The sequence below is a fragment of the Butyricimonas sp. genome (assembly GCF_019423355.1).
Taxonomy (GTDB): domain Bacteria; phylum Bacteroidota; class Bacteroidia; order Bacteroidales; family Marinifilaceae; genus Butyricimonas; species Butyricimonas faecihominis.
This window is the reverse complement of record NZ_JAHZBP010000009.1, coordinates 115,343-173,013: the sequence shown is the minus strand read 5'-3', so window position 1 is coordinate 173,013 and position 57,671 is coordinate 115,343. Positions and strand designations below refer to the sequence as shown.

40 protein-coding genes (2 of these 40 running past the window's edge) are annotated in these 57,671 nt (G+C 43.5%); 15 read left to right on the top strand and 25 right to left on the bottom strand.

The window, feature by feature from the left end; all coding sequences use genetic code 11:
* Positions 1 to 547: the 3' portion of a class I SAM-dependent methyltransferase gene (locus tag QVC79_RS13235; RefSeq protein ID WP_270592808.1), read on the top strand. The gene continues 188 nt to the left of window position 1, outside the view; only the last 547 of its 735 coding nucleotides appear in the window; its start codon lies beyond the left edge, outside the window; its stop codon occupies positions 545 to 547.
* A gap of 5 nt (positions 548 to 552) precedes the next feature.
* On the opposite strand, the gene QVC79_RS13230 is transcribed toward QVC79_RS13235, so the two are convergent.
* Both QVC79_RS13230 and QVC79_RS13225 read right to left on the bottom strand, forming a co-directional pair.
* Positions 553 to 1,470, bottom strand: coding sequence for an SH3 domain-containing protein (locus QVC79_RS13230; RefSeq protein ID WP_270592807.1), 918 nt, complete (start codon positions 1,468 to 1,470; stop codon positions 553 to 555).
* A 177-nt stretch (positions 1,471 to 1,647) separates the two neighbouring features.
* On the bottom strand, positions 1,648 to 2,730 hold the full coding sequence (locus QVC79_RS13225) for a tyrosine-protein phosphatase (protein WP_270592806.1): 1,083 nt from the start codon (positions 2,728 to 2,730) through the stop codon (positions 1,648 to 1,650).
* 138 nt (positions 2,731 to 2,868) lie between these two features.
* Here QVC79_RS13225 and QVC79_RS13220 point away from each other — a divergent pair, with 138 nt between their 5' ends.
* On the top strand, positions 2,869 to 3,798 hold the full coding sequence (locus QVC79_RS13220) for a DUF1848 domain-containing protein (protein ID WP_270592805.1): 930 nt from the start codon (positions 2,869 to 2,871) through the stop codon (positions 3,796 to 3,798).
* A gap of 5 nt (positions 3,799 to 3,803) precedes the next feature.
* Here QVC79_RS13220 and QVC79_RS13215 read toward each other — a convergent pair whose 3' ends face one another.
* From QVC79_RS13215 to QVC79_RS13180, 8 genes are all read right to left on the bottom strand, one after another.
* Positions 3,804 to 4,682 (bottom strand): carbohydrate kinase family protein, encoded by an 879-nt coding sequence (locus QVC79_RS13215; protein WP_270592803.1) that lies wholly within the window; start codon positions 4,680 to 4,682, stop codon positions 3,804 to 3,806.
* 115 nt (positions 4,683 to 4,797) lie between these two features.
* Complete coding sequence (locus QVC79_RS13210; protein ID WP_124318017.1) at positions 4,798 to 6,309, bottom strand: PKD-like family lipoprotein; 1,512 nt, start codon at positions 6,307 to 6,309, stop codon at positions 4,798 to 4,800.
* Positions 6,310 to 6,327: 18 nt separating this feature from the next.
* Entirely contained in the window at positions 6,328 to 7,059 is a 732-nt protein-coding gene (locus QVC79_RS13205) for a DUF4843 domain-containing protein (RefSeq protein WP_124318487.1), read from the bottom strand.
* A 26-nt stretch (positions 7,060 to 7,085) separates the two neighbouring features.
* Entirely contained in the window at positions 7,086 to 8,522 is a 1,437-nt protein-coding gene (locus QVC79_RS13200) for a RagB/SusD family nutrient uptake outer membrane protein (RefSeq protein ID WP_124318010.1), read from the bottom strand.
* A 32-nt stretch (positions 8,523 to 8,554) separates the two neighbouring features.
* Complete coding sequence (locus QVC79_RS13195; RefSeq protein WP_270592799.1) at positions 8,555 to 11,911, bottom strand: SusC/RagA family TonB-linked outer membrane protein; 3,357 nt, start codon at positions 11,909 to 11,911, stop codon at positions 8,555 to 8,557.
* Between the two features lie 137 nt (positions 11,912 to 12,048).
* Entirely contained in the window at positions 12,049 to 13,209 is a 1,161-nt protein-coding gene (locus QVC79_RS13190) for a FecR family protein (protein WP_124318374.1), read from the bottom strand.
* A gap of 70 nt (positions 13,210 to 13,279) precedes the next feature.
* Entirely contained in the window at positions 13,280 to 13,840 is a 561-nt protein-coding gene (locus QVC79_RS13185) for a sigma-70 family RNA polymerase sigma factor (protein ID WP_124318375.1), read from the bottom strand.
* A gap of 88 nt (positions 13,841 to 13,928) precedes the next feature.
* Positions 13,929 to 16,055, bottom strand: coding sequence for an HRDC domain-containing protein (locus QVC79_RS13180; RefSeq protein WP_270592796.1), 2,127 nt, complete (start codon positions 16,053 to 16,055; stop codon positions 13,929 to 13,931).
* Positions 16,056 to 16,403: 348 nt separating this feature from the next.
* Here QVC79_RS13180 and QVC79_RS13175 point away from each other — a divergent pair, with 348 nt between their 5' ends.
* Positions 16,404 to 17,639, top strand: coding sequence for an MFS transporter (locus tag QVC79_RS13175; RefSeq protein ID WP_270592794.1), 1,236 nt, complete (start codon positions 16,404 to 16,406; stop codon positions 17,637 to 17,639).
* 63 nt (positions 17,640 to 17,702) lie between these two features.
* Here the strand turns inward: QVC79_RS13175 and QVC79_RS13170 are convergent, their stop codons facing one another.
* The 3 genes from QVC79_RS13170 to QVC79_RS13160 form a co-directional block, all read right to left on the bottom strand.
* On the bottom strand, positions 17,703 to 19,730 hold the full coding sequence (locus QVC79_RS13170) for a protein-disulfide reductase DsbD family protein (protein ID WP_118304776.1): 2,028 nt from the start codon (positions 19,728 to 19,730) through the stop codon (positions 17,703 to 17,705).
* Positions 19,731 to 19,891: 161 nt separating this feature from the next.
* Positions 19,892 to 21,439, bottom strand: a complete 1,548-nt coding sequence (locus QVC79_RS13165) for an Rne/Rng family ribonuclease (RefSeq protein ID WP_087421328.1) — start codon at positions 21,437 to 21,439, stop codon at positions 19,892 to 19,894.
* Between the two features lie 187 nt (positions 21,440 to 21,626).
* Positions 21,627 to 21,935, bottom strand: coding sequence for an HU family DNA-binding protein (locus QVC79_RS13160; protein ID WP_158582627.1), 309 nt, complete (start codon positions 21,933 to 21,935; stop codon positions 21,627 to 21,629).
* A 316-nt stretch (positions 21,936 to 22,251) separates the two neighbouring features.
* Here QVC79_RS13160 and QVC79_RS13155 point away from each other — a divergent pair, with 316 nt between their 5' ends.
* Both QVC79_RS13155 and gldE read left to right on the top strand, forming a co-directional pair.
* On the top strand, positions 22,252 to 22,665 hold the full coding sequence (locus QVC79_RS13155) for a single-stranded DNA-binding protein (protein WP_270592790.1): 414 nt from the start codon (positions 22,252 to 22,254) through the stop codon (positions 22,663 to 22,665).
* A 158-nt stretch (positions 22,666 to 22,823) separates the two neighbouring features.
* On the top strand, positions 22,824 to 24,161 hold the full coding sequence (gldE, locus tag QVC79_RS13150; protein WP_270592789.1) for a gliding motility-associated protein GldE: 1,338 nt from the start codon (positions 22,824 to 22,826) through the stop codon (positions 24,159 to 24,161).
* A gap of 166 nt (positions 24,162 to 24,327) precedes the next feature.
* Here the strand turns inward: gldE and QVC79_RS13145 are convergent, their stop codons facing one another.
* Positions 24,328 to 25,896: an alkaline phosphatase family protein gene (locus tag QVC79_RS13145; RefSeq protein WP_229782436.1), complete on the bottom strand. Its 1,569-nt coding sequence runs from the start codon at positions 25,894 to 25,896 to the stop codon at positions 24,328 to 24,330.
* Positions 25,897 to 26,057: 161 nt separating this feature from the next.
* Here QVC79_RS13145 and QVC79_RS13140 point away from each other — a divergent pair, with 161 nt between their 5' ends.
* On the top strand, positions 26,058 to 26,681 hold the full coding sequence (locus QVC79_RS13140; RefSeq protein WP_270592787.1) for a hypothetical protein: 624 nt from the start codon (positions 26,058 to 26,060) through the stop codon (positions 26,679 to 26,681).
* A gap of 11 nt (positions 26,682 to 26,692) precedes the next feature.
* Positions 26,693 to 27,169 (top strand): Lrp/AsnC family transcriptional regulator, encoded by a 477-nt coding sequence (locus QVC79_RS13135; protein ID WP_087421230.1) that lies wholly within the window; start codon positions 26,693 to 26,695, stop codon positions 27,167 to 27,169.
* 15 nt (positions 27,170 to 27,184) lie between these two features.
* On the opposite strand, the gene QVC79_RS13130 is transcribed toward QVC79_RS13135, so the two are convergent.
* Together QVC79_RS13130 and QVC79_RS13125 are read right to left on the bottom strand one after the other, a co-directional pair.
* Entirely contained in the window at positions 27,185 to 28,093 is a 909-nt protein-coding gene (locus tag QVC79_RS13130; RefSeq protein WP_124317961.1) for a diacylglycerol/lipid kinase family protein, read from the bottom strand.
* A 106-nt stretch (positions 28,094 to 28,199) separates the two neighbouring features.
* Entirely contained in the window at positions 28,200 to 29,522 is a 1,323-nt protein-coding gene (locus QVC79_RS13125) for a UDP-glucose dehydrogenase family protein (protein WP_270592786.1), read from the bottom strand.
* A gap of 133 nt (positions 29,523 to 29,655) precedes the next feature.
* On the opposite strand from QVC79_RS13125, the gene QVC79_RS13120 reads away from it, so the two are divergent.
* The 3 genes from QVC79_RS13120 (at position 29,656) to QVC79_RS13110 (ending at position 38,238) form a co-directional block, all read left to right on the top strand.
* A complete protein-coding gene (locus tag QVC79_RS13120; protein ID WP_270592784.1) occupies positions 29,656 to 35,121 on the top strand; it encodes an alpha-2-macroglobulin family protein in 5,466 nt (1,821 codons plus the stop codon).
* A gap of 214 nt (positions 35,122 to 35,335) precedes the next feature.
* Positions 35,336 to 35,698, top strand: a complete 363-nt coding sequence (locus tag QVC79_RS13115; RefSeq protein ID WP_124318112.1) for a DUF8478 family putative metalloprotein — start codon at positions 35,336 to 35,338, stop codon at positions 35,696 to 35,698.
* A gap of 236 nt (positions 35,699 to 35,934) precedes the next feature.
* On the top strand, positions 35,935 to 38,238 hold the full coding sequence (locus tag QVC79_RS13110; protein ID WP_270592781.1) for a TonB-dependent receptor: 2,304 nt from the start codon (positions 35,935 to 35,937) through the stop codon (positions 38,236 to 38,238).
* 336 nt (positions 38,239 to 38,574) lie between these two features.
* Here QVC79_RS13110 and QVC79_RS13105 read toward each other — a convergent pair whose 3' ends face one another.
* Entirely contained in the window at positions 38,575 to 39,441 is an 867-nt protein-coding gene (locus QVC79_RS13105; RefSeq protein WP_270592780.1) for a NigD1/NigD2 family lipoprotein, read from the bottom strand.
* A gap of 218 nt (positions 39,442 to 39,659) precedes the next feature.
* On the opposite strand from QVC79_RS13105, the gene QVC79_RS13100 reads away from it, so the two are divergent.
* Positions 39,660 to 40,634, top strand: a complete 975-nt coding sequence (locus QVC79_RS13100) for an N-acetylmuramoyl-L-alanine amidase family protein (protein WP_270592778.1) — start codon at positions 39,660 to 39,662, stop codon at positions 40,632 to 40,634.
* Positions 40,635 to 40,653: 19 nt separating this feature from the next.
* Here QVC79_RS13100 and QVC79_RS13095 read toward each other — a convergent pair whose 3' ends face one another.
* From QVC79_RS13095 to QVC79_RS13085, 3 genes are all read right to left on the bottom strand, one after another.
* Positions 40,654 to 41,535, bottom strand: a complete 882-nt coding sequence (locus QVC79_RS13095) for an Rpn family recombination-promoting nuclease/putative transposase (protein WP_416336068.1) — start codon at positions 41,533 to 41,535, stop codon at positions 40,654 to 40,656.
* A gap of 71 nt (positions 41,536 to 41,606) precedes the next feature.
* Positions 41,607 to 42,305, bottom strand: a complete 699-nt coding sequence (locus tag QVC79_RS13090; RefSeq protein ID WP_124318146.1) for a response regulator transcription factor — start codon at positions 42,303 to 42,305, stop codon at positions 41,607 to 41,609.
* Positions 42,306 to 42,323: 18 nt separating this feature from the next.
* Positions 42,324 to 43,697 carry a sensor histidine kinase gene (locus QVC79_RS13085; protein WP_087421215.1) on the bottom strand — a complete coding sequence of 458 codons (1,374 nt, stop codon included), beginning with the start codon at positions 43,695 to 43,697 and terminating at the stop codon, positions 42,324 to 42,326.
* Positions 43,698 to 43,865: 168 nt separating this feature from the next.
* Here QVC79_RS13085 and QVC79_RS13080 point away from each other — a divergent pair, with 168 nt between their 5' ends.
* From QVC79_RS13080 to QVC79_RS13065, 4 genes are all read left to right on the top strand, one after another.
* Positions 43,866 to 44,099: a hypothetical protein gene (locus QVC79_RS13080; protein ID WP_087421214.1), complete on the top strand. Its 234-nt coding sequence runs from the start codon at positions 43,866 to 43,868 to the stop codon at positions 44,097 to 44,099.
* 6 nt (positions 44,100 to 44,105) lie between these two features.
* Positions 44,106 to 45,164, top strand: coding sequence for a BF3164 family lipoprotein (locus QVC79_RS13075; protein WP_270592776.1), 1,059 nt, complete (start codon positions 44,106 to 44,108; stop codon positions 45,162 to 45,164).
* A gap of 111 nt (positions 45,165 to 45,275) precedes the next feature.
* Entirely contained in the window at positions 45,276 to 47,144 is a 1,869-nt protein-coding gene (locus QVC79_RS13070; RefSeq protein ID WP_270592775.1) for a hypothetical protein, read from the top strand.
* A 133-nt stretch (positions 47,145 to 47,277) separates the two neighbouring features.
* On the top strand, positions 47,278 to 48,756 hold the full coding sequence (locus tag QVC79_RS13065; protein WP_270592774.1) for a glycoside hydrolase family 10-like protein: 1,479 nt from the start codon (positions 47,278 to 47,280) through the stop codon (positions 48,754 to 48,756).
* A gap of 131 nt (positions 48,757 to 48,887) precedes the next feature.
* Here the strand turns inward: QVC79_RS13065 and QVC79_RS13060 are convergent, their stop codons facing one another.
* The 5 genes from QVC79_RS13060 to QVC79_RS13040 all read right to left on the bottom strand — a co-directional run.
* Complete coding sequence (locus tag QVC79_RS13060) at positions 48,888 to 50,042, bottom strand: TlpA disulfide reductase family protein (RefSeq protein WP_270592773.1); 1,155 nt, start codon at positions 50,040 to 50,042, stop codon at positions 48,888 to 48,890.
* Between the two features lie 27 nt (positions 50,043 to 50,069).
* Positions 50,070 to 51,242: a TlpA disulfide reductase family protein gene (locus QVC79_RS13055; protein ID WP_270592772.1), complete on the bottom strand. Its 1,173-nt coding sequence runs from the start codon at positions 51,240 to 51,242 to the stop codon at positions 50,070 to 50,072.
* Positions 51,243 to 51,266: 24 nt separating this feature from the next.
* On the bottom strand, positions 51,267 to 52,871 hold the full coding sequence (locus tag QVC79_RS13050; RefSeq protein ID WP_164719537.1) for a RagB/SusD family nutrient uptake outer membrane protein: 1,605 nt from the start codon (positions 52,869 to 52,871) through the stop codon (positions 51,267 to 51,269).
* 32 nt (positions 52,872 to 52,903) lie between these two features.
* On the bottom strand, positions 52,904 to 56,596 hold the full coding sequence (locus tag QVC79_RS13045) for a SusC/RagA family TonB-linked outer membrane protein (protein WP_270592769.1): 3,693 nt from the start codon (positions 56,594 to 56,596) through the stop codon (positions 52,904 to 52,906).
* 98 nt (positions 56,597 to 56,694) lie between these two features.
* Positions 56,695 to 57,671 carry the 3' portion of a FecR family protein gene (locus QVC79_RS13040; protein WP_270592768.1) on the bottom strand. Its footprint extends 205 nt past the window's final position, so only the last 977 of its 1,182 coding nucleotides appear in the window; the start codon falls outside the window, past its right edge — the gene reads right to left on this strand; the stop codon is at positions 56,695 to 56,697.

Genomic DNA, 57,671 nt, shown 5'->3' with positions numbered 1-57,671 from the left:
TGGCGCAGTCCACGCCTTGGGAATTGATCTTTCACACAAAATGTTGGAAGAGGCCACCAAACGAAACAACTCTCCTTGCATCGAATACAAATGTATGGCGATCGAAGACTTCGATTACACGCTAGAGAGCTATGACATCGTCATCAGTTCTCTAACCTTTCATTATTTGGAATCATTTCCGGATATTTGCGAGAAGGTACGCCGATGCCTCACTCCCGGTGGCACCTTTATTTTCTCCGTCGAGCATCCCGTGTTCACGGCTTACGGCAGTCAAGACTGGTACTATGACGAGCAAGGAAACATCCTCCACTGGCCGGTAGACCGCTATTTCTCGGAAGGAAAACGAGAGGCCATTTTCTTGGGCGAAAACGTGACCAAATTCCACAAGACACTAACCACCTATGTAAATGGGCTTATCCAAAACGGTTTCGAAATCACCGGACTCGTGGAACCTGAACCAGATAAAACTCTTTTGGATTCCATTCCGGGTATGCGTGACGAGTTACGACGTCCCATGATGTTAATCATCTCCTCAATCAAGAAATAATAAACTTAATAACGATACACAACATAATAATGCCTATCTCCCGATCCCGCTATGAACAAACCGATAGCGAGTAAAATAACTACGCCAATAAAAAAAATGGAAGAAGCGATGAGCGAAACCGATCCCAAAAGAAACAAAATAGAGACAATCGAGGCTCTCCAGAAATTCCGGATTATAAAGTAGTTCATCACAATTTGCACGCCCTGAGCCACCAAGAATCCACAAATTAAATACACTCCCATATCCACATCAGCCAAGTAAAAAATAATCGCCAAAATGACCACAACGACATAGGAATAAACACCCACGCTCAAATTATACCCGGATTCATGGCAAATCTCACGAATAACTTGAAGATTTAATAGAAGTTGCTTTAACAAGACAAAACCATATAGAAAAAAGTTGACAACCGTCCAAAGCCAACCGACCTCATCAGGAAAGCAGAACCACGGTAAACCATTGTAACCGAAGAAAAAAATAAGTTCCATGACGCCGATAGCTACAAGTCCGAAGCCCCCCACAATCCATTTTATTTCCAGAGAATCACGAAACATCCGTCGAACCAGCAAAGTAAAGCATAACGTCAATAGAATCAGTAAAGGCAAATAACTAATCGGTCCCTGTTTAAACAATCCCCATAATCCACGAAAAAAGTCGTCAGCAGATTGTTGTTTCGTTCCCCTAAGCGGCATAATATACTTTTTACTGACATAAGCCTGTTTTCCATCAAACTCCACTTGCGCCCATGTTCCCTCCATTTTCAACACGTGGACCGTATCTTTAGAAGCTAATTTTCCAATCACATCAAACTCGCTTCCCGCACCGGAACGAACATGAAGAGAACCACGTGAAACCACCCGGTAATCTAGAGCATCCACAACTAATGAAAAAAAAATACAGAGTAATAAAAAACAATATTTCATAATGATCCCCAATTTATTCACTAAACGCCAAGTAAATATTTACAAATATATAATTTTTAACGGAATCTCGTGTTTTACTAACGTAATTTATCACAAACATCAGGAGGGATGCATGAAACAGAATGAATAAAAAACAGGTTCATATTTGAACCTGTCTCAACACAAAAACACCTAATTCTAATACAGATACAACTTACGAAGTTTCTCCACATCCACCCCCAACTGCTGCACTAAAAACTTATCCATTCCGCCATAATTCTCGTCTATCGTGGTTAATGCCATTTCGATATACTCTTTCTGCACGGAACTAATATAATACATACATTCTGCCATCTTATTATCCCCGTATAGAGCTTTCATTGCCTCCATCGTCACACCCGTCAACTCATTTGTCAACATATAGTCTTCAATGATCGTTTCTCGGTCAACACCTAAAGCTGCCAAAAACAAGGCTGCCGCAAATCCGGCCCGATCCTTTCCAGCCGTGCAATGGAACATTAACGGAGTCTTGTCTGCCTCCATCAACGTCTTGAAGAAAGATTTGTATTCTGCCTGAAAACTGATTACAAACTCCCGGTTCCCGTCTACCAGATATTGTTTAGCCCCCTCCACATCCCCTCTTCTGATAACATCCGAAACATCAATGGAAGACAAATTTCCGGGTTCGATCGGATAATTAATACAATTCACAGTTGTCGTGGGAACCTTATCCGGTTCTGCCTCTTGTTCGCTACTTGAACGGAAATCGATCACAGTCTTTAAGGGGATCGTTGCCAAATACGCTAAATCATCTTCCGTGAGACTGTTACATTTTCCTGAACGGAACACCAATCCCCACTTCACCCGGCGTCCATCCTTCGTTTTATAACCTCCCAGATCCCGGAAATTAGACTGTCCCACCATCGGCAATTGTCTTAATCCCAAGGCCGTTCTAGCTCCACCGGCCCATTCCAAGCAATAGAGCTGATATTTTCCCGTGTTCAATTCTGTCGTTCCCTTCGTATTTCCTTGTAACAAAGGTTCATCAAAAAGAATAGAATTACTATTTTCCCCGCCATACACTTTCCACTCTCCCTCTTTTAATATTTCAATACTGGTTTTCTTAGACTCTTTATCGGCCTTTATTGTTGCATAAGAGCTTATATCCGTCCCCGAATACAAATTCGTATTAATTGAATCATCATCTGAACAAGCCAACACTCCAACCAACATGGCAAAAACAAAACACCACTTACTCATTTTTAATAAATACTCTTTCATAATCTTTTTTCTTTTCATTTGACGCCACAAAGAAAAGCTTGTAATATTACCGAACGATTACATTCTTGTGAAAGAACGATTACAACTATTTATCCTCATTCCCTTGTATTATACCCCGGAATAACGTAATTTTACCATATGATCATCAGTGCAAGCAGAAGAACAGACATCCCCTCATTCTACTCAACATGGTTTTTTAACCGTGTTCGGGAGAAACACGTTCTTGTTCCGAACCCCTTCAACCCGAAACAAATCAGCCGGGTCAGACTAACGCCAGACGTGGTGGACTGTATTGTATTCTGGACCAAAAATCCGACTCCGATGCTTGATAAACTTAACCATCTAAAAGAGTTCAAATATTACTTTCAATTCACACTTAACGCTTACGGAAAAGAAATTGAAACCAATCTACCTTCTTTCGAACAAAGAATAGACACCTTCAAACGCCTCTCCGACCTCATCGGGAAAGAAAAGGTCATCTGGCGTTACGACCCGATCTTGACAAACGAAACCTATAACACGGATTTTCACAAAACTACTTTCTTCAAAATTGCCACACAGCTCAAAGATCACACCGAAAAATGTATGATTAGCTTTATTGACTATTACAAACATATCCGTCCGTCCCTCTCTTCCCAGAATATACACCCGCTTACACTGGAAGAGATCCGGGAAATGGCATATTCTTTCCGGCAGTCCATCTCCTCGACCCCAATTCAACTAAACACCTGTACCCGGAAAGTAGACCTTTCCGATATGGGAATTCCTGCCGGAATGTGTATTGACCGGGAATTAATAGAAAGACTCACAGGCTACCCGATTTCCGCACAGAAAGATAAAAACCAACGAGACGTTTGTCGCTGTATTGAAAGTATAGACATCGGCACCTACGACACCTGTTTCAATGGCTGCCTCTATTGTTATGCTAACACAGCCAAACACAAACCGTTCCGTAACCTACAAAAGCATGATCCCGCCTCCCCGAAACTCATTGGACAGGTAAACGATGACGACATCATAAAAGATCGAGCCACGTGTAGCCTCAGACGTGATCCCTCGTTATTCTGACAGAATTAAAGCCACCTTTTCAACTCATCGGGCAACATTGGCATTGCCCCCGTCTGACTACAAACAAAAGCGGAAACCTCCACGGCAAAACGATGAGCCTCAACCATTGATCTCCCTTTCAAAACCGCAGCACAAAATGCTGCCGTGAAAGAATCCCCGGCTCCCACCGTGTCTGCCACCTTCACATGAGGGGTATCCAAAAATGACCGTATATCGCCCGCAAACACGTAACTTCCCTGCACCCCACACGTAAGTATCAACACCTCCAGATCAAACCGATCCATCATCTCCCTACACCTCTTTTCTACCGATTCTTCCGACAATTCTAATAAATCGGATAAAATAACCAATTCTTCATCATTCAACTTCAATATATTACACCGGGCCAAAGAATCTTTCAAAACCTCTACCGTGTAAAAATGCTGACGAAGATTTATATCAAAAACTTTATATGCCTCCCCGGACATGGCCTCCAAAAATCGGTTCAACGTTGTACGAGTTACCACATTCCGCTGAGCCAGAGACCCAAAACAAACACAACGAGCCTGACAAGCCAATCGATCAAGTTCTGGGGTGTACGGTACGTTATCCCACGCCACGCCCTGTTTTATTTCGTAACAAGGAATCCCCTCTCCATCCAGCGTAACTTCAACGATACCCGTCGGGAAAGGCACTCGTTCCACCCAATAGCGTAGCCCCTTCCCGTTAAAATTTTCCAGAATCTCATCTCCCAACACATCTTCCCCCACAGCACTCACCACCCGGCTATCAAAACCGAATTGCGACATATGATAAGCAAAATTAGCAGGAGCACCGCCAATCCTTTTTCCTTCCGGAAACACATCCCAAAGAACCTCTCCGATTCCCACGATAATATCATTCATCATCACGTGTATTTAGTCATAAAATGCATATACAAAAGAAAGCAATTGATATGAAAAATCGGTATTTCCCCAAACAAATATTTTAAGAAATACCGATTTTTATAATCATTAACCACTACCAAGTTTTACTCTTATATTCCATATCAACAATTTCATCGTATGGTCCCATAGCTTCATAAGGTACAATCATATCATCCTCCTTCGGTAATGGGAACAGTCCCTCTGCTGGATCTTGAGGCATTCCATTAGAACTGATCCAAAAACGATAAACATACCCTTTATCCCCTTTATTCAATGCTATAAACATCATGTAAGCATACGCATCCTTGATATGCATCTCTACTACATTAACATCAGGATCTTTAAAATCATGGAACAATATTCGGGTATTCGTAGCCGTATTCAACAACCATATTTTATCTTTCACGGCATAAAATATATTCTCGCTATTAGGATGCGGATACACAGCGGAAGTTTTATCCAATTCAACCTCATCCGGAATCACCGAATGTCCAAGTACAACATACTTATATGGATAACCACTTGTATAATCAGTCCCAAAGTCATATTTATGTACTTTACCCGCCTGATCTTTCATAAGTGCAAAAAGAGTCTTTTTACAACTTTGTCCCATATAAAGCGTGGAAAAATCTTTTAATTCTCCTATAGTATAATACTGGTTACTAGATACGATACTTAAATTCATCGCACCATTCTCCCATAATAAGAAGCGTCCACCTTTACGATCTAGAAATACATATTTTGAACCATAATAATCATAGAAATAACCATAATTCGAAATATAATAATCAGAATTATCCGGTAATGACTTTTCCACACCAAACTTATACGGAGTATAGCGAGTTGTACAAAAGTGTAGTTTTCCATCAGCTACAATAAAATACTGACTAAAATTCTTATCCGTGAGTAAAAACTCAATATCACAACTTGCCTTTGGTTCAAAAAATAACTCTGATTGATCGGCAACCCATGTCAAATCAAAAGGACTCAACTTTTCAGCTCCGTCATTTTTCAACACCAAGCAATTATCATAATAAGGACTGGAAGAGGTGGCAAAATAAAATAAAGATTTAGCATTTTGAATATTCTTACCATTCGTCTTTGAATAAAGATTATACAGGGGTTCTCCTATTCGGGAAAACTCATTCGCAGATGAAAGATCATACTCATTCGTCGTACCCGGAACCTTACACAATAATAAATAAGTGTACTTACTGATTGCGTCCGTTACCTCAACATTAAAACGTTTATAAGTTGTAAGCCCAGTCGCTGTATTCATAATTGAATATCGTAAATCATAATTTGCCGGAGCCAATGTAATTTCTTCATCAAAATCCTTACTTGTTGAAAGTAAATGATACTCCGGATTCAATTTATTCTGGATCGCAAACTCCCACTTAAACTCTAATTGTGATTCGTCAAAACCATTTAGTTCCAATGTCATAGGGATCGACAACCGTTCCCCCATCTTCAAACGATAAACAAGCTCGTACTCCCCTTCTATGGTTACTTCGTCCACCGTTGTGTAATCGTAATTTCCTTTATCCTCGTAGCATCCAGCCTGCAATATCGACAGGATAGCTAACAAAAACATATATTTTTTCATTTTCTGTATATTATCTGGTTAGAACGTAACTCTATTTCCATTTTCATCTGTTAATGGATTATCCTTATGCTCATTATTATATTTCACGAGGGCTACTCGTAATTCATCTTGGAAATAATATAACTCACCTGCTTCATACTTATTATCTCCCGTGGTCGGAAATTCCGAAATACCAAGCACATCAATAATAAATTGATATTTTACCAAACTAGGTTCTCCGAAATAAGTTTTCAAGCTATTCCAATTAGAAGGAATTGTCAAACGATCATTAAATGTTACGATAAAACACAACTCATCTTCTCCCATTTCACCTAAAAAATCACCAGTAGGAACAATATTTATACCAACAGTCATGTCCTCATTTTCCTTTCCTAGCTCTTTTAACGTACTCTTTATATGATCCCGATAAAGTTTAATAACAATCACACTATTCACACTATCCTTCTGAAGAACACATTCTTCTATCGTAAAATGCCCTCCATTTTCAGGAGTTCCCTCCTTTGCATATAACGTACGTTCTTTATCTAATTCTACCGTCACAATACGATCTGCCGAAGTCGCAACTCCCGTTACACGAATGGGGACCTTAATCTCGTGAACCATATATTCTTGTGGTTTTACGGCAAACGAAAAGGTAGTACTATCTCCTGAAGCCACATAAATCTTATTACCTCCTTTAAAATCGAACTCATCTCCTTGACTACAAGCAAAGATCAACGAGCAGAACAAAAGTATTAATATCTTATTCATAATATTCGTCATTTACAAGGTTACTATTATTTCTGTCCCCACTCCTGTTCTTGTTGTGGCAACGGGAATCTATAAACTTCTGATAACTTATCGGCGATCTTTATTTCGCAATCCGGAATATTCTCTAAATTCCGATATTTATACCGATAAAATATTTGTCCCTCCGCAAGCATTTCCCGCCGATACTCGGTATCCAAATAACTTATAACCTCCTCTTTTGTATTTAATTCCACCCCCAGTAAACTACGAGCCGTTCTTATTGCATTGATATAAACCAAGGCAGTCTCCACATCCGGAGCCGTCTCTGCGGCAATATAATACATCTCAGATAAGCGTAACATCGGCATTTGATTTCTAGACCTCTGGTTATCGGTCTGTTCTTGACGAAATTTACGCATTCTTGGTAACCCCTCTTCCGTTACGAACAATAACTCATAACGAACATCAGACATTTTGTACTTATCCGCTTCAAAAATAACATCTAATTTCTCTTTCGTACTTCCTAACTCTTTACTTGTTGTAACAGAAGGGAAATACCCCGAAGCCACATTAGATAACTTATCCACGTAAAGACCAAAAAGTAACTCTCCTGAAATAATTTTATCCTTATCAATATCTTGAGGAGAAGTTGTTAAACGAGGATAATTAATATTAGTCTGGAGTGTATCCATAAGCTCACTTACAAAATCATATACTTCTGAATCTGTTTTTCCGGCATACAACATAACTCTAGCCCTCAACGCCCGCACCGAAAAAGCATTCATACGAACTTTCCGATTTACCAGATAAACATTTGAAGGAGTCTCCATGGGGGTCCATATTGGGTCTTTATCAAACAATGGAATTGCAGCATCAATATCAGCCAGCACCTTTTCAATAACCTGATCAAATGTACTATATGCGGTATTCCCCTGGCCAAAAGTAGTCACGTAAGGTATACACTTCTCTCCCTTATCTAGCGCTTTCGATGGCCCAAACATTCTCAACAAATCAAAATGCAAATATGCTCTCAACGCCAATGCTTCCCCTTTAATCAAATCATAATTGTCATCGTCAAAAATCTTTCGATCAGCATTTTCCAAACGTTCCAACAATTTATTATCATTAGCTATCGCATTATACATTCCTTCCCAAATAGAAGCAATTACTTTTTCAGTATCGGCTGTCTTGTAATCAAAATTTGCAAAAGAGGTGTAAATCTCAGGAGCACCATCCCGCAACACATAACTATACGCTAATAAATCCATTGTACTGATAGTCATTTGATCACCATACAACGACGTTCCGGCCATCTTCGCATAAACACCAATTAAAGCGTCAAAATAACCGTTCTCTGTCTTATACAAATCGTCCTCTTTCGCATCTATATCAGATGACACATCAAACCAATCCTCACATCCGGTGAACATAAATGCACCCAGGATCAATACAAATAGGTAGGCAGTTTTCATTATTTTTTTCATCTCTATATCTTTTTATATTATACTGCTCATCTCTAAAATGTTGCGCTTAAAGAAAACGCAATTCTATTGGCAAACGGATAATTAATACCCCTTTCTTGGCGAACAGTAGAAAGTCGCATAATATCATTCATATAAGCATTTACTCTCAATCGCTCCATTCCTAACGTACGAAGAATACCTTTATGCTTTATATCATAACCCAGGCTCACAGATTCACAGGTGAACACGTTTTCATCTTGCACGAAACGGCTTGTCGGGCGAGTAGTTGTTTTATCAAAAATACTTTTATAAAGCGATTGATCCCCTTCTTTCCGCCAACGATCATCATAAATACGACGATCCACATTCCCATAAAGATCAGCATTTTCTACTCGATCCACCAAGGTAGAATTGTAGATCTGTCCACCAATCTTATATCGGAAATTAGCACTAAACGTTAAATTTTTATAGGTTAGAGAAGTTCCGATAATACCCTCAAGATCCGGACGGGTATTTCCCACAGCAACCTGGTCAAACGAATTATAAGTAAATGTCGTTAATCCCTGTTTTGTCAAGTAAAGTTCATTTCCCGTAGCCGGATCAATACCTAAAGAACGAACAGCATAAATATCTGTTAAAGAACGCCCTTCTTCATAAAGAATAACAGGAGCAGACTGGTTTTCCTCCTCTGCTTTTTTAATCACCTCCTCGTTACGCTTTTTCATGAAATTACTGATTTTCGTAATTTTATTCCGGTTATGAGCAGCGGAAACATTCACACTCCAGTAAATCTGATCTTGAGGTCTTTTAATAAACATCGCCTTCACGGTTGCCTCAAATCCCCGATTTTCAGTCTCCCCGATATTTTCCTTATAACTTGAAAATCCCGTTGAAGTAGCAATAGTAACGTCTGCCAACAAATTATCCGTGCGACGTTGATAATAATCGATGTTTATCATGTAACGACTATCCACAAATCCTAATTCCAACCCCAAATTCAACACATGAGTTGTCTGCCATTTTAGATCCTTATTTCCAATTCCTTTTAGCCAAGCAGGAATCAATCCTGCATAATGCCGTCCGGTCTCATAACTATACATTGAAGTAGCTTGAAATGGTGCAAAATTCTGGGAAGCGGTAATACCATAAGAACAACGTAATTTCAAAATACTTATTGCTGCCATTTTCTCCATCCAAGATTCATTATGGATATTCCAGCCCGCTCCCAAAGACCAAATAGGAGCAAACCGATTATTGGAACCGAAATTAGATGATCCGTCCACTTTCAACGAAAAATCAAACAAATAACGTCGGTCATAAGAGTAGTTGAATGTCCCCAAAATTCCAGCCAGACGTTGAATACCATAAGTCGCTTCCGGTCTTGAATCCTTATAATATTGTTTCGCAAAAGCAATACTACTCATATTATCATTCGGAAAACCTTCCACATCTACTGTTTTATCATGATTTTTACTTTGAGAAGCATTTAAACCAACTACAGCATAAATATTATGTTTGCCAAAAGATTGTCCATAGCGCAAATTCAGGTCTCCCAAGATACTAAAACTTTCTCCATTGGAAAACGAAGCTTTTCCCCTTCTTAAAAACTCATCTGGAGAATTTATCGGATCGCCCAATTCTTCAAACATCGTATGTGATGCAGAATAAAAAAGATCTGAAGAATTAAATTGTTTCGTCAAACTAAAACGTCCCATCAATGTCAGATTCTCCGAAATCGTCCATTCAATAGAAAAATTATTTGTGAAATCAGTATATTTTTCTTCATCCACGGAATGAAGAGTTGCATTATAAAGAGGATTCTTGTTAAATTGTGATCCTTCCAAAAAGTCAGGATATTTATCATCAAACAATTTCACTGGACGGCCTTGTTCATCATACGGACGGACATAAGGATTCAATGACACGTATTGACTAAACTCCCCATAAGGAGAATTTTTCGATTCATTAGCTGTAATTTGAAGATCATTCTTGAAAAGAAGACCTCCTTTACGATATTGCAAGAAAACACCTCCCATATAATTATTATGACTTGATCCTTTCATCACTCCCGGTGTCATCCGTACTGAAAAATTGATACCATAACGTATCACCTTATCCCCACCACTCAACTCGAAATTATGACGATGTTCGAAAGCAGTTCTCAACGGTTTACTTAACCAATACGTATCTACTCCTTCCATTACATTCTTCAGCATTCGGTTGTAATATTCTTTCATTTCAATATCATTACTCAATGAACGCCCCTCGAAATGTCCCGCATCCTTTTGAAGTTCAAGAGCCTCTCTCGCATTTAACAAATCATAGTCTGTAAGGTCAGGCATCACCACAGCGTAATCTCCATTATAGCTCAATCTCAATCTTCCGATCTCAGGGGCTTTTGTTTCGATAACAATCACACCATTGGCAGAACGAGAACCATAAAGTGCGGCTGCGGAAGCATCTTTCAATATTGAAATACTTTCCACCCGGTTTGGATCCAAGTCGACAACTCGCTGTAACGATACTTCGAAACCATCCAGAATAAATAACGGCTGGTTCGGATTTCCTTTATAATTTGCATCAAGATCCGGTATTCCATTCGCACCGCGTACCTCGATCTCCGGTAAGGCATTCGGGTCTGAACCGTTCAAATTATTCTCCACGATTTTAAACGAAGGATCTAGCGTACGAAGACTTTGCAAAATATTCTGATTCCCTACCATTTTCAGCTGTTCACCGGTCACTGTTACGGAAGCTCCTGTCGCTAACTCTTTGCTCCTACGGAAAATACCAGTCACCACCACATCATCTAAATTTTCCGTCTGTTCCTCTAAAACGACCACTAACTCTTTCTTCCTTTGCAAAATCTCTTTATCCTTCACCTCATCCATAGAAACTTTTTTCGTTTCCATTCCTACAAATCGAAATACTAGGACTACGCCCTTCACTTCACCGGGCAATGTAAGAGAATATTTACCATCAATATCTGTTGCACACCCGATTGTAGTCCCCTCTATCAAAATGGTCACTCCGGGTAAAGGTTCCCCTGCCTTATCCTTTACAATTCCCTTCAGTAATTGTTGCCCTTTTTGTAATGAATCTGCAGTAGCAACCACCTCATCCTTAATCACGACTACATCGTTCATAATCGTAAATGTCAAACCAGTTCCCATCAACACCGACCTCAATGCATTTTCAAGAACATCATTCTCAATATTTACCACTTTTTTCTGCTCAGACCTCACTTTTTCTACACTGTAAAAAAAGCGAAGGCCAGTCTGTTTCTTCAACTCTTTCAGCACGTGTTCAAGCGTAACATCCTGCATGGATAAAGACACCCGCTGTTGAGTATAACCGGAAGCTGATACCCCGATCTGTAACACCAACATAAAAAATAAACATAGCCTCATGATTAACAAGCATTTTTTCAAATGAAAGGGCACACCACGCCCATAGAAACAATTTTTTTTCATACCTTTGTAATGTTTCATTAATTTATTAATGTTCACCTGATAAATACGGGTCTAGTGCCAACAAACACCCGTATTTATTTTTTACCGATTATAATCGTTTTTCCTTCCGTCTTAAATTTTACATCTCCACCCGTTTCAATAAAATTCAAAAATACATTTATACTCTCGTAACGTTCCAGATCACCCGTGAAATGATAATCTTTCACCACTGGATCAACATACACGACATCTATATCATACCATCTTTCTAATGTTCGCATAATATCCACCAACGCAGTATTTTCAAACACGTATTTTCCTTCCCGCCAACCAACATACTGCATAACATCCACCTTCTTCATTTTAATTTCCCCGGTTTTCTCCTCTTGCACCTGAAAACCCGGAGTCAAGATAATCTCTTTTTTGTTTTCTCCGGAGACATACATCACTTTCCCCATCTCCAATGTAGTTACAACCTTTTGCTCATCGGCATAATCCCGTACATTAAAACTTGTACCTAAAACGGCCACAGTTCCCATTGAAGTATGCACTTGAAATGCATGTAGCTCATCCTTACTCACCTGAAAATAAGCTTCTCCTTTCAAGTAAACATCCCTCGTTTTACCCGAAAAATTTACAGGAAATCTCAATTCAGTCTCTGCATTTAACCACACTTTCGTACCATCTGCCAATTCCAAACAATACTCTCCACCACGAGGAATCGTCACGGTGTTATACATGACCTCTGCCGTCTCATTATACAGATTTGCCTTATAAACCAAAGTACCGGATTCGGAACGCAATATCGTCCCATCACTCTCCTCCAATTCTTGAATATTCTCTTCAAGAGAAACCTGTTTTCCGTCTGCTAATGTTATTACCGCACAACTTTGCCCCGGACAAATAACTTCTGCAACAACTGGTTCCACCTTGTTAATCTGTTCTGGTTTATTATTCATCCACCATCCGATAATACACAAAACGACAATCGAAACGGCCGTAGAAACCCACCATCCGATCCGGAATGTTTTTCTCGCGTTCTTTTTTAATATTTTGAATTTCCGATATGCCTCTCTACCATCAAAATCATCCGTTCCTTGCAAACGAGCCACGATCTTATCACGATCCATTTCTTTCACTCCATACTCCTCACATAAAGAATCTAATTCCTGTTTCTCCTCTTTACTTGTCATCCCAAGTAAATCCTTATAGAGTAAATCTGATAACCTTTCGTATATTTTTAAATCGTCCATCATCTCATTGAGGCTTTATTTCTATTAATAAATCCCCAAAAAGAAAAACGGGTACCCTAAAAATACATTTTTTTCAAAAAAAGATTGAAAATATAAACAAATCTGATTTCACGGCAGCCTTAATAACCGCATAAGCCTCCTTTTTGTGCTTCTTCACCGTATTCTGGGAGATATTCAATTTCAAGCTGATCTCATCATTCGTCATTCTTTTCATACTCAATAGAATGACTTCACGTCGTTTAGGAGGCATTTCTTCAATCACTTTCCGCAATTTCCTAATCACCTCCTCAAACATTACAGCCGACAATGACTCGGATTCTATTTCATCCGTAAAAAAAGCCCATTCTTTCAAGCGCTTGTCTTCCCGCTCTTTATCCCGTATTTCTTTCAAACAATTATTGTTCACCGTACGGTATAAATAAACATTAAAAGCGGCAATATTCTCAAAACATAAAGGAGACTCCCACAATTTAATAATTGCTCCTTGCACCAAATCCTCGGCCTGTTCTCGGTTATTCAAAATTTTCATCGCATAATGGCACAAAGGAGAATAATAATCCATATAAATTCTCTCCCACGCCTTAGCATCCTTACGGTTTACACCATTAATAAAATTCTGAATCTCCCTATCCATTATATCTAATTAACAAACACCCTACATTCTAGTTAGATACAAATATATATAAATTCGAGAAACAAACAAATTCACTCAAAAAATATCCTTACTTCTGTTGAAAGCGGAACTCATCCACCATATCCAGTAACACAGCCCCATAACGTTCCACGATCTTTTTCCCAACTCCGGGAACTGCCAGCAATTCCTTTGAATTCGTGGGCAGCGTGTTACTGATTCCCAACAAAGCTTTCTGCTGCAATACCGTGTACACGGGCAATTTCAATCGTTCAGCCTCTTTGTTCCTCCAAGCACGAAGAGTTTCATATAACTTCGAGTGTAATATATCAGGAGAAATCTCCACTTTTTCCGCTCCGGCACGTTTCGCCTTAATCTTCACCTTCGGGGCATCAATTAACGCCTTCGCCTTCGCCCGTAAATAATCTTTTACAGAAAAACCGTTCCCGATCACTTTCAACGTTTCAAGTTTCAAGTTCACCTCTCCCCGAAAACGTTCCATATTTTGTTCCACCAACTTCCTCACCTCCTTGTTATCAATCTCCGGAATAGCCTCTTCCAAGAATTTTCCAAAAATAGACATCGTATGTTCCCGGAAATATTCCGCCCCCTTCCTCACCCGGTCCGCGATCACCGGGTCCGCCTCGTAATTCCCTTCTTCCGGCATCAACCGTTCCAACTGGTTCTGAAACCGTTCCGCCACCGCCAACAATTCCTCCGCACACTTGGCTCCCGCCACCCGGTAACGTTCCACCCAATCGGGATACAACCGACGCAACTGCTCATCCAACACCCGGTACAAATAATGTAACCTCCACCGGATCGTCTCGTAATCGAATTGTTCCAGCAACAACTCCCTGAAATAAGACTGCCGGGCCTGTTGCAATTCCTCCTTATTCGGCTCCTTCTGTTCCGCCTCCCGCACGAATTCATCTATTGCCCCGTCACTCACCAGCGAACGCACGGTTACCGGGGAACTTAACACAAGTCCCTCGAACGTCTTGCAACGACTCAATGCCACGTACACCTGCCCGTGAGCAAATGCTGCATTGGCATCCACGATCGCCCGTTCAAACGTCAATCCTTGGCTTTTATGAATCGTAATCGCCCACGCCGTTTTCAACGGGTATTGCTTAAAGGTTCCCTCCACCGTCTCTGTGATCTCCCGAGTCTCCTCGTCTAACGTGTATCTCGTGTTCGTCCATTCCTCCGGGGTCACCTGAATCTTCAGGCCATCCTCTTTTCCTACCACCTCGATGGAACGGTCATTAATAGCCGTGATCTTACCGATTTTCCCATTATAATAACGCTTTTCCGGCGATGAATCATTTTTCACGAACATCACCTGCGCCCCTTGTTTCAGCACCAACGTCTCCTCCGTGGGATAAGAATAAGTGGGGAAATTATCCTTCACTTCTGCCTTGAACGAATAAGCCCTAGTGGATAATTCTGCCATTTTCACGTCGTTAATCCTTTGTGCTTGATGATTATGTGTTGTCAACGTGATATACCCCTCGTCATCCGAAGGCTTGAAGCCCGGTACATACCTCCGGTTCAACATCCCCAACACCGCGGCATCCACCCGGTTCTCCCGTACCCGGTTCAACAGGTCCACGAATTCCCGATCCTGTTGCCTGTAAACGTGTTTCAACTCGATTGCCACGTAACGGGTTGCTGCCAAAGCCTTACTATGGAAAAAGAACGCCGATGCGTAATGTTGTTTCAACAACGCCCACTCGTCCTCTTTCACCACGGGAGCCAACTGCTGCAAATCACCGATCAACAACAACTGCACCCCACCGAAAGGCTCGTTCTTGGAGCGGTAACGACGCAACATATCATCCACCGCATCCAGCAAATCTGCCCGTACCATACTGATCTCGTCAATCACCAGCAAATCAATCATCTTGATAATATTGATCTTTTCCCGGTTAAATTTATGGGTGTATTGCAATTTTTCCCCTCGCTCCACCGTATCCGTACTTCCCGGCACGTATGGCCCGAACGGCAACTGGAAGAAAGAGTGGATCGTCACCCCACCCGCGTTAATTGCCGCCACTCCCGTGGGAGCAACCACAATCATCCTTTTGGGTGATCTCCGTTTCAATTCCCGCAGAAACGTAGTTTTTCCCGTTCCCGCTTTTCCTGTAAGAAACACGTTCACTCCCGTATATTCCAAAAAGTCATATGCCAATTCCAGTTGAGGATTACTTTCCATGAATCAAGATTTTACACGAATTATCATTCTATTCGGCCTTCACAGACACGCAACTCGTACAAAGGTAGAAAAATAATCTATTCGTATCACGGCAATTATACACAATCACGTACACCTCTTGATATTTTCGATTATTTTTTAGGATTATTCTTTACAGATTCATATATTTGTAGAAATTACATACAATACCATTTATGAGATTTCAAAACTTCATCATGGGCATTCCGCATCGGGTTCGTGCCTAATTTAATCCCGGAAAAATTCCTCCGGACTTTTTTAAAGCTTTCCTCCTAACCGGGAAGTATCAAGGTATTGTTTTCTCACTTTTAACATTGATATAAAATTACCATGAATAACTGGAAAAAGGTATTCGCAATTATATGGACAGGACAGTTTTTCTCCATACTGACCAGTTCTCTCGTTAATTTTGCCATCATTTTATGGCTAACCTTTGAAACTAAATCGGCAGAAACTTTGGCTTTCGCCACGATTGCCACCATGTTACCGCAAGGCATCTTAGGTATGTTCTCCGGAGTATTTATTGATCGGTGGAGCAGGAAGAAAATCATGATCCTGTCTGACAGTTTCATTGCTTTCTGCACACTTATTCTAGCCTTTTTATTTTATTTCGAACAAGCGGAAGTTTGGCAAATCTATCTATTGTTGGCACTCCGATCGATAGGTTCGGCTTTCCATGCTCCTTCGATGCAAGCATCTATCCCGTTACTCGCTCCAGAATCTCAATTATTACGAATCGCCGGGATCAACCAGATGATCAATTCTGCCTGTAATATAGCCGGACCAGCTTTAGGCGCCCTAGCCATTACCACGCTGGCCATGCCTGTCGTGCTTATGCTCGACGTGATCGGAGCCATACTCGCCTGTACCTCGCTGGCTTTCGTCAAAATACCGAACCCACCACCCGGTGAACACGCGGGAGAAAACAATGTCCTTCAAGACTTAAAAGAGGCTCAACGGGAGGTTGTCAGCCACCGGGGAATGCCATTATTGTTAATCCTCTCGATCATAGCCACATTTTTTATCATGCCAGTCAGCGTACTTTTCCCATTAATGACCCTAAATCACTTTTCGGGAGATGCTTTCCAAATGAGTCTGATTGAAGCCATCTGGGGAGTCGGGGCCCTATTGGGGGGAGTTGCCTTGAGTATCAAACAATACAAGATCAACAAAATCACGCTGATCAACCTGACATATATCCTCTTGGGAGCCGGATTCACGGCATCTGGCCTACTATCTCCCAATGCCTTTGTTTGGTTCGTCGTGTTTACCGCATTTGAAGGCGTGATCGGGTCATTATACTTTGCCTCGTTCACAGCCGTTATCCAGACGAAAATCAACCCGGCAATACTCGGACGAGTATTTTCCATATACATGAGCCTTAGTATGCTTCCCTCCATGCTCGGATTAATGAGTACCGGGTTTATTGCCGATCACGTGGGGATTACAAACACGTTCGTTATTGGTGGGCTCGTGATATTAGCTATCGGGGTTATATCATTCTGCCTCCCGTCCTTGTTACAAGTGGGCAAATTGACCGTTAACGGGAAAACCCGTAATATCTAAAGTATATAAATTGAAAGCCACCTTTTTCGAGGTGGCTTTCAAATATCTGATCAATTCGATAGATTACTTTCCGGCACGAGCTTTATACTCTTTCAAACCGTCTTGCAAGAATTTCACGAAAGCATCCCGATCTTTATTATAACCTCTAGCAGGTTGTAATACATGCGGTTTCAATACTTTCTCGTTACCTTTACGGCTATCTAACAAAATATAGTTCGGTTGAGCGTTCGACTCGAATTGCTTGATCTGGAAGTCTGTATTCTTCTTTCCAAGCGTGTTTTTCTTCTTTCCGTCATACTCTGACACGTAAACCTCTTCTGCTGGTAATTTGGTCTTATCGTCCACGTAAAGAGCCACGATGATATAATCATTCTTCAACATTTCAAGCACACGAGGATCAGACCAAACGCTTTGTTCCATCTCACGACAGTTCACACAACCGTGACCGGTGAAATCAATGAACAAGGGTTTATCTTGAGCTTGTGCGGCTTTCAATGCCTGGTCATAATCGAAATAACCATCCAACCCGTGGGGCAAGTGCAAGAAATCAGAGTATTTTACAGGTTCGTTGGATGCGGCACTAGCAGCTCCTTGTGTTCCACCTACCTGCACGCCACTCTTCATGATCTCTTTCGCGTTGTCACGCACAATACGGTTAATATCGAAGTCAATCGTTTCTTGTGGCGGGAAATATCCGGCCAAAGCTTTCAACGGTGCCCCGAACATACCCGGGATCAAATAGATCACGAATGACATGGTAATAATAATCATCACCAAACGAGGTACTCCGATATATGGTAAATCGCTATCGTGAGCGAATTTGATTTTACCCATCAAGTACAATGCTTGTAACGTGAACACGGCTACCCAGATAGCGATGTAAACCTCACGGTCTAACAATCCCCAGTGGTAAGTTTGGTCTGCTACCATCAAGAACTTGAATCCAAGGGCAACCTCCACGAATCCTAATACAACTTTCACCGCATTTAACCAACCTCCTGATTTCGGTAGATTGCTTAATTTTGAAGGGAAGAAAGAGAAGAATCCGAAAGGCAATGCCACAGCGATAGAGAATCCTAACATACCGATGATCGGACGTAATACAGATCCGCGTGCAGCCTCTACCAACACGGTTCCAACGATCGGGGCGGTACAAGAGAATGACACCAATACCAACGTGAATGCCATGAAGAAAGCTCCGATGTAACCACCTTTATCAGCTTGTTTATCCGATTTATTTACCAACCAAGACGGTAACACGATCTCGAACGCACCAAAGAAGGATGCAGCGAAGATCATAAATATAATGAAGAAACAAATATTAGGCAGCCAGTTCGTACTCAACCAGTTAATGAATCCCGGTCCTAACAAGAACGAAATGATCAATCCTAAAGCGGTATAGATACCAACGATAGACAAGGCGAAGAAAATAGCTTTTGCCTTTGCTTTTGCTTTATTACTATCCCCATGCATGAAGAATGACACCGTCATCGGGATCATCGGGAACACGCAAGGCATCACAACTGCCAGTAATCCACTACCAAAAGCCACCCAGAAGAACAACCACAAGGAATCATCCTCGGTTGCATCCTTCGTTTCATCGGCAGCAGCAACAGTAGCTTTATCTGCACCTTTGTTACCCAACTCAATCGCGAAGTCCTTCTCTCCCGGCACACAAGCACCTTCCTGACAAGCCTGGAATTCAACGCTTCCTTTCACGGTAGTAATGGAAGGATCGGTAACTTTGATCTTTTGGGTTATGGTGTAATTATTTGAATAATACCACACATCGACTCCGAAAACATCATCATGCTTTTTACTTGGTTCACTCTCCTCGGCCGTACCCACTAATTCGATTCCCTCTCCCACTTTCTCAATGGTAATTGATGTAGGCATGGGACCACCTGCCGGGGTTGACATGGAGTAAACCGTCCACCCGGGTTGAATGGTTGCTTTAAAGGTTAAAGCGTATTCGTTATCCCCGGTTTTCTTCTGTGAAAACGTCCAACTTGTCGGGTCAGACATTTGAGCGAAAACCGAAAAGGTTCCCACGAACAACGTAAAGATCAACGTCAATAGTCTCTTTTTCATAAAAAATTATTTAATAAAACATCAATTTGCATGCTTCTCGAAATCGTATGCATTATCACACAGTGGACGCAAAAGTACCATATAATTTGTTCTCTCACAAATTCATGGTACTATTTTAACATCGTTTTAAGATGGAATGACGAAACTGTAAGTAAAAACACCTACTCAGGTTCTATTTCTCTATTAAAACGATTAAAAAACTTATATTCGTAAATATAAAAAGAGGGAACTCCGACCACCTTTAAATGGATATGGTGCTTGAAAGCCCACTTCCTACGCAAAGACCAGAAACCTTTTTTCAAATACGCCTCCACGAAGGGGTGTACTTTCAATACCAGATTCTTGATTTTCTTCTCTTCGACCAAGAACTCAAGCTGATCTTCAATCTTATCAATCACTAGAACGGCAGCATCGGCCTTACCGGTTCCATGACACACGGGACAAGTCTCCGTGGTCGTCACGGTCATTTCCGGACGTACCCGCTGGCGCGTGATTTGCATTAATCCGAATTTACTCAGAGGAAGTATGGTATGCTTGGCACGATCGAGTTCCATTGCCGAACGCATCTTATCGAACAACTTCTGGCGGTTTTCCGCCTGTTGCATGTCAATAAAATCGATCACGATAATACCTCCCATGTCTCGCAATTGCAACTGACGAGCCACCTCGTCGGCTGCAGCCAAGTTTACTTCCAAGGCATTCGATTCCTGATCGTCACCCAATTTCACACGATTCCCGCTATTCACGTCTATCACGTGAAAAGCTTCCGTGTGTTCTATAATGAGGTATGCCCCGTTTTTAAACGAAACGGTACGTCCCAGCGAAGACTTGATTTGCTTGTCCACCCCAAAATGATCGAAGATCGGTACCTCGGTTGACACAAATTTAACGATACCTTCTTTCTCCGGAGCTATCGTGCTGATATAACGCTTAATTTCTTTACTCAATGCTAAATCATTCACATAAATGTTCTCGAACGAGGGATTCAATATATCCCGGAGAATAACGCTGGTTCGGTCAATCTCTCCCAAAATCAGCTTGGGAGGCTCTATATCCCGAAGATGTTTGAACGCGGTCTCGAAACGTTCAACAAGTTCTGTTAATTCACTGTCAAATAGCTCGGCATTCTTGCCTTCGGCGACAGTTCTCACGATCACCCCGAAATTCTTGGGGCGTATACTTTCAATCAGTCTTTTCAAACGCTTCCGTTCTTCGACCGATTTTATCTTTTGTGACACGGATACCTTTTCCGAGAAAGGCATCAGAACTAGGTGGCGGCCGGCAATACTCAACTCGGAGGTCAAGCGCGGACCCTTGGTGGAAATAGGTTCTTTCGCAACCTGCACGGCCACATATTGGCCGACAGAAAGCACGTCCCCGATCTTCCCGTTTTTACTGATTTCCGGCTCCAGTTTTAATTTGGCTACAGGCATCCCCTTCCGGGCTATACATTGCTTTATATAGCTATCCAAAGAATAAAACTGGGGACTGAGATCAAGGTAATGCAGGAAGGCATCCTTTTCATAGCCGACATTAACGAAAGCGGCATTCAAACCGGGCATGATTTTCTTCACTTTCCCGTAATAGATGTCACCTACCGCAAATTTAACGCTAGTCTTCTCCGTTGTCAACTCTACCAACCGCTTGTCCTTTAACAAGGCGATTACTACTTCTTCCGCTTTTACATCTATGACTAACTCAGTATTCACTACCTGATCAATTAATGTATTAATCAAAATAAACCTAAAGGCATAGCCCTTAGGTTTATAATCTCTAACTCACAAACGATGACTACTTCTTTTTGTGTCTGTTCTTTCTCAGTCTCTTTTTCCGTTTGTGAGTGGCCATCTTATGTCTCTTTCTTTTCTTTCCGCTTGGCATAATTTCACTCCTTTCTTATTTTACTTGATCTTTCACCTGATTGACGAAACTCTTCGAAGGCTTGAACGAAGGAATAAAGTGTTCAGGAATCTTGATCGTTACATTTTTAGAAATATTACGAGCGGTTTTCTCAGCTCTCTTTTTCACTACAAAACTTCCAAAACCTCTTAAATATACATTTTTTCCATCAATCACAGAACCTTTGATTGCTTCCATAAAAGCTTCAACTGTAGTTTGTACCGCAGCTTTCTCGATACCAGTGGTTCTTGAAATTTCATTCACGATGTCCGCCTTTGTCATTTTCTTTAAGTATTTAATATTCAATATTATATTTCGTTTCTTCTAGATTTCAGACTGCAAATATATATCTTTTCCACAAACAATGAAACAAACTATCGCATTTTTGTCAATATTTTTTGTGTTCTATATCTTTAATTGTCAACATCGGACATATCCTCGCACCGCTTTTTACAACATCCCTTTGTCTTGCCCGCTATTTATTTAAACTGGTTACAACAAAGTTATCACATCCAGCAATCGGGAATAAATCACGAATCATAACAAGATGGCATTGGGATTATTTTTTTTCTCCGAAATTATTCCGTAATTTGTGACAAATTTTAATCCATACATATTATACATGGTAAACAAAGTTATTCTTATCGGTAATGTCGGGGGAGACCCTGACGTAAAATATCTCGAAGGAGGTGTTGCCGTGGCAAGATTCAGCCTCGCCACGTCGGAAGTCTACAATAATAAAAACGGCGAGCGTGTAACTCAAACCGAATGGCACAATATCGTTCTCTGGCGGAATTTAGCACAAATTGCAGAAAAATACGTGCGCAAAGGAATGATGCTTTATATTGAAGGACGTATCAGAACCCGTTCATGGGACGACCAAAACGGGGTGAAAAGATACACGACCGAGATTTACGGGGATAATTTCCAGATGCTATCCCGTAAACAGGATAACGGGGATAAACCTCAAGACACGCACATGCCACAAGCACCCGATTTAAGCGGTGGTGACGACAGTGACGATCTCCCGTTCTGAAAGATAAAAGCTAAAAATTAAAAACTAAAAGTTTGAAGTAAACGATTTCGAACAAGGAAATCAGGCTTTAAACGATTAGTTTTTAGTTTTTAGCTTTTATCTTTTAGTTTTTCTATGTATCTTTCGGCGATATTTAAGTTTAACCAATTATATAAATTTTGGACACAGATTATATTCCCCTTGCCGGGCAGATTTTTACAGGTGCATTCACCCTCATCGATTTAATTTTCGTCATTATCCTATTGCTTTTATTATTATGCTCGGCATTAATTTCCGGTTCGGAGGTTGCCTATTTCTCACTTTCTCCTTCGCAATTGAAATACTTGGAAGACAACGGGTTCGAGAAGGCCCGCAACCTGCAACAGAAACCCAACCGACTACTCGCCACGATTTTAATATCCAACAATTTCGTGAACGTGGCCATTGTCGTGTTGTCCACCTATCTGGTAAATTCATTATTTGATTTCTCGGCTTATCCCACGTTAGGTTTCATTATCCAAGTGATCGTGGTAACGTTCGTGATCTTACTGGCCGGAGAAATCATTCCTAAATTATACGCCAACCGTTCCCAGTTGAACATGGTGATTTTCATGGCAGGTCCACTGACCTTTTTATCACGCCTGTTCCGTCCGCTATCCGCCCTGTTGATCGGTTCCACTTCTATTATCAGCAAGCGTATGGATAAAAAGGACAATTTATCCATCGACCAATTATCCAAAGCCTTGGAATTAACCAAGGACACGGCAATCAACGAGGAAAAAGACATTTTGGAAGGCATTGTCCGTTTTGGTAATATTGACGCGGTTGACATCATCCGTCCCCGCATCAACGTGATCGCCATTGACGGGAGTTCAAGCTACCAACAAGTGAAAGAGATCATCACTGAACATGGCTACTCACGTATGCCCGTGTACGAGGAAAACTTGGATAACATCACGGGAATCCTCTACGTGAAGGATTTATTACAACATCTGGATGAAAAAGAGGACTTTCACTGGCAAACCTTAATCCGTCCGGCCTATTTTGTCCCGGAAACCAAAAAGATCAACGACCTGCTGGAAGAGTTCCAAACGAAAAAGGTACACTTGGCGATTGTTGTTGATGAATACGGGGGAACCACCGGAATCGTCACGATGGAAGATATTATCGAAGAGATCGTGGGCGACATTAATGATGAATACGACGAACAGGAAATTGTTTACACGCGGGACAAGAATGGGGCATATATTTTCGAGGCCTCCACGCTGTTGAACGATTTCTACAAGATCACGGACATAGAGGAGGATTCATTTCAAGAAGTGGAGGGAGATGCTGACACCTTGGCCGGACTGATCCTTGAAATCAAGGGGGAACTTCCTCACAAGGACGAGGTGATTACATACAAAGAACATCAATTCAAAGTACTCGAAGTTGACAACAGGCGAATCAAGAAAATTCAATACAAAAAGACCGGGCAAGTCCCTCTTTCGCCTATAACTGCCCCACCGATAAGCTAGGACAAGTACTCTACAAATATACACCCCTTACATAGCACGAACACCGGTTCATGTTCATGGTATGTATATGCTATGTTCATGCTATGTCCATGAGCTAGACTATCGGCGGGGGAAGGGATACCCAAAGGCGGACAAAGGGGCGTTCATCGAACACTTTTAATTCCCACTAAAACATTGCCTTCCCATGTGCCGTATAAGGAACATTTATTCCCAAGATCTTACACAAGGTAGGTAATAAATCCGACATTGTGTAGTTCCCTTTCAAATCGGCTTTCACTCCCGCACCGTATAAATACAGGGGAACAATCGGACGCTTGGTATGCCGGAAATAAGTATCCTCCAACTCTTTCAGTTCCGAAACCCAAGTCGGATGGATACAGAAAAAGACATCCCCACTACGTTTGTGAGAAAACGAATTCTGAACCAACCGATTTACCCCTTCCGGGAAGGATGTGTGCGTTAATGAATAGGCTGTCATGACTTTGGCTACCCCCTCGAACTCGATCATAAAATCAGCCACCTTATCCTGCATTTCTTTCAGATTTATCTTCTTCTGCTCGATCAGATCCCGGTTCAAATAAATTTGTCCCTGATCATAATCGGAAATCCAGTCACCCGGCCCGTAAACCAAACCCAAGTAAGACTTCAACAAGGCCACAGATTTAAATATACTAAAATAATCAGAGTTCACTTTAATCTTCCGCAAATCCTCCGGCATCAATTCCCGCATCTCGGAAAAGGTCACGAACAGCGTGTAGTTTCCTTTCCCGACCCGGGTATCCAACTTACTTACCAATGCCGCAATATCCATATCCAAACGGATCAACATATCTTTCTCCTCGCTCGAATCTATCGTGAAATCCCGGGACATATAGTCTAAACAGGAAAAATTCAGGGCCAGCAAATCCGGATCATTATCCACTCCCAACCTTTCCTCGTCAATCAATTTTTCGGCCAACACCCGTACCAATGTATTCGCGTAAGGGGTGGCTTTTAAAACCCGGTAAGTATTATATTCCTTCTTTGCCCGGGCTATATCATAATAGAAATGATTCGTCAGGCGAATACGGGCAGCCGACTTATCCTCGTCAGACAACATCATCCATCCTTTATTCACGAAATGATCGCTCTCGACCCATGTATTATACATTCTCAACCATTCGGGCAATTCCGAACGATAATAAGAAGAGGACACCCATTTACCCGTTTTCTCGCTGAACCAGATGGCCATATCGGCACTACTTCCCCCACTTAGAACAGCTTCGTCACCATTCATGGCAATACTGAACACCCGGGACATGGGATTATTCCATTTCATGGCGCTCCCCAGGCTCATCGTCTGCAAGTAATCGGGGGACAAACTTTTTATACTATCCGCCTGTTGATCTCCGATTTCCGTATAACGATCGGATTGGGTAGAATACTGACGTTTCCGGCGTAAACGATCGTACCACGCCCTCGACACGATCCCATGTTCCGTGGGTAACATACCCGTGTAAATCGACGCGTGATCCACCCCAGTTTGCGTGTAAAAATAGTTATAATTCATATTCACCCGGGCTCCTTGTTTCATGATCCGCTTCAAACCGTTATCCGACAATTCGTTAGCATACATATCCATCCATTCCGGATAAAAATGGCTGATCACCACTCCCACTATCAATTTCGGTTTTTCTTCCGCGAAAACACCAGATACCCAAGCCAATACACTCGCCAATAACAATAACTTTTTCACGATCGTTTCTATTTTATAAATTCGTATTTCTGATCCCAAGTTTCAAATCCTCAGTATAGACACAAAAATAATCAGAATATGATAATTTACAACTTATAATTCTTTCAATTCTTAATTGTTTCGTATCTTTACGGCAAGAATCTAAAATAACCATATCCATTATGACGGAGAAAAAGTGCCAGTTGACAGAAAAACTGAGGAACTATGTTTATCGCTACGGAACTGAATTATCGGACGATAAATTGAAGAAAATGGGAACTTCTCTTGAGGAGATTAACGAGAATTTCTCAGACATGGAAGACATCGCGAAGAGTATCTTCGAGCAAGAGCGTATCGCTTTTGAAAAGATATTCAAAGAATACGATTTCGATGGATGGAACGCGATTGACATTTTACTACTGGTTGGAAACGAGATCCACCAGCGCTTTTTTAACGTGTCACCTTCCGTCAGCTACAAATTAGCCGAGGCATTCCCGGAACTATTCAAACAGCACAAGCTGGAACGTTCCAATTTTATCTACGAGAAGATTAAAATTAACATCGAAAAGGGAATGCAACAAGGTATGTATAAAAACGACGTATCAAGTGAAATGGTTGCCCGCATGTATATTGCCAAACTGAATGATATTCACAATCAAGAGATCTACCCTCCCGAAGTCTTTGATTTCGCTACCATTTTCAACAATTTGATCGACGGGGTAATCAAAACCATCACGAACGAGGATGGATGGCAATATTACAAACAGCGTAAACAACTGTATAGCGTATTAAGTTTTAACAGGTAAAAAAGAAAACAATGAGTGCAAAATATCAAATCGATGACATCGATCGTAAGATCTTGTCTCATCTTGTAAAAAATGCAAGAATCCCCTTTTTGGAAATAGCCCGGGAATGTGGCATATCCGGAGCCGCCATCCACCAACGCGTGAAAAAGATGGAAGACTCCGGTATTATCGAAGGTTCCCGTTTTATCGTGAAACCCGATGCACTTGGTTTTGGAGTATGCGCTTTTATCGGGGTTATCCTTGACCACGCTCACACCTACAAGACGGTCGTGAAAGAGATTGAAAGCATCCCGGAAGTTACAGAATGTCACTTTATCACGGGCGGTTTTACCTTTTTGATTAAATTAAGATGCAACGATCACCAGCACTTGATGGATATTCTGATCAACACGTTACAGAACATCCCCGGTATCGCTAAAACCGAAACATTCATCTCCTTGGATCAGCTTATCGAGAAACAGATAGCCCTATCTCCACAGGACAAATAGTCGTTTTAAGTTAAATCAAACCGTCATATTTTTCTTCTTCCTGGATAGTTTTGGGGCAATTACTTTCAATACTCCAGGAAGTACTTTTACCTTTACCGGAGACTCCAAAGTATACGGGTCCCCATCAATATGCGCTTTATTCAAGTCTCCTTCCAAAATCGCCTCCCTGCATTGGATTTCGCTAAAATAAGGAAGTCGGGCGATCTTGGAATTCATAAAGCAATAGAGGAAACGAGGTATTTGATAATATTTAGGCCTCTTCAAAATGCAAATATCAACCAGCCCGTCCCGTAACGAGGCTTTGGGGGCTATCGAGGCATTATTTCCATACTGGGAACTATTGGCAACACTCAAAACGAAACAATCTTCCTCCCACGTTTTCCCGTCTATATGAAACACGTAACGCTTACCGGGGTAACGAAACCACATATGCACGATCGAGTAGATATAAGAAAATATTCCCCGGATCTTCATGGTACTAAAAAAGTGTGCTACCTCGGCATCAAAGCCGAAACCACTCACGTTCAACGAGTAATGGCCATTAATCTCCACGACATCAATATCCGTGGTCTCACTTTTCAAAATCTGTTTCAACGCTTTATTCATCATCTGGGAAAAACCTAAATGACGGGCAAAACCGTTACCACTCCCTAAAGAGATCACGCCAAAAGCGATGCCCGTATTTATCAGGGCAGTACCGATTTCATTTACCGTACCATCCCCACCTGCCGCGATGATATGCGTGTAATTCTGATGCTTGGCCTGCTCCACGATCTCTTTCGCGTGCCCGGCATATTCCGTGAAACGTATATTGTACTCGATGTGTTTGTACGCCGCAATATGCCTTATCCGGTAAGGAATCTCCCAGCCCAAACCGAACCCCGATATAGGATTCACGATAAACAATATTCGATAATGAACCACGTGTTAATTTTAGATTTAATGATTTTAGATTTTAGATTCTGGCAGCCTAAGCTGCCACTAACATAGCGCCACACAGACCTTATGACCTCTCTCCCATTTTCAATTGCTAATTGTCTTTCCGTCCGATTCCGTAATACACGTAACCGAATTCTTTCATTTGTCCCGGGCTGTATATATTTCTTCCGTCAAATATAATCTTGTGCTTTAATGCTTTTTCGATAAAAGTAAACTTGGGAATCTTGAATTCAGCCCATTCCGTCACCACGATCAAGGCATCGGCATCGGTCAACGCATCGTACATATTCTCTGCGAATTCAATACGATCACCAATCCGTCTCTTACACTCTTCCATAGCCACCGGATCAAATCCTCGTACCACAGCTCCGGCCCCCACTAATTTATCAATTAACACTAATGAAGGAGCTTCTCGCAAATCATCCGTACCCGGTTTAAACGACAATCCCCACATGGCAAAACGTTTTCCCGTCAAATTCGGCCCGAAGTGTGACGTGATCTTTCGGAACAACACGCTCTTCTGGTTCTCGTTCACCCGCTCCACCGCTTTCAGTAACTCTAGGCTATGTCCATGATCATCCCCCGTGCGAATCAACGCTTTCACGTCCTTCGGGAAACAGGAACCGCCATAACCGCACCCGGCATTCAAGAATTTCTTCCCGATACGGGAATCACTACCGATACCTTTCTTCACGGCTTCCACGTCAGCCCCGACAATCTCACACAAATTAGCGATGTCATTCATAAACGAAATACGGGTAGCCAGCATCGAGTTTGCCGCGTATTTAGTCATTTCCGCCGACAATATATCCATAAAATAGATCGGTGTATTATTCAATATAAAAGCATGGTATAAACGTTCCATGACCCGACGGGCACGATCACTCTCCACCCCGATCACCACGCGATCCGGAGAGATAAAATCGTTCACCGCATCCCCTTCCTTCAAGAATTCCGGATTAGAAGCCACGTCAAATGCCACCTCGACACCTCGTTTTTCCAAAGCTGCTTGAATTACTCCTTTCACCTTGTAATTCGTTCCCACGGGCACCGTTGATTTCGTCACCACGACAATATAATTATTTATGATCTCCCCGATTTCACGAGCCACATCCAGCACATAGTGCAGGTCGGCACTCCCATCCTCATCAGGCGGGGTTCCCACGGCAATAAAAACAGCATCAGCATCCTTCAATGCCTCTCTCAACGAAGTAGTGAAAAAGAGGCGTCCATCTTCCCGGTTCCGGGTCACCAGCTCGGCCAGTCCGGGTTCATATATAGGCATACCCCCATGATTCAACAACTCGATCTTGACATTGTTAACATCGACACACGTTACGGTTACTCCCGTTTCGGCTAAACATGTTCCAGACACAAGTCCGACATAACCGGTTCCAACAACAGCTATTCTCATATTATCTATTTTACCTCCCAAATTAGGGTCTGATTTTTCATTTTCGCAAAAATATAAATTTAAAACGAACAATAAGTTCCCATACCGTTTTTTTATTTAATTTTGTCTTAATGATAAATCAAACATTACCAGCATGAAAAAAAGAATTCTTCTTTTTCCTTTACTGTTTTTGATGATCACGATCTTTTCGTGCAAAGATAAAACCAAGGAACAAAGCAAGCTAGAGTATAGCAAATACATTTCCGGCTTTACACAGGGAATGATAAAATCCTCCGACCCGATCTATGTTCGGTTGGAAAATAATGTTTTGCAAGTAGGGGACAGTCTTCCCACGCAGGTCGAAAAACTATTAAAGATCTCTCCGAAAGCAGAGGGAACCGTATCTCTACGGGACGGTAACATTATCGAGTTTACCCCCACCAAGCCGCTAAAAAACGGGCAAACATACGACATCAGTCTCTACTTGGACAAACTCTGCAAAGTCCCTTCCGACTTGTCAACCTTCCGTTTCAGCGTGAAAGTCCTCCCTCTCGTGTTTGCGTTCCAAGAGGGCAGCTTGAATATCGACCCCACGGATAACAACAGATTTTCTTACCGAGCCTCCATCACGAATTCCGATGCCGTGGCCCCCGCCGAAATAGAACTACTCGTGAAAGCGACGATAAATGGCTTGTCCCACAAATTAGAATGGGAACACACACCCTACACCCACTACTTCACGGTTCCGGACATCAACCGGACAGACGAAACACAATCACTGGAGTTAAGTTTCAACAAAAAGGTGAAAAACGGGAACGATTTGATCGTGGAGATCCCCGGTTCAAAAATATTTTCCGTACTGGAAGTCAAAGCAAGCGATGAAAACTCCCAGACCATAGACATCATCCTCTCGGACAACGTGGATGCCTCTCAGGATTTACAAGGATTAATCACCGTAGACGGAGTGAATCGCCTAAACTTCAACGTGCAGGGTAACATTATCCGAGTATATTCCAACGAACGGGACAAGATGCAAGGGGTCGTTCAAATAAATATCTATAAAGGTATCAAAAACTCATTCGGTGAAAAATTGAAATCGGATGCCACCTACAACGTCAGTTTCGCCTCCGCCAAACCCGCTGTTGCCTTTATTGGTGAGGGAACATTTACCCCGGCCGAGGGAAACGTGCTGATCCCCTTCTCCGCGGTAGCCCTGAAAGCCGTGCAATTGCGTGTGGTAAAGGTATTCAACCAAAACATGAACTTCTACCTGCAAGACGGTAATTACAATTATAGTAGCGATTACCAGTTACGCCGGGTGGGACGCATCATCTTGGATAAAAAAATCCCGCTTGAAAAAGAAGGTCACCCAATAAATGCCAACAAATGGCAGGACTACACGATAAATCTGGCAGACCATATACAATTGGAAAAAGGAGTTATCTACCGGGTTCAACTGAAATTCCAAAAATCCTACACGACCCTAGCCTGTGCTAACGAGGGATTGGATGGAATCACGGAAGACCATTGGGATTCCCAGTCTGATTATGACGATTATGATGACGACGATTACTACTATAATTACCCGTCCGACTACTCATGGGAAGAACGAGACGATCCCTGTTCCAACTCTTATTACTACGTGTCTGATCGTTTCCCCAGAAGAAACTTGATCGTCACCTCTCTCGGCCTTACCGCCAAAACCGGAAGTGACGGTAAATACGTGGTAGCCGTGAACGACCTGCTCACGGCCGCTCCCGTGGAAAGTTGCAAGATACTCTTCTTCAATTACCAGAACCAGAAGATTGATTCTGCCGTAACTAACAATTCGGGAATCGCAACCGCACGAGTACAAGGGAAACCGTTCATCGTGCTTGCCGTCAAGGGAAACGACAAGGCCTATTTAAAAGTAAGCGATGCAAATTCTCTATCATACAGCAACTTTGACATCAGTGGCGAAGTCGTGCAACAAGGAATAAAAGGTTTTATTTATGGAGAACGGGGCGTATGGCGTCCGGGAAATGAAATACATCTCTCTTTCATGCTGGAAGACAAAGAGCAGGTGATTCCCGTGGGACACCCCATCATTGCCGAACTCTACGACCCGAATGGTAACGTGGTGCAAACGAAACGGGAAGGACGTAACGAACACGGCCTCTATTGTTTCACCTTCAAAACAGACGAGCAAGCCGTCACGGGTTACTGGCGGGCAGTTGTACGTATCGGGGGAGTCTCCTTCTGGAAAACCGTCCGAATCGAAAGTATCAAACCGAATCGCCTCAGTATCGTGACCAACCTGCCGAATGACATTCTGGGAAATGGTATCCCGGATAACTCCATTCCCGTGCAGACCCGTTGGTTGCATGGAGCTAAAACCAGCTCGCTGAAGGTCAACACCGAATTAAAATTATCCCAAAGTAACACCACGTTCCCGGGATACAAAGAATATAGTTTTGATGACCGATCTCGTTATTTTAATGCGACCACAACAACCTTCTTTGAAGGAACTACCGATGCGGAGGGTAATTTTACCCTATCGGCTGATGAAATCAGCACGGAGAACGCCCCGGGAATGTTGAATGCACTACTCACGCTGCGGGTATTCGAACCCGGCGGGGACTTCAGCATCACGACAGCAGGATTCAAATATTCACCTTATAAAGAATATGTCGGCGTGAAACTTCCCGACTCCGAGGATAACTGGTACTCCGCCGGCAAACCGATCCCCATCGCGGGAGCCGTGCTTACGGCCGACGGGAAGCCGGTATCTGACAGGGAAATCGAAGTTGAAGTCTATACCTTGGAATGGCGCTGGTGGTGGGATTCCGAAAGGGACAATATCGGATCATACGTGAACCGCTCCTACCGGAAACCGATCTTCAATAAAACCGTGAAAAGCCAAAATGGTAAATTCAATATTGACGTTACCTGCAACCAATGGGGACGCTATTACGTGATCGCAAGAGATAAATCCTCCGGCCACTCCTGTGGAACGACCTTCTACGTAAGTTCTTGGCGGAATGACATGAATATCCCGGGTATGGCCACCCTACTCACCTTGACCAGCGATAAGAAAGCCTACCGTGCCGGGGAAAAAATAAAAATCACCTTCCCTTCTTCCGAGGGTAGCGTGGCACTCGTGAGCGTTGAAAACGGGAAAACTGTGAAAGACATATTCCGTGTACCGACATCTGCCGGTTCCACCTCTTTCGAGATCGAGGCGACCAGTGAAATGTGTCCCAATATCTACATCAATGTTTCCCTCATTCAACCTCACAAAAACCGGAACAATGACAAACCGATTCGTCTGTATGGAGTACTGAACATCAATATTGACGATCCTAACTTACGCCTGACCCCAAAGATCGATATGGCACAGGAACTTCGCCCGTCACAGGATTTCACGGTTTCCGTGAGCGAAAAGGACGGAAAACCGATGACTTATTCCATTGCCATTGTCGATGAAGGATTGTTATCCCTGACCTCCTTCAAAACCCCGAACCCCTTCCCCGCATTCTATGCCAGAGAGGCCCTCGGCGTAAAGACGTGGGACTTCTACGATGATGTCATCGGAGCATTCGGGGGACGTCTGGAAAAAGCATTTGCCGTGGGAGGTGACGAATCCTTGGAACCGGAAGAGAACCGAAAAAGCAATCGTTTTACTCCCGTGGTAATCTTCAAAGGCCCGTTCACCATCAAGAACGGGGAAAAGAAAATGCACACCTTCCGGATGCCGGAATACATCGGGGAAGTACGCACAATGGTCGTTGCCGAGGACAACGGACGTTATGGTTCCGCCTCGCAAAGCACGAAAGTCAACAAACCATTGATGCTCAACGTCACGATGCCTCGTTTGTTCACCCCGGGAGACGTGATCGAAATTCCGGTAACCCTGTTCGCCATGAAAGAGAACATCAAGAATGTTACCGTGAACATCCAAACCGACGATAAGATTGAAATCATTGAACCCGCAAGCAAAGAAGCCCACTTCTCCGGCACGGGAGAACAGATCATATTCTTCAAGGTAAAAATCAAAGAAAACATTGGTAAATCCACGTTGACCTTCACGGCACAAAGCGGCTCGGAGAAAGCCCATTTCAGTTGTGATGTCGACATCCGTATACCGAATCCCAAAGTAACCCGGGTAGATGCGCGGGAAGTGGCAAGTGGAGAATCCATCACCTTCAACAACACGATGGAAGGTTTGGAACCCGCCTCGTTCCTCGAAATCACCTCCATCCCGGCGCTTAATCTGGAACAACGTCTCGGCTACTTGATTCGTTACCCGCACGGATGCGGAGAGCAAATCACCTCTGCCGTGTTCCCGCAGCTCATGCTCGACCGAATTATGGACCTCAGCGAGGCTCAAAAAGTTACCGCAGAATTGCACGTGAAAGACGTTATCACCCGCTTGCGCAACTACCAAGTAAGCAATGGTGGGTTCAGCTATTGGTCGAACTCCAGCTACGTTTCCGACTGGGTTTCCACCTACATCACGGATTTCTTAATTCAAGCAGAGAAAGTCGGTTATCGAATCCCGACTTCCATGAAAAACTCCGCTCTTGATTACCTAGCAAAACAAGCAAATGCTTGGCGACGGGGAGATTATTACTCGGAAATCGAACAATCCTACCGCCTCTACGTGCTTGCACTTGCCGGCAAACCTAATATGGCAGCCATGAACCGGATGAAGGAAGATACCTACAAAAACCCGATTGCCCGCTGGCAACTGGCGGGAGCCTACGCCTTAGGCAAACACGAAAAGATTGCCAAAGCGCTGATCGCCAATCTTCCGGCAGAAGCTGAACTATATCGTCAGCTTGGCAGATGTTACGGTTCCGACCTCCGTGACAACGCGATCATCATGCAAAGCATGATCAACATGGATATGAAAAACGAGGCATACAAGCTCATGCAGAAAATGGCCCGCAAATTTGCATCCAACGAATGGTTAAGTACACAAGAAAGTGCCTTTGGCCTGTGTGCCATCGGTAACTACGTGGAACGATACTTCAAGGATGGTAACGGTATTGATGTCCAGATCGGGAAAGACAACTACAAGACGGCAAAAACCGTGTTGCAAAAAGAGTTGGCTGTGAAGAACAACAAATCGGAAGTGACCGTGAAAAACAACTCTTCGGGAACGCTCCACGTGCGCACCATCAACAGCTCCACGCCATTGGGAGTGATCACGCAAAGCGAAATGTCCGGGTTGAAAATGACGGTCAACTACTATCGCAACGGCACTCGGAACAACGAACCCAATTATAAACAAGGAGAAGACATCGTGGCCGAAATCACGATCCAGAATACCGGAAATATCGGTTTATACGAGGAATTGGCATTAACTTTCATGTTCCCCTCCGGTTTCGAGTTCCTCAATGAACGTCTCACGACAGGCGTGAACCCGTTCCAAGGAACCGACAACGTGGACATCCGGGATGACCGGGCATACCTCTATTTCTCGTTAACACAAGGCCAATCGAAAACTTTCAAACTTCGCTTTAACGCAGCGTACTCCGGAACTTACCTACTTCCGGCCATCACCTGCTCGGCGATGTACGATAACTCGATTACCGCCACTCTTCCGGGGAACACGATCACGATAAACAGAGAGTAATTAATTTTAAATTTTAGATTGAATGATTTCTGAATAAACAAAGGCCTTGTGTACCAGTTTTCAGTTTCTTCAATCTAAAATCTAAATTAATAACCTGCAACTTGTAACCAACCAATCTGTAACTTGCCTTCGGCAACATTTAATACATTTTTAAGAAAAAATTCATGCTTATTATTTAGAAATAATCTACATTTGTCAAGCAAACGATTTAGATATGCGTCGAGAAAATGTAAATAAACTGATACACTTGTTCCTGCTAGCTCTGTTTTTGAGCTATTACGGAAGTATCACCTTTTTCTCGCATTATCACGTGGTTAACGGGGTCACGATTGTCCATTCCCATTTCTTTTGCGGTCACGCCGATACCGACGGGAAAGCCGATCACACGCACTCCCCCAAGGAGCTGACATTAATTGCCTACTTAACCACTTTCATCACCTTGATCAGTGCCGCATTGCTCATACTGATCTCTTTCTCGATAACCCAGAGACATTACCATATCCGGAATCAGGCAGATGAACCGGACAAACATATTTTCACCTTAAGCCAACTCCGGGCTCCTCCCATTCTCGCGTAATTATTTCATCCAGACGAAAAAGCATTTCTCAAAGAAATGCAAGGGACTATAATTGTCTCCAAGCGGGTACGTCTCATGCCAAGCCATACTTTTTCCAAGAAGGGAGAATTATGGCCCAATATTAGGACATCCCTCTTGTTATCAGTCTAGTATGCACAAAATTATGTGCTTTCATTCTTAGAAAAAAACACCCCTCTTTCCCAGACAGGAATGAGGTATAAAATAATTACGTACAAATGAAAAACTTACTTACACTCGTTATATTACTTTTCCCAGCCCTTTACGGTTGGGCTGATGAAGAAAACACCGTGAAGAAAACCACGGACGCCCATATCACCGGACACATTATCCTGAAAGAAACCGGTGAACATCTCCCCTTCATGACCATATTGTTGAAGGGAACCAACATCGGCACGGCCACGGACGAAACCGGGCATTTTTTCTTGAAAAACCTGCCGGAAGGAAAATACACACTCCGCGTACAAGGGGTTGGTTATAAAAGTGCAGAGAAAGAAATCGTGATCGTGAGAGGGAAAACCCAAGAAGTTAACTTCGAAATCAGCGAGGATGCCGTTATGCTTGATGGAGCTGTGGTCACCGCTAACCGGAATGAAACGGATAGAAGGGAAGCCCCCGTTATCGTCAACGTACTATCGCCCAAAGTATTCGAGAATACGAACTCCGTATGTTTGTCCCAAGGATTAAACTTCCAGCCGGGTCTACGGGTTGAAAACAACTGCCAAAACTGCGGTTTCCAGCAAGTGCGCATCAACGGGCTGGATGGCCCCTATTCCCAAATATTGATTGACAGTCGTCCCATGTGCAGCTCGCTTGCCGGAGTGTACGGCTTAGAACAAATTCCCGCCAATATGGTCGAACGAGTAGAAGTACTACGGGGTGGAGGCTCCGCCCTCTTCGGGTCAAACGCCATCGCCGGAACAATCAACATCATCACGAAAGAACCCTTGTACAATTTTTTTCAGGTTGGACACACTCTTTCCGCCATTGACGGGGAAAGTTTTGACAACGTGACCTCCTTCAACGGGGCCATCGTCAACGATCAACGGGATGCCGGAATCTACCTGTTCGGAATGGTGCGTGACCGCCAAGCTTACGACCACGACGATGATGGTTTTTCCGAGCTGGGAAAAATAAACAGCACGACACTCGGTTTCAAGACTTACTACAAACCGACCCATTTCAGTAAATTCACCCTAGAATACCATCATATCAAGGAATTCCGTCGAGGAGGAAACAATTTAGACAGACCACCTCACGAGGCCGACGTGGCAGAACAAGCCGATCACAACATTCATGGCGGGAGCCTGAACTACACACTCTCATCAAAGGACTACAAACACCGCTTGAACGTGTACTCTTCCCTCCAGAACATAGGACGTGAATCCTACTATGGAGCCGGACAAGACACGAACGCTTACGGGAAGACCAAAGACTTCACGGTTGTGGGCGGAGCCCAGTACTCCTACGACTTCGACAACTTCCTGTTCATGCCCTCTTCTCTCACCGCGGGAGTAGAGTACTCCTACAACAAGCTGAACGACCTCATGTTGGGGTACCACAGGGAAATCAATCAAGAAGTTTCCGTGTACAGCGCATACCTTCAGAACGAGTGGAAAACCGGACGATTCAGTTTTCTATTAGGCGGACGTCTGGATAAAAACTCGGAAATCGACGATCCGATATTCAGTCCCCGCTTGAACATTCGTTATAACCCGATCCCCGATTTAAGCCTGCGGGCAAGCTATTCCGAGGGATTCCGGGCTCCACAGACCTACGATGAAGACCTCCACGTGGCAGCCGTCGGCGGGGAAGTGACCCTAATACAAGTGGCAAAGGACTTGAAGACCGAACGTTCCCGCAGTTACAGTGCATCCGTGGATTACTACACCGCTTGGGGCCCCGTACAGATCAACCTCCTACTGGAAGGATTCTACACCAGCCTCCACAACCCCTTCGTGCTGGAAGAGATCGAATCGGATGACGAGAACAAAATACTGGAACGTCGTAACGGGTCGGACGCCGTGGTGAAAGGATTCAACCTTGAAGGCAAGATCGCCCCGCACAAATCCGTACAACTACAATTCGGGGCCACCCTGCAAAGCAGTAAATACGATGAACCCGTTGCATGGAGTAAAGACCCCGACGTGGAAGCCTGTCGCAAACTGTTGCGCTCACCCGATCAATACGGTTACGCAACGTTAAACCTGCTCCCGTTCAAAAACTTCTCGGCAGCCCTCTCCGGGACTTACACGGGCTCCATGTACGTGGGTCACTCGGCCGGGTACATCGAGAAAGACGTGTTGGAAAAAACGGACTCCTTCTTCGACGCCACGATTAAACTGGCATACGACATCAAGGTTGGCAGGGGTTACACAATTCAGTTCAATATCGGGATGCAAAACGTGTTCGACAGTTACCAGAACGATTTCGACAAGGGGGAATTCCGGGATTCCGGTTACATTTACGGTCCGGGCTTGCCAAGAACTTATTTTGCAGGCCTGAAATTCGGAATATTCTAAAAATACAGTATCAAGATTTCACTTTATCGACAAAGGGCCGAACTCGCAAGGTTCGGCTCTTCCTCTTTAGTATTAAAGCGTACTTGCCTCGGTATCTCACTGGTGACTCGTTAATATATCCTTCACGTTTCAAGATAAAATCAAATAAAAATACACCACCACCATCCATCCACTTCCCGTTAACTTCCCGTTGACTTTCCATTGACTTACTAACGAGACACACCTACAACACCTATTCAACCACGGCAAGATACCAACGAAAGTACATGAAAAAAGCCATACCTTTTCGGCATGGCTTTTATTGAATATAGAATGTTGGTTATCTGATCTTTCCCGTTATTCAACCACACATTCACCAACTTCTTCTGTCGCCACCATCTTACTCTTATCCTGATTCAACCCCTTGTTTTCACCCGTTTCACCGGTATTTTTCAGGGTATAGGTACCACTATCTTCCCGGTTAACCGTTTCTGAAGTGTTTTTCCCGTATTCAGTCCAGAGCAGTTTTACCGGTACAGACGTCTGTCCCTCAGGCACGATAGATGTCAAGTCGAAAGAAACCCGTCCCCGACCCCAAGAATAATTCCCTCGATCGTTACCCGTGTCAGGCCTTTCACCGTAAGCGTTATGACGCAAGGTCACGTAAACCGTGTCATTATGAGCCACCACGTCATCCTGTACCAAATTAATGAAGTGTTTCTCTTTAGAACCGTCTTTTACCGGAATCCGGAACTCAACATTCAAGTATCTTCCACCGAACCACGCTTCCCGCACGTTGATCGGATCGTTACCAATACTATCTTGACGTACTTCCTCATCTTCATTAATAAAAGATTGTTTTACCGGCACCTTCGTTAACACGTCATCAAACCCGTAAAGACGAATGTAATAATTCATATTACCTTCCAACCCGGTCTCGTCACGTTCGCTACCCACGATAGAGTAATTCACGTACACCCGAAGATCTTCCTCCGCCCCGTCAAAATTAATAGGCATCCCTTCCGTCACGATCAGCCGGTTACCATCGTCCCGACGAATGGCAAACTTGGAACGGCTTCCATTATCAATTTTTTCGAGGTTACCATAACTAAGCCATGAGCTACCTCCGCCCACGTAGTAATATTCGTCATCATCGTCACAAGCCGTAAAACCCATCACGATCAACGAACAAATAAGTGCAAATTTCCATGTTTTATTTTTCATAGCTGTTTTTTTTAATACATCAAATAGATGCTTACATTTTTAAAAAGTTGCGTCAACAGGCTATATTATTGCTTTTTTTAAAATTCGTTTCAAAATATTCAGACCCTCAAAAGCAACAAGTTACCAAATATTAAAACACCCCGGAACAAGGCCAAAACCGACAACTTGTAACTTGCAACATACAACTAAATCTATATCTTTGTAACAAAATAATGCCTATGAAATACTCGCTCATTATATTTTCTTTCTTATTTCTGATTATTTTCACGTTTTCCTCCACGGCACAGGAAACGGCCAAGGCAAACAAGGGAGAAGGAGTTCTGCAATTTTTAAAACGTTTCAATCGCACGAAATCATTTCATTTCGACCGTTTCGTCGAACTGAACCGGGATAAGCTGGACAAAAATAACGGGCTAAAACTCGGTGTCACATACACCCTCCCCCCTTTGAAAAACGAGGGCAACGAACCTCTATTCGGAGAGAAACTGGCCAAATACACCATTGATTCCGACGAGTTAAACGGGGCCTGCTTTTATCTCGTGAGCGGACACGGGGGACCGGACCCCGGGGCCATCGGAGAATTACGAGGCCACCCGTTACACGAAGACGAGTACGCCTATGACATCATGCTCCGTCTGGCCCGTAACCTCATGTCAAAAGGAGCCAAAGTACACATCATTATCCAAGACGCAAAGGACGGCATACGCAACGACAAATTTCTTGACGTCAGCGACAGGGAAACCTGTATGGGACAAGCCATTCCCTTGAACCAAGTCAAACGTCTGCAACAACGTTGCGACAAGATCAACGAGCTATTCAAGAAAGACAAGGAACACTATCGCCGGGCTCTTTTTATTCACCTCGACAGCCGGAGCGAGAGTAAGCAAATTGACGTGTTTTTCTATCATTACGACGGAAGTGCCAAGGGTAAACATCTGGCAAACACGCTACAAAATGTTTTCAACCGGAAATACGACAAGCACCAACCTCTCCGGGGTTTTTCCGGCACCGTGTCCCCACGTGACTTGTTCGTAATCAAGCAATCCCTGCCCGTTGCTGTCTTCGTCGAGCTTGGCAATATCCAGAACAGCCGGGACCAGCAACGTTTCCTACTGGACGATAACCGACAAGCTCTAGCAAACTGGATGTGCGAGGGACTTATCGAAGATTATAAAAACTACAAGAATAAATAATTTATCAAATCTGCATGTATCACAATTGTTCTATCTCCTCACGAGAAAGACCCGTTATTTGAATTATCGTCTCTAAAGCTATCCCCGAGGATTTCATTTTTTCGGCTATCTCCTGTTGTTTCCTCTTTTCTCCCTCCACGAATCCTTCTGCTCTTCCTTCCGCTCTTCCTTCTATCCGACCAGTTTCAATGACACTTTTTTGATAACGTAAAGCTTCCATATCCCGGTAATAAGCACGTTTTTCATGCTCCGGCAAGGCATCCACCCGCAAACGTTCACGCGCTTCAGGCAATCCCTTCGCCGTGGCAGTTCGGTCAATCTCTCCGGTCTTGAGAAATTTGACCCATTCATCCAAAGGCGTCCGAGCCACCGTATCGAAATCATTCACTCGCAACACGTAATACTCCGGGAACACGTCTCCAGCATCTTTACCCACGAATAATTCCCGTTGCCGGACAGACAATTTCAACTCGTCGTTCGGGTCATGCAATCCCCGGAACAAAGTTTTCCCATGATACACGTAATCCTTACCCTGTCCCAAATCGAAATAAACAATATTTATTGAGTAGACTTTTCGCACTTCACTGTAAGCATCGCCTAACCCTATATATTCAGAGATCGTTTTAGACACCCCGTATAGCATCCGATGGAAGTAATCCAATTCACGGTTATTTTGGATCTCAATAATCATTAATTCTCCTTTAGTATCCTCCACCAGAATATCTGCCCGATTGAACTTGTTGCTCGCATCCGATTGATTGGATTCGCTTTCCAAGAACCGGCAAATATGTATATCTTCCTGCAACAACGTTGACAAAAATCCTTCCAAAACGACATAATTACTCTTGTCCCTAAGCAAGCGTTTCATCGCCCAATCGAAATATATTAAATTAGATCTCATGGCTATTCTTTTTATACCTATTACAAAGATAGGCATTATTTCGATAAATCCATCATTTAGAGTCGCTTTTGCTATTGCAGAGAAGTCTTTTTCTTAACCATCAACCCGAACCCTTTCCCCCACGACGTGGCAATCTCAACCGGATCACCTTTCGGGAAGAACTTCCTCAAACGAGCGATCACTCTATCCAAGTAACGATAGGACTCTTTAAAATCATTCCCCCATCCCTCTTTGACCAGTTCATCCTTACTCACGTATTGATTTTTCTTCAAACACAAGGTTTTCAACACTCTTGTTTCCATGGGAGTCAGCTGGTTCGTCTCCCCTTTTATAATCAAGTAACGACGAATCGGGTTAAACGAAACATCACCTGAAATCTTCATGAAATCGGTCTCGACTTTCAACATTCCCATGTTCCTCAACCACCGATTCACCCGAGCAACCACTTCATCCAGAAGTACCTCTTTACGTATGTAGTCATTCGCTCCGAGGTCAAAACCATCAATAGCGTGTTGAGAATGTGTCAAGGAACTGATAAACAGGATTGGTGTCGAAAAATCTTCTTCTCGAATCTTTTTGGCCACCTCGAACCCGCTCATCTTGGGCATAATCACATCCAGCAAGATCAAATCAGGAGTTTCCCTACGGTACAACCACAAGGCCTGTTCTCCATCGGCAGCATGAACCACCTTATACCCGGCTCTTTTCAAATAATCAATACACGTTTTCGCCTGCATGGCGTCATCTTCGGCATACAAAATCTTAATCATTTTCCCGTTTGTCAACTGTTAATCGTTCTCATCTTTCACCAAAGGGATCATCACGGTGAAAGTCGTGCCAACACCGACCTCGCTTTCCACCCGAATCACGCCTTCATGCGCCTCGATTACCTGTTTCACGTAGCTTAACCCGATCCCGAAACCATGCACATCAGTCGAACGCCCGCGGTGAATCCTGTAATACCGTTCGAATATCTTCTCTTTCAACTTTTCCGGAATTCCAATCCCGTTGTCTTTAATGGCAATCACGACCATCCCGTCCACCTCTTTACACTCGATCTCTACTTTTGCCGGATCACCCGAATACTTGATAGCATTCTCTATCAAATTACTTATGGCATTCGGGAAATGAATATCATCCGCCTCAATTACATCAACGCTCAACTGATAGTCAACCTTGATAGAAACATTCTTTCCCATTAACATCGGATCAAACAATGCAACCAGTGAATCAATAGTTTCTCGCAAATTTAATCTATTCCACGATATTTTAAACCCTTGTTTCCAAACAATTAATAATTTATACACGAAATTATTCAATTGATCCACCCGTTTATGTGCCGCATTTAACAATATTCTCTGTGCATCCTTCAAATTCTCAGTTCCGTACGAAATAATCCCAGAAAAAGCATTTTGCACGGCAGATAACGGAAGTTTCAATTCGTGAACCATACTACTCATAAATTCTTCCCGAATCTTGGATATTTGGTACTGAACGAGGATCGTTTTGATCTGGTAAATAAAACACACGACTAACAAAACTAACAAGAGAAAAGAACTAATTAGAGCTCCTGTCATTTGGGTAAAAAACGTTCTATAAGGTGTATCAAAATAAACAATCACACCATGATGACTTTTCAATCCTAATTCCACCATATTAGAAACAAGTTTCTTTTCTATCCCCAAAGCCCTATTACCTGTTGATGCAATTATATCCCCACTTTTTGTATCTACTAATTCTAATACATATTCATCCTTAATACCATTATTCCTAAAAATAGAACCACATACACTATCTAACATATTAATATTTTCAGAGGACTGTTCTTGTATCAAGTCATAACATACTTTCCGAAACACACCTAGATAACCAGCATCCTTATCGTAATCAACAATTGTCGTGTCTCCTTTCCAAACAAACTTTACGGTATTATCACTAGAATGAATACTAACACGTACAGGATTTTTAGATATAGTTCGATTTCCAACCACATATTCTTCAAATCCTGATTCTATTGCTCCAGATAAAATATTATTAATCAAATTCAAATACTCTATTTTTTTGAACTCAATCATTCTATTCAGCCAAAAACCTTGAAATATCAACAAACAAAGTATAGCAAAAATCGAAACACCCCAAACAACATGAATTCTTCTATTCATAAACCCTTGTTTTATAAATACACACAAAAATATAGAAAATATTCTCTATTACACATATTAGCACAGCCTAAAACCATTTAGATAAATTAACAAAAAATAGATACAAATTTGATACAATTTAAATCAAATCCATCCTCTATTTTTGTCTCACATCAAATACCAGTACAAATGAAAAAAATAGTATTAATAATAATCTTCATATCTATAACATTAGTACTTACATTAACAAATGTAGGTCTAAGGAAAGATTCTACGAATATAGATATAAAAATCCAAAATATCGAAGCATTTGGAAATAACGAAGATGATGATGACAATCCATGCAAATCTCCCGGAGGAGTATGTATGACATACGACAAAGATGGCAATCCCGTATTTTACGCAGGTTTATCACTCGAATAATATATCATGAAAAAAGTAGCATTTATAATTATAGCTTTATTTCTCGTATTCGGCTGTTCTGAAGAGAAACACGAGGTTACTAAACAAGATAATCCATTATTCAGTACAAGTCGTGCAATCTCCTTGAACCAATTAGGAGAAACAATTAACTTAGATGAAATTGGAATCTATAACCCAACAAAAATTATCAAGAAGGATTCCTTGTTTATTGTATTGGATCGAAACGGACTTAATAAAATCTCCATATACCAAGAAAACGGGAAGTTACTAGGTAGTTATCTGCCAACGGGAATGGGTGCGGATCGAGGACTCTATATTCTCACGATGACCCTCGACGACAAAGGAATCCTTTCCGCCTATGACTTTGGAAATGACAGATTAGTTGAATTCGATCTAAATCACTTCGGACAACCTGAATTCGGGCCTAAATTTATTGATATGCCCAAGGATAAAAAACACCTTTGCGTGGCAAAATCAGGCTCGACAATTATCTCTACCGGAATGTTTGACGAAGGTAGATACGGTTTAATGAACAACAATAGCGAAGAATACTTTTTAAGTTACCCGGAAATACCGAGTTATCGCACCATAAACGATACTTTAAGAAGTGCTTTATTTGCCAGTAATATCATCAAGATAAAACCCGACGGAACAAAATTTGTCTGTGCGAATATGCAGAGTGGCATCATCGATTTCTGCTCTCTCATACCTTGCACCAATATCACTCGCGTTGCCGAGCTGAATCTTTATTCTCCGAAAGCCACAGTTAAAAATATGCGGAGAACGCCCGTTGCCTATTCCACAGACAATCTCTTCGGGTTCTGTGATATTGAAGTTACTGACGAGTACATATACGCCTTGTATTCCGGTAGAAGTTACCGCAAATATAAAGACCAGATAGTATACGGTGAACGGATTGTTGTGTTCGACTGGGAGGGCAATCACGTCCACACTTATTTATTAAGAAATCCGTTCACCTCTATTTCTTTCAACAAAGAAGAGAATGCAATTTACGGTTTGACAAACAACCCGAATTCAGTGTTAATCAAATATACATTGGATTAATTTCCGCGTGAGACCGCTCCTTGGAAGGATGTCTCGATAGGTTTCCTTCCAAGGACCTTTACCCGGAAACGGCAAATAATACCACGGAGAAATAAATCGTTAGATTAAACCATGGCAAGAGAAATACGAGACATAGCATACCCGATCGCTTTCGCCGGATTCATATTACTGGTTATGACCATACTGGTAATTGATCCTGCCAGAATGAACGGGCTAACGCTTGCCAAATATTTCTGGTTCTACTCCACGTTATTACTCACGGGAGTTATAACATTCGGTCTTGCTTTTTACTCTATGTCGGTCGCGAGTATCGACATAACCAAGTCAATAATGATAGGGATTTTGACTGTAGTGATTATTGACATATCCCGCTACTCTAACATGGAAATGATGAACGCGAAAATATTTTTGCTAGTAATCATTTCCTTTTTCTTCTTCGACATCTTTTTCCACCACTATAAAAAAGCCACTAAGGTATTCCAATTCGTGCTGATCGCTTTCGCACTACTGGAGGTAATCTGGGGATATTGCCAGTTGTACGCCTATATCCCCGATATGCAAAAAGACTTCACGCTCACAGGTTCGCTACCCCACACGAACTCCTATGCCATGTTTCTGGCCATCACTCTACCCATAGCCCTCTACTGGACCATCACGTTATTCCAAAAATTAAAATACGGTTACTCTCGTCTCCTTACCGGAACCGATGAAGAACATGTGAGACTGGAAATTGTTGACGACATTCTTTTATTCCTTCTTTCTGCCCTCGGGCTAATCGGGATTCTATCCATACTGCCGCTTACGGGAATCCCATCCGCATGGTTTATTGCAGGATGTAGCGGGCTATTTGTTCTGTACTTTAAATTGGACCTTCACACCTTTATAAAGACCTCTATACTCCGAAGTCACAAAAGAATTGCCATATCCGGGATCACTCTCTTACTCGTGATAGGCTTGCTTACCACCGGTTTTTATCGATTACGGAAGGATGAAATAAACAAACATCTGCTAACTTGGAAAATATCCCTGCAAGTGCTGAAGGAAAAACCGATCACTGGTGTCGGGATCGGAAATTTCCGGAAAGCATTCGGGGATGCCCAAACAACCTATTTTGAACAAGGAGAACCAACCGAACAGGAAGTAGCCCTTGCCGGAAATCCCAACTGCCCGGAGAACGACTTCATTCAACTGGCAACCGGCACGGGAATCATCGGAATATTATTGTTTATCGGCCTCATCGTTTCCGTCCTGTTCTCCGGATTCAGGAACATGGATAAACACCCGGAGAAACTGGCTATCACGGGAGCCTTAATTGCTTTTATCCTCGCGGGATTCATCAATTCCCCTATTCAATCATTATCCCTCTCGATCTTGTTGGTACTGTTAATCGCTCTTGGAACCTCAGACATTCAGCCCGCAAGAAAAAGAATACCCAAAGTTATACCGATCATGACCTCGCTACTTTTGATCGGAATCACGACCACCATCGTTTACCCCCAGTTCTCGATGTTTAAAGCATACAAACAATGGGCCCATGGACGCCTTTATTATAAAATGAAAATATATGCCACGGCAGCTAAGATATACACCCCGCTAACAAACACGCTACGTCACCCCTATTTTTTCATGGAATACGGGTACGCCTTGTCACAAACCGGGCAACATGAAGAGAGTATCGCCATCCTTCAACGAGTGGCACAAATTCTCCCTGACCCGCAAATTTATAATCGTATCGGCAAGAGCTACCAAGCACTGGGAGAATATCAACTGGCAGAACAGTATTTTCAAAAAGCACATCACATGGTCCCCAACCTTGTGTATCCCAATTTCCTACTGGCCCAATTGTACCTTGAAATGGGCCTGCGGGACAAAACACTGGAATGTGCCCGTCAGATACTCACGTTGAAACCTAAAAAAGAATCAGAAGAAACACTATATATAAAAGCACAAATGGAACAATTAATCCAACGACTGGATTAATCCCGCCGAGGGATCGACCGGATCCCATTCACACCATAGTACATCTAAATCCATCACTTTGGGGAGACATCATAGTCTCCCTTTCTTTTATTCTGACAAATAACTATATTCGCGACATCATAAATCAACACGCATGAAACATACCCGGTTACTCATTCTATTTTTGATCTTAGGTATAACCACCTTATCGGCACAAAAGTCCCCTAAGCGAGAATTTCGCGGGGCATGGATTCAAACCGTTTTCCAGAGTGAATACGCTAAAATGACACCGGACGAAATGAAAGCCGATTTTATTCGTAAACTCAACCAATTGCAAGAATGTGGGATCAACGCCATCATTTTCCAAGTCCGCCCGGAAGCCGATGCATGGTACTTATCGGAAATAGAACCTTGGAGCCGTTTTTGCACGGGCAAACAAGGCGTTGCCCCCGATCCCCTGTTCGATCCCATGGCTTTCCTGATCAAGGAATGTCACCGCCGTAACATGGAATTTCATGCTTGGCTTAATCCTTTTCGCGCCGGGACTTCCGGCACCTCTACGCTGGCTGAAACTCACGTGTACCACGAACATCCCGAATGGTTCGTTACCTACAACAAACAGTTACTTTTCGATCCGGGCATACCCGCTTGCCGGAAGTACATTTGCCGGATCGTGGAAGACATCGTGAGCCGCTATGACGTGGACGCCATTCACATGGACGATTACTTCTATCCCTATCCCGTGAACGGGATACCCTTTCCGGACGACAACAGTTTCCGCACCTACGGGAAAGGCTACAAACCCGAAGAACGGGACGAGTGGCGCCGAGAGAATGTCAATAAACTCATCCGCGAGCTGAAACACACCATCGTGGCAACCAAAGAATGGGTACGCTTTGGGATCAGTCCTTTCGGTATCTACCGAAACAAAAAAAGTACTCCCGACGGTAGCGGCAGCAACACCAACGGGTTGCAGAACTATGACAACCTGTATGCCGACGTAACCTTATGGGTCAAAAAGAAATGGATCGATTACAACATACCCCAAATATACTGGGAAATCGGCCACCCGGCCGCAGACTATATCACGCTGACTGAATGGTGGGACAAAAATGCTCATGATATTCACCTATACATCGGGCAGGACGTTGCCCGCACGATGAAAGCCAATGATCTCACCCCAAAGATGGAACTCGCTCGTTCCTTACGTCACGTGAAAGGCAATTGTTTCTGGCCCGCAAACGAGATTCTTTGGAATAACGGTGGGATTGCCGATAGTCTCCGGGAACATTACCACCGTAACCCCGCATTAATCCCGGCCTATACCCACATGTACAACGGCCGTCCCAAGAAAATAGCCTCTCCCCGAGCCGAACGCACGGAAAAAGGCTACACGGTGAAATGGTTCGCCCGCGGTGACCGGGAAGATTCCCGTAATCCCCAGTATTTCGTCATCTACCGTTTCTTCCCCGGCCAGAAAATCAACCTGAACGACCCGGCTCACATCGTCGCTGTCACCCGCTACACGGAATGTTACATCCCGAAGAAAAAATTCAAATGCCGTTACGTGATCACGGCTGTTGACCGCTTTCACAACGAATCGAAAGGAAAGAAGATAAAAGGTATACGGTAAATTTCACCGTGGTGAAATTTACCGCTGTTTATTTTGCACTCACCTTTATTTCAGCATTTCCTTCAACAACCTCCCTGAGAAGCTGCTTATAATTTAGCTATATGCATACCTGCGATATTATTAACCTGTTGTTACTTTCCCAAGACCTTCTCTACAACTGTCAACAGCTCCTTTTTTTCCATGTGGGCCCGCACCACGATCTTTCCCTCTTTGTCCACGACCACAAACATCGGCACAGCCAACACGTGATACAAACCTCCCACACGAGACCTCCCCTTCTCGATTTCATCTATCACCTGCGGCCACGGCAATCTCTCCTCATCCAATGCTTTCTCCCATGAGGCCTTATTCTCATCAATACTCACCCCAATAATCTCGACCCCTTTCTCGCGATACTCTTCATAAAATTCCCGCACCCAAGGAAAAGACGCCCGACACGGACTACACCAACTTGCCCAAAAATCAAGCACCACCACTTTACCCCGGTAATCAGCAAGGCTCACCAATGAACCATCACGCCGGGTTAGTGTAAACTCCGGAGCCGGGCGTCCCGGTTCAATCCGTTGCCGCAACTCGATACTTTCCCTGATCGCTTTTCCCCACTCGCTCTGCTGCACTTCCACGTCGAACTGTCCGAAAACCTGCTCCAGTTGCTCCAATGTCATATCATCCTTCATATAACCCAATTCATAAGCTACCATTTCCACGGACGGATTGGCCGCCATTATTTTCAACTGCTCCTTCTTTACACGTGCAAACCATACATCAAACTCTTTTCTATACTCCCAATAAAAAGTAGTATCTTCCAATATTTCCGGAACTTCCAGCACCTTTTTTACCATCTCTGCAAATTTTTTAAACTCCGGCAATCCTTCTACCGCTTTATACTGCCCCTCCACTTGTTCGTACACGTCTTGATTCTTCGAACCGATAATTTGCATCCCAAGGACAGCCAGCTCCTCGTTTTCATCCATTCCTAAATTATTCCAATCACCTCGCATTTCGATCCGGCTATTTTCCAATGCCAACATCATTCGCACCGTCTCCTCCCCCTCCGATTCCACCACCACGGTTGCCCACACGGCTTCCGGTACTTCCCCCTCGAACACGAACGTCCCCTCCTTCATTTCCACCGTATCGCTGATCATTTGTTGGTTCACTCCATTCACCGACAACACAGCACGACCGTTGCCCGCACCTTTAAACACTCCTTTCAACACGTATCCCGCTTGACTACTACAAGAGAATAACACGCTAATTACCAATAACATCAAAAAACTTTTCATTTTCATTCTATTAAAATTTATTTTTCTCTATTTATCCAATAACTCATCAACCAACGCTTCCAATTTCTCCCGAACAAAATACCCGGAGGCAACCAACCTTCCCTCCTGATCGATCAACACGAAGTGCGGAATACCTTCCACATCGTACAAGGCACTTACCGTACGTTCTCCCCCAGAGTGTTTTTCGTCCCTCACGTGAAGCCACAGTAACTTTTCCGCCTCCAAGGCTTTTTCCCAAGCATTTTTATCATCATCCACACTAATTCCGAGAATTTCCACTCCTTTGTCATGGTACTTTTGGTAAAACTCTCTCATCCAAGGAAACGAAGCACGACACGGCCCGCACCAACTTGCCCAAAAGTCCAACAACACCACCTGTCCCCGCAAGTCAACAAGAGACATCTCCTGTCCATCAGCCCGTGCCAACGTGAAAGCAGGAGCCTCTCGTCCCGGTGCCAAACGTTGACGAGTCTCCAACTCCTTGCGTATAGCAGTCAACATCTCGCTATTCCTCACGGTCTCGTCAAACAATCCGAAAGCCCGCTCGAATTCTTCCAAATTCATCCCGTCGATCATGGGCGTCAGGTAGAATGCCGCCGCTTCCAATGACGGGTGAGCAGCCATGATCTTCAATTGTTCCTCGAACACCAAATCCAAATAGCGCTCTTGTAACGCTTGCAACGTATCCGCCCTCAAATAATCCTCTTCAGTCAACTCTCCATTCTCATCCAGCGAAACAAACCACTTCTCCAAACGATCGTAATCTTTGAACTCCGGTAACTTCCGAATGGCCACATAGATCTCATCCAAAAGGTTGCTCACCTCCGTATTCTCACCCCCTTTAGTCGTCATGTCCCGAATAAAAAAGTTACCTCCCGCATCCCGGTCAAGATTTGCCCAGTCTCCTTGCAACTCGATCTGACTATTCTCCAGTACCATGATCATATTCAAAACATCCTTCCTCTCCGGAACCACCCGTAAAGTACACACTGCCACGAAAGGTGTCTTACCTTCAAAACAGAACGTTCCCCCCTTCATATCAACCGTATCGGCAATGACCAGCTTGCCCGTGTGATCCTGCACCAAAAACTCTACATACCCATCCCCAGCACCTTTCAAACTACCTTTTACAACATACCCCTCCCGTGTGCCGCAAGTCATAAGCAGGCTTGCGAGCAGCACAATTATATTTATTTTCATATTTCCTTGAAATCTATCTATACATTATCTCCAACCTTCATTTTGCTCCCAGCCCATCATTTCCGCTTCAAAAGAGTAGAAAGGCAATGCCCAACGTGGATCATCCGGGGCTATTTCCAATTGGGTACGAGTACTCAAATCGGCAGGATCCGTCAAAATCTCTCGGCGCACATAAATACCGGCATCCTCCGCCCCGTTCAGACGCTTGACATCATAGAACCGCCAGAAAGCACCCATTTCCCGCAATCGTTCATCCAGCACGTCCTGCACACTACCGGTTACCCCGGCCTCGGCAGACACCTCATCCATGAAACGAGTGTATCTCAACGTTCGCAACGTCTCTGCCGCCGCACCCGTATTGCCACTCCGAGCCTCGCACTCAGCCTTGATCAGATACATCTCGGCCGTGGTCATCCCGATAAGCGAGTTACCGGCAAAACGTGAATAGCTATACAAATTCCAAGGCTTCAAACGTTGCCAATTTTCATGAGTGATATATTCGGTCCATGTCTCTGGATCCAATTCGACAAGATTAGCATAAGCCATCAAAAGAGGCGTACAAGAACTATAGAAATAAATCCAGCGGGCATCATTCTCCCGATCCCAAAGCTCATAAAAAGACTCCGATATCGGACAAGTTCCCCCTAGCCCTTCCCAAGACACGTTGGGTAAGTACAACTCTTCATACTTGGCTACCGCCTCCACATCCATATCGTCCAACTCAAACATAGAACTTATAACAATCTCATCCACCGGTTCTCCCTCTTCATCTAACACACTAATCCAACTCCACTCTTCCAACTCGTACTCCGGTTCGTTTTTGAAATCCACTAGAACATTATGGGCTTTCAATGCTTCGGTCGCATTCGCCAACGCCAACTCGTAATTCCCCCGGTACAAGGCAACCCGCGCCCGGAACGCTTGCACGGTCGGTACTGTCGGACGGAAATTACGTGTCTGATCAAACGTCGTACGTCCTGCTCTCGTTAATGCTTCTTCCGCCAACCTTAAATCTTCATAAATATGCTCCAACGTGTAACCAACAGTCTCCCGTCCCGGAATCTCTCCCGCCTTGGCATTATCCCGATAACCGATCCCCGGTTTATCTTCATCCCACAAACAATATTGCGTCAACAACATAAAGTGGTAATACGCCCTACCGAAACGGGCCTCACCCTCCACTTGATCGTGTACAGCCGCTGTCGTCTGCACGACCTCATCCAAATACTCCAGCACCGTATTGAAACGATAAATCCGTTCCCAAACCGGAGTCCAAGTCCATAACATCCAGTCCGAAGTCATCAACGTCTCCCCTTGCCAACAATACGCCTCGTAAGTCGTAGGCTCTCCCGACAACAACCCGTACACGTAAAACTCCGGCGACAACTCCACCGCATCCGACAGTGGCAGCGCTTCCGTCAAGTAAGCCCCGGAAGAAGATCCTTCCCCCGTATCCGAGTCTATATTTTCAAACAAATAAAGATCAATACTTCCCATCAACCCGTAAAGCTGATCCATATGGTAAATGTAAGCACTACCCGACTTGTCCGTTGTCTCATCCAAAAAGTCACTACACGCCCCCAATATCATGGTTCCCAACAAGGCGATAATTACATATATCTTTTTCATATTTCTTATTGTTTTATCCATTCATAATCATTCTACCAACTTTTAAAACCGAGTCTCAACCCAAATGTGAACACGGGTATTGGTTTCAAACTTCCAATAGGATAATCGGGATCCATCTTCCCGTTAGCACTCCAAATTAGCCCTAAATTACTTGCTTGCGCATAAATATTTACCCGACTGAACACCCCTTGTTTCGCTAACAGGTTTTCCGGTAGATCATACCCCAAGAACACTTCATTCAAGCGAATATGATCGCCTTTCACGAAACTGCTCTTAAAATACATCGCTGCCCCTATTGTGGCCGAATATGTTTCCCCACTCCGGAATGCGTCCACGTTACTATCCGTGTAAAGCGGCAACTCGGAATAAGACGTCTGATTGGTATATCCTTCGTCATATACCTCCAAAGCCCGGTTCAAGCGTTTAGAATAGGCTGCCGAATTTCTACTATCGGGCGAGAAACTGTCAAAAGAAGTCGTACTGACATAATAACCAAACTGCCCCGTGATCATGAAAGAGAGTGTCAATCCTTTCCAGCTAAACTGGTTACTAAAACTCAATGAACTCGTCGGGGCCAACGTTCCCAAATAATAAGCCCAATTACTATCATTAAACGTCTCTCCTTCCCGAGGTATCACGAAATCCATCACGTGCGAGGAATTATAATCCATGATAGTCTCTCGTGTACCGTCTTTCCCTTCCAGCAACACGTATCCTTCCTGCGTGTACCCCACCGCTTTCAGCACTCCCACAGAACCGATCGGGTGTCCCACCACGTATGAAGGTCCCACCGGCATATAAGGCCCCGTGTAACCGAATTTTTTCAACTCATTATGATTATAGGAATAATTCAACATCCCGCTCCAACTCAAATTCCCCGCTACCGGAAGATCCGAACCGATGGTAAACTCGATTCCCCTGTTCAATATCTCTGCATTATTCAACAACATGGATGTCTCTCCCTGTGAAATCACCGGCACTGTCGTGTTCGCCAATACATCGTACGAAAACTTGTTATAAAACTCTATGCTACCGCTCAATTTATGCCCGAAAAACGCCACGTCCGCACCGATATTCAGTGTCCTCGACTTTTCCCACGTCAACGTGTTGTTTCCGCGTGCCGCAATCGTATTAAAAGACTCGTTACCAGAATAAACCAAGCTACCCGGATATACAGCCACCGTCGTCACACTGGACGTTCCCTGTTTACCGGCTGCCACACCCGCGATACCATATGATACCCGCAACTTCAACTGATCCACCCAAGAGACCTTTTGCATGAAACGCTCGTTCGAAATCAACCAACTAGCACCCACCGACCAAAACGGGGAGAATTTATCACGCACGTCTTCCGCTTGAAAATTGGATGCATCCGTACGGAAACTGGCAGTCACCGAATAGCGATCGTCATAAGTGTATGACGCATTCGCATACACCGAGAAAAAACGATCCTCCAATGTTGACAGACTTCCTAATTTCTCGAAAGGCATATACTCGGATACCCCGAAAATATTATTCCGTTTCGTCACGTAATCCAACTCTGTCAACACGGAATTAGTGTATTTATTATACCCATAGCGTGTCACTTTCGGATCCGCCTCCGTCGTGGCGGAAATAACCTCCGTCCCCACCAAGGCATTGAACATATGTTTATCTTTTATCATCGTATAATCCACCTGCCCACGCAAATTATAAGCCTCATACGTGTGTCCCTCGTTCGAAAACACTCCCCCGGTCGGGAAATAAGAAACATACCTCCCGGACTCTAACGGCTCGGCATACGTGTTATACAAATTTCTCACGTAAAATGATTCCGGCTCGTAAGACACGTGCTTAGTATATCTTCGTTGTTCATATTGTCCCTTGGCACTCACGTTCAATCCCCAATTTGTCCGGTATTCGAAACCTCCCTGTACCCTGTAATTCATCGTTTTCGAATAGTTATCCATGTATTTCCGGTCGGCTGCAGGATTGTACGTCCAGTCCGTCGGAGTCTTTCCTGCATAATATTCCCCCGACATTAACAAAGGCTCATATACCGTCTGAGAGGTTGCCACGTGTACGAAATTCCCCTCGTCATCCGTCAGTCTCGTCCACGGACTAAGCCACCCCCGCATACTTTCAATGCTCGTCCCATTGTTCTCATCCCGATCAAACATAGTACTCACCGCAAACTCGAACGTCAAGTTCTTCGTCAACCGGGCATTACTCGCCAAGTTCAACAACATACGTCGCTTGCCATTTTCTTGCAAGTAACTATCTTCATCATCATAAGAAGCCGAGAATGCGTAATCCAACTTCTCCGAACCTCCCCGCAACGACACGTTATATTGCTGACGCATCATCCGCTGGAACATATACTCGTTCAAATCATCTTTCCACACCTCCCGGTTTCCTAATTCGATAAGCTCCTGTTTTTTAGCCTCATAATCTCCCGCTGAGAGATTCTTTTTATTATCCCGCTCGTACAGCATACCGAATGGAGCCGACATATATCGCCTCCGGGAGGAAAGTTTCGTGTAAGGATCATTACTTGCAAGATTAATCGGATTATATTTATGCATCAATTCCTCGAAACGGAATTGATTCTCCGCCGAAGCCATATTGAACAAATAGTCCAAATCTGTCCGTGAACTCACAGACCAGTACGCATCTGCCGCAATCTCCAACTTACTCCCCGTTCGTCCCTTTTTCGTGGTGATCACGATCACCCCGTTGGCAGCACGTGCACCGTAGATAGAAGTTGCCGCCGCATCTTTCAACACCGTCACCGATTCTACATCATTCGGGTTAATCGTTGAAAATGGATCGCTATCAAGCCTATACCCACTGATCGGGAACCCGTCCACCACGATCAACGGATCGTTGTCCGGCTTAAAATTAGCATTTCCCATAGAGACTTGCGATATGGTGCCCTGCCCCCGAATAGCAAACCGCACCTGCCCATCCACGGGGGCGCTGACTACTGTTAATCCCGGCACCAACCCAACCAACGCTTGTGCAAGATTGGACGTCGGTTTCTTCTTTAACGTCTCCTCATCCACGATCGAATAAGCCCCCGTTGCCCGCTCCTTGGCAATCGTCTGGTATCCAGTCACCACCACATCTGCCAATGCCTCTCTATCCTCTTCCAGTACAACTTCAATAAATTCCTTATCGGTCACCGAAATCTCCTGCTTTTTCATTCCCACGAAAGAAAACACAAATACCACATTCGACTGCTCCGCAAATGACAACGAGAATTTACCGTCAATATCCGTGGGAACTCCCAGAGTCGTACCCTTTATCACCACGGAAACTCCCGGCAAAGGTATCCCGGCCTTATCCACCACACGACCGGAAACCGTTATCTTTTTCACTTTTTCCACCGCCTCACTTTTGGCCACGATCGCAATCGCATTCCCTTCAATCGTGTAAGTATATGGCGTACCGGATAAAATCAGATCCAACACCTTTTCCACCACTTCATCCTTCACGTTTACCGTCACCTTCTTCATTTGATCCATCTGATCATCACTATACACGAAATTGTAAGTCGTTTGTTTACGAATTTCGGCAAATACCTGCTTTATTTCCGCATCTTTAAGATTAATTGTCACCCGTTGCGGGGACCCCGAATTGGAAGATGCCCAAAGTGTTGTTATCGAACACAAACCCACCGCCAACAACATAAACACTCTGCAATAAATTCCCGAAAAAGCTTTTTTTTCTCGCAAATTTTTCATACTCTTGTTGATTATTAAGATGTTTAAATTACCTAAACGACAGAGTTTAGGCGATTAATTTATTGGACGGAAAGTGCCGCGAACACTTTCCGTCTTTTCTATTTAGAAACTATAATTCTATTTCCTTCAACCTTGAATTTCACCAAAAGAGTCCGTTGCAACAAGTTCAACACCCCCTGAAAGTTTTCATTTCGATCCACCCGTCCGGTGAAACGTTGTGTTCTAACCTCCTCGTTCTCAAACACCACCTGTACATCGTACCAACGACTCAACTTTGCCATAATCTGTTCCAAAGTCTCTTGCTCAAAAGAAAAATACCCCTCTTTCCAAGCAACATATGCGGCCGCATCCACGGTCTTCACTTCACACACTCCCGTGGATACATTTACTTCCACCATCTCATTCGGCCGAATCATCTGCTCCACACCCGGATTTTTTAAAGAACTTACCCCCACGCTTCCACTCAGCAAAACCGTTTGAACCCGCTCATTATCGTACCCGTTCACATTAAAATGAGTTCCGTAAACTCTCACGTACACGTCATTCACCTGTACTTCAAAAGGTTTTGCATCTTTAGCCACCTCAAAATAAGCCTCACCTTTCAACTTCACCGCCCGAAGCGAATCCGTGAAACTTACCGGATAGCTGAACTCCGTCTCAGCGTTCAACCACACGATCGTCCCGTCCGCCAGCGTCACTCGATATTCTCCCCCCCGCGGGATTATCAATGTATGCAGTCCTGCCACAGCTTGTCCTTTTCCCCCGGTCGGCTGGTTGTAAACAATCGCGTTCTCCTCTGAAGTAATCCTTCCGTCTGAAATCTTCTGCAATAAACCTCCCTGCTGCTCCAACTCAATGCGTGTTCCTTCCTCCGTCACCAAAATCGGTTGGACCTTTCCCTTTACAGCCAACACCATCGTTTTCTGAGATGTTTCCGACACACCTCTTTCTTGATACCAAAAATAAATCCCCACGGCCAACAGAACAAATAACACAGCCGCATATCTCGTGAAAATGATGAAATGCTTTTTCTGTTGCTCCCGTTTTCCTTTCCGGATCAATGTTACATATTGGG

Bases quoted from the DNA above. Each gene is read 5' to 3' on its own strand.
- QVC79_RS13120 (WP_270592784.1), top strand. From the start codon at position 29,656: ATGAAAAAAAGAATTCTTCTTTTTCCTTTACTGTTTTTGATGATCACG.
- QVC79_RS13080 (WP_087421214.1), top strand. From the start codon at position 43,866: ATGAAAAAAATAGTATTAATAATAATCTTCATATCTATAACATTAGTA.
- QVC79_RS13100 (WP_270592778.1), top strand. From the start codon at position 39,660: ATGAAATACTCGCTCATTATATTTTCTTTCTTATTTCTGATTATTTTC.
- QVC79_RS13225 (WP_270592806.1), bottom strand. From the start codon at position 2,730: ATGAAAGAGTATTTATTAAAAATGAGTAAGTGGTGTTTTGTTTTTGCC.
- QVC79_RS13170 (WP_118304776.1), bottom strand. From the start codon at position 19,730: ATGAAAAAGAGACTATTGACGTTGATCTTTACGTTGTTCGTGGGAACC.
- QVC79_RS13045 (WP_270592769.1), bottom strand. From the start codon at position 56,596: ATGAAAAATTTGCGAGAAAAAAAAGCTTTTTCGGGAATTTATTGCAGA.
- QVC79_RS13155 (WP_270592790.1), top strand. From the start codon at position 22,252: ATGGTAAACAAAGTTATTCTTATCGGTAATGTCGGGGGAGACCCTGAC.
- QVC79_RS13135 (WP_087421230.1), top strand. From the start codon at position 26,693: ATGAGTGCAAAATATCAAATCGATGACATCGATCGTAAGATCTTGTCT.
- QVC79_RS13140 (WP_270592787.1), top strand. From the start codon at position 26,058: ATGACGGAGAAAAAGTGCCAGTTGACAGAAAAACTGAGGAACTATGTT.
- QVC79_RS13060 (WP_270592773.1), bottom strand. From the start codon at position 50,042: ATGAAAAGTTTTTTGATGTTATTGGTAATTAGCGTGTTATTCTCTTGT.
- QVC79_RS13230 (WP_270592807.1), bottom strand. From the start codon at position 1,470: ATGAAATATTGTTTTTTATTACTCTGTATTTTTTTTTCATTAGTTGTG.
- QVC79_RS13065 (WP_270592774.1), top strand. From the start codon at position 47,278: ATGAAACATACCCGGTTACTCATTCTATTTTTGATCTTAGGTATAACC.
- QVC79_RS13195 (WP_270592799.1), bottom strand. From the start codon at position 11,911: ATGAGGCTATGTTTATTTTTTATGTTGGTGTTACAGATCGGGGTATCA.
- QVC79_RS13175 (WP_270592794.1), top strand. From the start codon at position 16,404: ATGAATAACTGGAAAAAGGTATTCGCAATTATATGGACAGGACAGTTT.
- QVC79_RS13050 (WP_164719537.1), bottom strand. From the start codon at position 52,871: ATGAAAAAGATATATGTAATTATCGCCTTGTTGGGAACCATGATATTG.
- QVC79_RS13070 (WP_270592775.1), top strand. From the start codon at position 45,276: ATGGCAAGAGAAATACGAGACATAGCATACCCGATCGCTTTCGCCGGA.
- QVC79_RS13185 (WP_124318375.1), bottom strand. From the start codon at position 13,840: ATGGATAGGGAGATTCAGAATTTTATTAATGGTGTAAACCGTAAGGAT.
- QVC79_RS13115 (WP_124318112.1), top strand. From the start codon at position 35,336: ATGCGTCGAGAAAATGTAAATAAACTGATACACTTGTTCCTGCTAGCT.
- QVC79_RS13125 (WP_270592786.1), bottom strand. From the start codon at position 29,522: ATGAGAATAGCTGTTGTTGGAACCGGTTATGTCGGACTTGTGTCTGGA.
- QVC79_RS13095 (WP_416336068.1), bottom strand. From the start codon at position 41,535: ATGAGATCTAATTTAATATATTTCGATTGGGCGATGAAACGCTTGCTT.
- QVC79_RS13220 (WP_270592805.1), top strand. From the start codon at position 2,869: ATGATCATCAGTGCAAGCAGAAGAACAGACATCCCCTCATTCTACTCA.
- QVC79_RS13075 (WP_270592776.1), top strand. From the start codon at position 44,106: ATGAAAAAAGTAGCATTTATAATTATAGCTTTATTTCTCGTATTCGGC.
- QVC79_RS13190 (WP_124318374.1), bottom strand. From the start codon at position 13,209: ATGATGGACGATTTAAAAATATACGAAAGGTTATCAGATTTACTCTAT.
- QVC79_RS13110 (WP_270592781.1), top strand. From the start codon at position 35,935: ATGAAAAACTTACTTACACTCGTTATATTACTTTTCCCAGCCCTTTAC.
- QVC79_RS13055 (WP_270592772.1), bottom strand. From the start codon at position 51,242: ATGAAAATAAATATAATTGTGCTGCTCGCAAGCCTGCTTATGACTTGC.
- QVC79_RS13085 (WP_087421215.1), bottom strand. From the start codon at position 43,697: ATGAATAGAAGAATTCATGTTGTTTGGGGTGTTTCGATTTTTGCTATA.
- QVC79_RS13105 (WP_270592780.1), bottom strand. From the start codon at position 39,441: ATGAAAAATAAAACATGGAAATTTGCACTTATTTGTTCGTTGATCGTG.
- QVC79_RS13215 (WP_270592803.1), bottom strand. From the start codon at position 4,682: ATGAATGATATTATCGTGGGAATCGGAGAGGTTCTTTGGGATGTGTTT.
- QVC79_RS13205 (WP_124318487.1), bottom strand. From the start codon at position 7,059: ATGAATAAGATATTAATACTTTTGTTCTGCTCGTTGATCTTTGCTTGT.
- QVC79_RS13090 (WP_124318146.1), bottom strand. From the start codon at position 42,305: ATGATTAAGATTTTGTATGCCGAAGATGACGCCATGCAGGCGAAAACG.
- QVC79_RS13210 (WP_124318017.1), bottom strand. From the start codon at position 6,309: ATGAAAAAATATATGTTTTTGTTAGCTATCCTGTCGATATTGCAGGCT.
- QVC79_RS13180 (WP_270592796.1), bottom strand. From the start codon at position 16,055: ATGGAAAGTAATCCTCAACTGGAATTGGCATATGACTTTTTGGAATAT.
- QVC79_RS13200 (WP_124318010.1), bottom strand. From the start codon at position 8,522: ATGAAAAAAATAATGAAAACTGCCTACCTATTTGTATTGATCCTGGGT.